The following is a 50079-nucleotide window of genomic DNA, read 5'->3' as shown; positions in this document are numbered from 1 at the left end:
ATTGACGCGATGCGCGAACGGCAAAGAGTGCTGGAAGCACAATCGTCACTAGGGGCAATCTTGGCAGAAGTACTTCATGAAGGTTCTCCGGAAGCGACGTTCGTCAAGAAGAGCGCTGATCGAATGAGTATCATGCTGAAGACTTTTCTGACTGGAGACGACAGCGGAAAGAGCAAAGCGAAAGAGTACTTTTCTGAACGAATACCACAGTTAAAAGCATCCGGAGACAAGCTTGCTGAGCTGTTTCGCATACTGCGTCCGTTGGCCGGGGGAAAACGAAAACAGCCGTCGCTGTTTTATCCCAAGACAACGATCACTGACGCATTGGCGTTATTTGAAGACCATAACGTCGTTTTCGACGTAAAGACCACCGCTCAGGGTATGGAGCTTCTTGGGCACTCAGAGGATCTCACAACTGCGATGGTCAACATTGTCGGAAATGCAACGCACTGGCTTGAGGCGACAGGCACCTCCGAGCCGCGTGTTCAAATCACGATCTCTCGCTCTGAGAATGGTGGTCACGTATTCATCGAAGATAATGGACCAGGTGTTCCCGAAGAATTCATGGAGCGCATCTTTGAAGTTGGGTTCACGCTGAAAGATGGCGGTACGGGGCTCGGTCTGAACATTGCGCGCGAGGCGTTGGCACGATCGGGCGGCAAGCTCAAGTTTCATCCAGAGCATGAGGACGGAGCAATGTTTGAAATAGAATTTCCAGCGGGGCCAGACCATTGAATACCAAAACTATTCTCGTCGTTGAAGACGAAGATCGCATGATCGCGCTCATGAAAGAGGCGCTGGAAGACTGGAACGACGCCAACATTGATAGCGGACGCTGTTTCAAGGCTGTTCCAGTCAATTCGATTGCAGGTGCGTCAGAGGTGATTTACGACTTAAAGGTCGATTGCGCGATGGTTGACTTGCGTCTCCCGACAGATCAAGTGGGCAAGCAGACTTCCCCTGAATCTGGAAATGCACTGGCTAACGACCTCATCCTAAAAAAAGGAATGCCCGTGGCGATTGTTTCGGGTTACCCGGCGGAGATGGAGGATCACCTCACTGGTCTGCCGGTAAACAGATTCGACAAAGCTGATGACGGTTACGAACAGGCACTCAACTGGCTAGGAGAGCAATGGACGCTGATGGAAGCGCTTAGAAGCGTGCGCAATGTTCTCGAACTGTCCACAGGTGAAGTCTTCGCTCGCAGAATTTGGCCAAATTGGTCGCAGATGGTAGGCGCAATAGGTATCGACGGCGAGAAGCTGGCCACGGCGATTGCTCGGCAATATGCCAGTCACACTGCTGAATTGCTCGGTCAAGAAGCAGCGGGCGACTGGCATCCATTTGAAAATTTTGTTCTACCGTCCTACATCGCAGACAGAGCCCATACGGGAGATATTTTCGTCCTTGATGATACTAAGTGGATCGTTCTGACACCGCAGTGTGATATGGCAACCGGCAAGGCGCCAAATGTGCTGCTCGCCGCATGTTCCGTAGGCGATGAAAACTGGAAGAGAAATATTGATGCGCTCAAAGCGGCAGAAAGCCAGTCGAAAATAGAAAAGGCTAATAAGTACTTTCGCAAGTTCGTGAACCAGAATCTGCCCGCATCCGATCATTTTTTACCCCCCATTCCGGGCACCGAAGATCCGATCCTTGTAAATTTTACGACGGTTAGAACTATCCCGCTGGAAGAGCTAAATCAACAACTTGCCAACAGAGTTGCGTCGGTCTCACCTCCGTTCCTGAGCAACCTTGTGCAGCGATTTGGTGCATTCATCAGCCGAACTGGCCAGCCAAACATCGACGTTGAACATTTTTGAACCGTCGACGGCTCAGGGAGGCTAGGGGAGGGGGCGCGATGAAGCGTTAACTCAACGTTAGAACAAAATGTGAACAGGTGTCGGAAATGGGGTTCCCAAACCATCTGGGACTCTTTATGACATGTTGTCAATAAATGACACATAAGAGGGCGGGCAGATGGACACACATCCAAGAACAGAATTCGCAGAGCTGATGAACCGAGCCGGTCTGGGCCTCAAGGAAGCAGCCGAAATGCTCAGCACCAACGAGCGAACCGTGCGGCGGCATATGAACGGCGAAGGCAAGCGCATCGACGCCCTCAAGATCGAAAAGCTGCGCGAGGTTGCGAACTCACGCTGCGCCCAGGGCAGGCCCGAAGGTTTTCGTTTCATAGACCTCTTCGCCGGTGTCGGCGGGATCAGGATTCCCTTCGAGGAAATCGGTGGCCGTTGCGTCTTCACCGCCGAGTGGGACCGATTCAGCCGGGAGACCTACAAGGCCAATTTCCCGGAACCGGCCGACAGTGAACACGTCTGCGCGGAAGACGTTCGGCCGTGGGCGGTTGAGCCAGAGAAAATCCCCGCCCACGACGTTCTACTTGCCGGATTTCCTTGCCAGCCCTTCTCCATTGCCGGGGTAAGCAAGAAAAATGCGCTTGGCCGCCCGCACGGATTCATGTGCGATACCCAAGGTACCCTCTTCTACGATCTGGCCAAAATTATCGACCATCACCGGCCCCCGGCATTCCTGCTGGAGAACGTGAAGAACCTTGAGCGCCATGACGGCGGCAAGACCTTTGCCACGATCATAAACGTTCTGGAAAACGAGCTGGGCTACCGTGTCTTCTACCGTGTCATCAGCTCAACGCCGTGGGTGCCGCAGAAGCGGGAACGCATCTTTATCGTCGGCTTCAAGGATCACAGCGTCGAGTTCGACTTCGACCAACTCGCGGTGCCCGAGGGCGATGGCCCGACACTCGGCTCGATTCTCGATAAGGAGGTCGATCCGAAATACACGCTGACCCAGCACATGTGGAACTATCTCCAGGGCTACAAGGAGAAGCACCGAAGCGCCGGGAACGGTTTCGGTTATTCACTCTTCGGGCCGAAGGACGTGGCCCGGACCCTCTCGGCCCGGTACTACAAGGACGGTTCCGAAATCCTGATCGAGCAGAAGGGTAACCGGCCGCGCCGTCTGACCCCGCGTGAGTGCGCCCGCCTTATGGGGTTCGAGAAGCCGGGAAAGACCGACTGGAAAATACCCGTCTCTGACACGCAGGCCTATCGCCAGTTCGGCAACGCCGTGGTCGTGCCTGTCGTACGGGCTGTCGCGCAGCTCATGCAACCTCGTATTTTTGAGGCCATGGAGCTGGACGGTCGCAAAGTCCCGGACACTGTGCAGGTGCAACTGCCGCTGCCAGAACCCGGCATAGCGGCAGAGTAGTGCCTGCCGATATCGTCTCGCCCGCTACGCGGAGACGGATGATGTCGAGCATCCGGGGCAAGAACACAAAGCCCGAGTTGGCAGTACGTTCGGCGCTCCATCGCGAAGGTTTCCGGTTCCGGTTGCATCGCAAGGAATTGCCCGGCTGCCCCGATCTGGTGTTCCCACGACATCATGCCGTCCTCTTCGTTCACGGTTGCTTCTGGCATGGGCACAACTGCCACCTGTTTAAGTGGCCTTCGACCCGGCAGATGTTCTGGCGGGACAAGATCGAGGGCAACATGGCGCGGGACGAGAAACAGCGCGCCGCTCTGCTTGATGCGGGCTGGCGAATTGCAACCCTTTGGGAATGCGCGATGAAGGGGCGGACCCGCCTGCCATTCCCTGAGGTTGTCGAATCCTGCGTCATGTGGCTGAATTCAGACAAAAGACTTTTGGAGATCAAAGGCGATGAGACGCGGGCAGCTCGCTGACTATTTCGAAGGTGTCGGGGTCAAGCGGCTTTCGGCCGTGGATGCCGAACTGAAGACATCAAACCAGCACGAGGTCGGAACGACCCGGAAAATGCGGGATGACTTCCTCGGCGAAGATCATCAGAAGAAGTTCGATGCGGTCTATGTCTGGCTGGGCGAAGACCAGGACGGTATCACTGCTGAGGGCTGGGCAACCCACTATGACGCGCGGCTAAACAAGCCCAGAGCGGCGGAATGGCGGCTCTACTACCCTTCCAATCCCGTTACCGAGGCCATGAAGGCCGGTGACACCCTCTTCCTTGCAAAGGACCGACACGGGCTTCTGTGGTTCATCGTGGCCCCCGAAGGATCGACCAGCGAGCAGCAGCTGTTCTGGCTGTTTGGCCTGCGCCCTGAAGGCCAGTCCTTCGTTTCCCGGGAGTTCACCGACGCGGAACCGGAGCTGGACTTCGCCGCCCGATACATCCTCGATGAGCTGGGGGTCGAATTCGAAGAACCCGAATCCGACAAGCTCGACAGCATCATTGAAAAGTTTGGCACCACCTTTCCAACAACGGCTGTGTTCTCGCAGCTTGCACGGCTGACCCTGCCCGAGGTCCGGGCCGAGGACGACCCTGATGCGGCACTGGTGGCATGGCTCGATCATGAAGAGGCCCTGTTTCGCCGCCTCGAACGCCGCGTTGTGGCCGAACGCCTTGAGCAGGGTTTTGTCACGGCTGAGGGAACAGACGTGGATGGGTTCATCAGTTTTTCTCTTGGTGTACAGAACCGGCGGAAGTCCCGCATGGGCCATTCACTGGAAAATCACATCGCGGCAACGCTCGATGCATTCGATATCGCCTATGTTCGGGGCGCGATTACGGAGCACAACCACAAGCCGGATTTTCTCTTCCCGAGTCTGGCGGTCTATCAGGCAGCTGCGGATGGCGATGCCGGTTTGACAATGCTGGGTGCGAAATCCACCTGCAAGGACCGATGGCGCCAAGTACTGGCTGAAGCCAGCAAGATTCCCCGAAAGCACCTCCTGACGCTGGAGCCTGGCATCACAGAGCCGCAGACGGCGCAAATGGAAGCTTCCAACCTTCAGCTCGTTGTACCGAATGCAATCCAGGCAACCTATACCACGATGCAGCAGGGTTGGCTCTGGTCAGTCTCGACGTTCATCACACATGTAAGACGAAACCAGCCGTCTTCTTAGGCAAAGTTCATTTGGGGCGAATTTACTCAACCCATTGATCGCCGTTTGCGAGTTCTGCCAAACGCCGTCCGAGCGCAGCAACGATCAAGTCCTCGATCTCAGCCACCCGCAGGCCGTGATCCAGCGCCAAACGGCTCACCAGTTGTTCGATCCGTGCGTCCCTGGGCCCATACAGAACCCAGTCATTCAGGAGGTGGCTGTCAGGATGCGTTCGGACAGGCAGTCCGTTTTCGGCTTGGGACCGAACAAATGCCTGCAAACGCTGGCGCCTCTCGGCATAGTCACACATTCTCAGACCAACCTTTCCTCGTACTCAGATGTCGACAATTCTCCTGCGACGACATTCCCGTGTTTATGCTGGCGATTTATAGGAAGAACGACAAGGCGAGCCACCCGACGACTTCGCGCGTCCTGGCATCGAGGATGCGTTTGATTGCCTTCGCTTCCAGTCTTTCTTGTCTCGACATGGTTTCCTCTCCGTTTTCATTGATCCACGGAGCGCCCCGTTCCCGCGCCTTCGTCATCATCGAAGGGAGGGTAAGCCCGCTTACCCCTGCCGAGCGGCGAGCGTGAGAGGATAGGGGTGAAGCGAAATCGACAGGGGTGGTGCGGCCCGCAGGCGAAGCCGAGGACACGGCCCTGTCTATTTCGCTTCAGGGGGAAGGAAGCCGAAACTCCTTCCCCCTTCCAAGGACGGGTGTGGCGCGGCTGGCCGCGCCCCTTCTGTCTTTCAGTGCGGATGCACGGGGTTGCTGCTTGCACGAGCGGTATCTGCTGGCCACAATGAAATAGCCCATTGAAACCATACGGACGGCAAGATGCCCGATTTGATCCTTAACCTGTCATACGACCTCTATGGGCGGCTTTGTGAACTGGCCCGGGACGATGGGGTTTCCGCTGAAACGCTGGCCCGCCAGACCATCACCTTGAAGGTCGGCTGCAACCCGTCTTCGGAGGAAAAACCGATCTCGACCGGCTTTCTTAGGCGGCATACCGATGATGTTCTGGCGATTGCAGATAGAGAGGCCGTTTATCTCAAGGATTCGGAAGAGCGGAAGTTCGTTTTGGTTTCAGCGGATTACGACCCGCGACTTCTGACGCCCGGCACATCCGGAGGTTGACGCCTATCTTGGGGGCTGTCTGCCCCCGTGCCTGGCGGCACTCCCCCGAGGATACTTGGAGGAAGATGAAATCATGACCCCGGCTGAAGCGCGTCGAGAGCACATGACGCGCCGCACCCATTCGCTGCGATAGCGTGAATCGTAAAGCTTCAAGACGAAGCTGCCCTTTCCTGAAAGCACCTTTCATCAAATAGTTCTTTATTTGTTCCCACCCAAGCCTTAGAGTTTTGGACAGGGCCAAACAGGAAAGCACGATGAAGATTAGGGTTAGCCAGTTCGTCGATTTCGCGTATGGCGACAAGCGCAAAGACAAGGCGAAAGTCAGAAGCATAATTGACGAGCTCGATTTGCCATATGATCCGGCCAAGGATCGCTACAAGCAGTTTCGGGAAGCTTTGATATCTTTCGAAGATCAAAAAATTTCGACTACTGAGTTTCTATCACTGCATTCCAACGTTTCCGCAAATAAGTCTGCCGGATACAAGGTTTTGTGCCAAAACTATCTGGATTTGAAAGAGGATCACGCGCTCATTTGGCAGGGCCGCAGCCCTATCGAAGCGGAGATTGCTGGCCTACACATCGCAACGGCCTGGTACTTACGTACAGAAGCAAACAATCAGAGACGCATCATTTTCCTACATTTTGGAAAAGAACAGCTGCCACGGAAGAAGGAGCGAGGCCTGCTAACTATACTACGGTTGGCTAAACCGGATTCGGCAGGAGTCGGCATTCTGAACATCCAGCCGGGCACACTGATAACTGCAACACGGCTGGATCAGAGCGAGGCCGACTACCTGCGTAAGCGCGCTGAAAAATTCATAGCTCTCGCTAAGGACATTAAGGCAGGCGGCTAGCGGGATTGAACGCCGCTGAAATGCTCACAGCCCTGCGGCGGCAAAGGAAACAAATCTTTGCCGCAACCCGGTTGTCAGACGTCGAACCATCATCGTTTCTTCTTCTCGTCCGCACTCAGGCGTTCCGCGCGGTCCATCATGCGTTGCATCTTGGCACCCGTGCCGGTCGAAGGGCGGGGATCTGTTGCGGATCTAGGTGAACGGGCTGCGTCCGACCCCGCATTCAACCTTCCACTCATGTCGCTGGTCGTGTTCGTGGGGGACTGGTTCCTTTGCTGTGGCCGCTGCGGCTGCGTCATCTTGCGGATGCTTGCCCCCACGGCCGAGGCCGCCCATCCCGAATTGATATCGCCTGTCAAAGTCCGCACGATCACGGGAATGGCAAGGACCATGCCAAGGGACACCAGGACGACCGCGAGGAAGGGCAAGGCAGCGCCGATACTGCCGAGGTTATCGGCGCTGCCGACCCGGCTCTGGAGCACGCTGAAAAGCCCGAAGATGACAGACATCGTTCCAGCGATCACCACGGGGTAGAACGACCAGCTGATGATTGCTGCCAGCCAACGCTGGAAATAGTCCTGTGTCGCGCGGAACATCGACATGGCGATCATCACCGGCGCAAGGCCGATGAGGAAGGCCACCATCGCCTTCGCCAACACCAGGATAACGCCCGCAGCACCGCCGACCAGCGCCAGCAAGGCAGTGAAGAAGACGCTCAGCAATGCCCCTGCCATCCATGGCAAGCTATCCCCGATGGAGTTGGCATGATCGGCCAGATCATCGAGTACTTGATCGAACCGCCCTGCGAAATAGGCCGCTCCGGCGCCAGTCTCTCCCGTGATCGAGCCGAGGATCGTGCCTGCGAGATTGTCGAGGCCATCGGTGATAAAATTGCTGACCAAGTTGAAATTCACCCAGTTGAAAGCGAAGGCATTGATCAGGCCGATCTTGAACACGAGCGGGATAAGATCGTTCATATCCATAGGCTTGAACTGATAGGCCATGTTGATGAACAGGAAGATGATGGCCAGCGTGGCGGCCAGCATCACCGCACTCCCCATTCCCGACGTGATCGCCGCGAACTGGGATTCCGCGACGGTTTCCAGGCCCTCGTCCGCTGCTTCCACGAGAAATGTCACGATACCCATTATTCCGCCTCCTCACACAGATCGCGCACGGTATTCCGAAGCCCTGAGATCACCGGGAAATAGGCCGCATCCGCCCAGTCGTCGTAGGTGGAAGACGGTCCGTCTGCGAAGCCGAGGTTCTGGTACTCGTCCTCAATGATCGACCAATCAGGCTGAAGCACCGCGCAATCGCAGCGGCCTGTGTCCAGCACCTGCTGGTAGCGGCGCAGACTGTAGAGCTTGTCGGCCGCGACGGAGCGCCAACTATCGCGGAAGGAGGAAAAGGTCAGGTGGTCCGGTCGCGGCCGGATCGCGCAGCCGTAGCGGTCCATCTCAGCGGGTTGAATGGAAGTGTTCAACTCGACCTGATCCGCCATCGCCGGAGCGGCGGTCAAGGTGAGAAACAAGATAGCTCGATAAATCATACGGTTACTCCTGTCGCTTGTTCGATGTTCAGTGTTGCTTGTTCGGTGTCGCGTGTTGCCTGTTGCTTGTCCGGTGTCGCCTGTTGCGTGTTGACTGTCCGGTGTTGAGTGGCCAGGGTCGCGTGTCGCGTGTCGCGTGTCGCGTGTCGCGTGTTCATTGTTGCGTGTCCGGCAGGGGGGCGGATGCGCCGATCAATGGCGTAGGCCATGAACGTCCTCCCCGATCTCGTCGGTCACCGCGTCCCGAGGCGCTTCTGCGCCTCCAGCGCGAGCGACAGGCTGTCCTTCAGCTTCGAAGGTGCCTGCCCGGTGTTGGGGCCACCCTGCATCCAGCCGTTCAAGAACTCGACCAACGAGAGCTGTGATTTCAGCAACGCGATCATGGAGCCGCGCAACCCATCCAGTTCCGTCCGCCTGTCCTGCCCGGAGGCGGTCAATTCCTGCGCGGATGCCTTCGAGGCTTCCGTCAACTGCTCGACGTAGCCCAGCAATTCGCGTTCGAGCGGCGTCAGACCATCCATCGTTCACTCCTTCGGGATCATCAGGCAGTCCACGGGCTCCCCCGCCAGCGAACAGCGGGCCAGCGTCGCCCGGCCGCTGCGCGGGATCAGATAGGTCGCCTCCGGTCGCTCGATCAGCCTGAGTCCCATCGTGTTCAGGTTGGGCATCAGCCAGGTCATCACCGACCAGGTCGAGACCCCGGCGCTGATCATCAGAAAGCAGGCCACCAGCATCGGCCACATCAGCGCCTTCCATTCCGGCCGCGCGGCGTTCGCGCTCTGCCGTAAGAGGTGCTTCCTCACGCGCAGCAGGTAGCCTTCCGTATCGGTCTTGATTGTAGCCAGCGCGCTTTCGGCAATGGTCTGCAAATCGCTCCTGAAGCTCTGCAACTGTGCGTCGATTGAGGCGGCGTTCTCCTCCCTGATCCGCTCCATATCCGCGTTCAGTCTCTCGCTCAGCCGTTGCTTCGGCTCTCCAGTCTTCATGGAAAATCTCTCCTTTCAGGCGAAACCGTTCTTCGGTCTCGGGGTCTTGGACGGTCAGGTAATCCTTGCCCGCACGGGGCACCTCGAAGCCCGCATCGGTGAGGGCGGCGATCATGCCGGTGCGATCCTCGATCAGCCCGACGGAAATCTGGTCGCCGATCCAGGCATGAAGGCCGTCGCGCCCGGAGGCGCGGTCCGGGGTCTCCGACACCGGCTTGACCTCGGCGGCACGCTCCACGTCCATGGGGTCGGCCCAGCTGTGGGTCTTGTTCATCAGGTCGCGCAGGCTGTCGAAGGCGCGTTCATAGCCGGGCGGGGCGATGTTGAGGCTGCGCCTGCTGTGCAGCTCCATGCGCGGCGTGCAGAAATGCAGCTCGACGCGATCCTCGTGGGTGTGGCGCACCCAGAGGCAGGCATAGCGGTCGGCATCGAGGCCAGCGAAAGCGATCTCCTCGAAACGGTCGATCAGCTCCTGCTGCTGGTCCTCGGTCGGGGCGTCCTCGCGGGCGAAGCTGACGACCCCGGCGCGGTAGGTCCACTGGTGCGGGCAGGCGTCGATCAGGTCGATCATGCCCTGGGGATCGCCGCGCACGATCTCTGGCAGAGGCGCACGCGTCACGGTCATCGGTTGGCCCGACGCATCGCGGATAAGGTCGCGGTTGTCGTCATAGGCAAGCACCGTGCGGGCGGTCAGGTAATCGACAGGCCCCGCACCGCCACCCTTGCCGTTGGGGAAGAACTTGATCAGCATCCGGGCGGCCTCCGGTGCTGCGCAAGGATTTCCACCAACCGCCGCTCGATGCCGACCAGCGCCGCCGCCACGCGCAGGGCCTCGATCTCGCTGGCCCGGCCCGCGCGGGTCGCCGTGTTGAGCCACCGCGCGATCTGGTTGAGGTTCCCACCATAGCGGGACACAGCCAGCACGAGCGCTGGATCGACACGGGGCGCGGGCTTGCGCCGCTTCGGAGCAACGCCGGTGGCGAGCTGTCGAAGCATGGCGGACATGGAAAGCCCGCGATCCGCAGCCGCCTGCCGGATCAGCGCCTTTTCCTCGGAGGAGCAGTAGAAGAACACGGCTTGCTGCTTTGCCGAGGGGACCGCGCCCGGCGCGGTCCGGTTGGGGTTCGAAGGGGAGGCTTGCCGCCCCTCGCAAGGCCCCGGTTCGACGGTCGAAGACCTAGAACCGGGTCGCCTTGCTCTTTGCTCAGACTGCATGGCGATGCTCCACGATTTCAGGCACCTTACGGATCAGATCTCGCAGCAACAGGAGCTGGTCCCGCCACTCCGCGCTACCCGCCGGAGCCGGTGTTCGGGCGGGTAGCCAGAAGCCCAGATGGTGCTCGTGTGGTGACAGGGGCAGGCTGCGCTCCAGCGTGGTCATCCCCTCTCTTGCCAGCCTCGCGTTCCAGTCCCGGACAAAGCAGATACCTCTCGGCACAAAGACCAGGTCCTGGTTCGGTCGCGGTCCGCCGGATTGCCCTTCATCGGGCAAATCCGGCGCGGACCCGCGCCCCTGTTCTTTTCTAAGTTCTTGTTCTCTGTTCGGGGGGCGATCCTGTCCCCCTTTGCCGGACAGGTCTGTCCCGCTTTGCGGACAGGATTGTCCCCCTTTGGCACGCGAAAAGGGGACAATCTTGTCCTTATCTCGGCGCCGGTTTTCTTCCTCCCGGCGGCGTTCTGTGGCCCGTTTCAGCGCGGCTTCTGTTGGCCGATAGCGCGAGGAATTGCCCTTGTTGGTGCCGCGTTCAACGGTCAGGTAGCCTGCCGATTCAACCTTGTTCAGCGCCCGCTTGACAGACTTTTCGTGTTTGCCAATGGCCGCGCCAATGGTCTTGAAGGACGGGTAGCTCTCGCCGGTCTCGTGGTCCGCATTCTTGAGCGCCAGGAAGAGCGCCACGCGCAGGGCATTGTCATCCAAGCCATGATCGGTGACCATCTCCAGCAGGTATTGCAGCTTAATCTTGCAAAAGGGCAGAAGTTCAGACATCGGCCCCTCCCGCGATTGCGATCACGCCGGTGGTCTGGTATTCATTGGAAACAGAGACTTTTCTTGAGCCGTTGAGGTGGGTGGCCGCCCCCTCAGCGGTTTTTCTTTGTCTTATTGTCGATTTTGGTTGTTTCGCAGTTTCATGATGCGTTCTCGCTATGTCCTGCGAAATTTTTCTGATAACCTCTTGATTTACTGAAATATTCGCCCAATTTAGGTTCTGGCGCCTTTGGCGTGGGGGTTCGAGTCCCTTCACCCGCACCATATCAATAAAATCAAAGACTTGCGTGTTGTGGTGCAGGTGGGAAACACCCTGCATCCGGATGAAATCTGCTGGTTTGTTGCGACGGCCCTGGCCCGGCTTTCGCCCTAGATGACAGTGCTGCTTTGCAGGCCGGGTGGCATTTCAACCCTGGCGCACCACGCAGGTTGAAAAAATCATGGCCGCCCGGCCAAACCGCAACAAGCGTTAAGGCCGGGCGCGTCGTTGTTTCAGACCCTGTGCGAGCTTTTGCAGCGGGCAAAGTAGATCACGCCGCCCAATACAGCGCCGATGATCCACGCATAGCCCGAAAGCTGACCGAGGAAGGGCACCCATACCGTCGCCACCGAGAACACCGCAGCAATTGCAAAGGCGACAAGCGCGTTGTCATTCCACCCGTTGCGGAAGTGATATGTGCCACTTTCCATGTTGTAGAGATCATCGCGCTTCAACTCCTGTTTGCGCAGGATGTAGTAGTCGACGATCATGATCCCGTAGAGCGGGGCCAGCGTTGCGCCAAGCGTATTGACGAAGCCGCTGATGCCGAACTGACTGATGAAGCTTGTCCACAAGCCGCCGATGATCAAGGCAAACCCCGAGGTGATCAGACCCGCCTTGCGGAAACTGATCGTGGAGGGGGACAGGTTGGCGATGCCATTGACGGCGGGAATGAAGTTCGCAACCAGGTTGATCCCGACCGTGGCGGCAAAGAACGTAATGGCGGCCACGATGCCCAGGATCACGCTATCGGTGCGGCCGACGATTTCGGTCGGGTTAATGATCTTTTCGCCATAGACCACCGCGGCGCCCGCCGTCGTTAGCAGGGCCAGGGCCGAGAACAGGATCATGTTGAACGGCAGCCCGGCAAGATTGCCAAGGACCATCGCGTTCTTGTCTTTTGCATATCTCGAAAAGTCACTGAAGTTGATCATCACAGCCGCAAAATAGGCCACCATGGTGCCGACGATGGCGATAAAGCCGTTGATCTCGGTGCCCCAGGTTCCCTCGGGGTTGGCAAAGATCGTTCGGGCCTGTGACAGAAGTTGGCCGTCGGACTTGCTCCAAAGGACAATCACCAGCCCGATCATCACCGCATAGACGAACGGCCCGGCGATATTCAGGAATGTTTCGACCCAGTCCATGCCGTGCCAGAAGATCCAGATATGGAACGCCCATACGATCAGGAAGGAAATCCAGTCGACCGCATCAAGGCCAAGCATCTCCGTCCCTCCGGTGATCCCGGTCACCGACCGGATCAGCAGGGCAATGGCGGTCGAGGCAAAATAGACCTGAACGCCATACCAAAAGACGGCGACCGTGGCGCGCAACACGGCGGGCAGTTTGGCACCGGACGTTCCTAGGCTGGCGCGGGCGAAAACCGGGTAGGGAATGCCGTAACGCTCGCCCGCGGCACCCGAGAGATTAACCAGAAACATCACGAGCAGCGCTGCGGCGATGAGGGCCAGAAAGGCCGTCCAGCCGCTGACACCGTATGAAATGAACAGCGAGGCCACCAGCGAATAGCCAAAAAGCGACTGAATGTCGTTGGCCCACACGTTGAATATCGCAAACCACCCCCAGGATTTTTCGTCCTTGGTCACAGGGTTCAAGGTGTCGTCACCCCCCTGTATGCTTCCGTTTTCCATGGTCATTTCCTGCATGCTTATACTCCCTGTTGATGGCCTTCGGCCTATTCGTTCAATCATCCGTGTCTGAGTTCAACGTTGACGATTCTTCTGTTATTTCATCTAATATGTTAGCAGGATGCCTCAGCTGTTATGTATGATTGATAATCAAGATGGTCTTTCTGGAAATGCAAGATAAACCCCCCTCGAAACGGCGGTATGATTAATTATGACCAGAGCTATGACGGGGCTAACCCAGGGGCCGGAGAGAGCTGCGGAGCTGCTTGCAGACCAAGCCCATCAGGCGCTTGTTGCGCGCTTGCGCGACGGGTCGCTGAGCAGTGGCATGTTTCTGTCGATTCCAATGCTGGTTCAGCGCCTTAACCGACCAATTTCCGCAGTGCGCGATGCGGTGAAGCGCGCCGAGGCCTGCGGGCTGGTCAAGGTGCTGCCAAAGCGCGGCGTCATGATCATGGAGGCCGGGGCCGAGACGACACGCGAATGTCTGGAATTGCGGGCGGTTTTCGATTGCGAAGGGGCGCGGCGCCTTATCCTGAACAGCGGTGAAATCCCGCTTGCTGCGCTGAAAGAAGAGCATGACATCCTGCTGGAGGATGCGCATACCCGGCTGAGTCCGGATTTGCCGCGCCGCGCCATCGAAACGGATCTCTCCTTGCATGATGCTTTATCGACGGGGCTTGGATCAAAGCTTGCCCTGAGGCTTTATGGTGAGAACCGTAACCGGATCGCGGTGATCCAGAACACACGGCCCTTTCTGGCCGACCGCATCGTGTCGTCGATGGAAGAGCACCTGAGAATTATTGCGGCCCTGCAAGCCCGCGATGCAGAGGCGGCTTTCGTGGCGATACGCGATCATCTTCAGCATACGCTGCGCTGGTGGGGCGTTGGCGCGTAACCGTCTGGTATTTCGGCGGGTCACTAGTGCTGTGATCATCGCATGGAGCGCGAGGCGAGAGCCATAAAGGCTCTCGCGGCCATTCGTGGTGCCGACATTAGGTCAGGCGGCGGAATAACTGGCAAAGACTTCGGTCGAACCGTCGCGACGGATCAGGAACACGTCATAGGCATCCCGTTCGCTTTCAGGCCCCATGCCCGGCGAGCCGTAGGGCATTCCGGGCACCGCGAGCCCCACCGCGTCCGGCCGTTCTTTCAGCAGGCGACGGATATCGGCAGGCGGAACATGGCCTTCGATCATATAGCCCGCGATCTTGCCGGTGTGACAGGAAATCATCTGTTGCGGGATGCCGTTGTCGCTTTTGTAGCGGGCAAGCAATGTGCCCATGCTTGCCTGGACCGTGACATCAAAGCCTTCGGATTGCAGGATTTCGATCCAGCCTTCGCAACATCCGCAATTGGGGTCCTTGAGGACGTGGATCGACGGTGCGGTTTTGGCAATAGCGGGCAGTGCGGATGCGACCGTAACTGCACAGGCACCAAGGATCAGGCTGCGGCGGGTGGGATTTGATCGCATGAGTAGACCTCTTTCATCAGGTTTTCCGGTCGGGGCGATCTATGGTCATACCGTAGATCGCCCGGATTGTAATATGCCGAGATTATCAGGTGCAGAGGGCAGATCCTACGCGGCAGAAGCGCCCAGCATGCCGGATCGCACCCTCACAGTGTTATGACCGTCGACCCTGTTGTCTGTCGGCTTTCGAGTGCGCGATGCGCATCGACGATCCGTTCAAGCGGAAACGTCTGGCCGACCTTGACCTTGATGGCGCCGCTTTCGACCTTGGAGAAAACATGCTTTGCCATGTCCTGACAGCGGGCATGATCGGCCAGAAAGGTGAAAAGTGTGGTGCGCGTCAGCTTGAGCGAGCCCTTGCTTGCCAGGGTGAGAAGACTGACCGGTTCGACCGGCCCGGATGCGTTGCCAAAAGAAATCATCATGCCAAGAGGCTGGATGCAATCGAGCGAGCCGTCGAAGGTGTCCTTGCCGACCCCGTCCATTACGACACTTACGCCCGCGCCACCCGTCAGCTTTTTCACTTCCGGCACAAAATCGTGGTCCCGATAGTTGATGCAATGTGCCGCGCCGTAGTCGAGTGCGAGCTTGCATTTTTCATCCGATCCGGCCGTGCCGATCAGCTCGATGCCCTCGGATTTTGCCCATTGGCATGCCAAAAGTCCGACGCCGCCCGCCGCGGCATGGAACAAGACCTTGTCGCCCGCTTCTAGCGGCCAGACCCTGTGAAAGAGATACTCGACCGTCATGCCCTGAAGCATGATGGCGGCGCCTTCCTCGAAAGAAATGCTGTCGGGCAGCGGACAGACCTGAGCGGCGGGCATGACGCGCGCGTCGCAATAGGCGCCCGGCGGCATGGAGGCATAGGCGGCCCGATCCCCGGGCTTGAGGTGGGTCACCCCTTCACCGACGGCCTCGACGATCCCCGCCGCTTCCATCCCGAGCGCATGCGGCAGCTCAAGCGGGTAAAGACCGGTGCGCTGATAGACGTCAATGAAGTTCAGTCCACAGGCCTTGTGCCGAATCCTGATTTCGCCGGCCCCCGGTTCACCGACCTCGCGATCGACGATCTTCATGTTTTCCGGACCGCCGAATTCTTCGATTATCACGCTGCGTGCCATCTGCTCTTGCTCCCTGTTCAAGAAGAGGTGTTCAAACGGAACTGAACACCCCCGGCCGACTTTGTCCAGATACCAACGATTGGGATATAACCGAACGCCCTGACGCGATCCGGATTGTGACCGTCGGGGCGCCGGTTGCACGAACCTTCATTTGTCTTTCGGGCCGAGTTTAGTCGAGCACCCTGGAAACGGCCTCGATCAGTTCGAGAACTTCACGTGTTTCATTGTCGACGCGGATCAGGCTGTCGCCGACGCGGTAGTAACTTTGTCCATAAGGAAGACGCGGCAAGCCGTGACGCCGCCGGTCATGGTCGCTCAAATAGTCGTCCAGGTAGTATCTGTCGCCGACCCGATAGTTATTCTTGGCCAGGCCAGGAGGAACGCAAGGCGGGTTCTTCTTGGCGAGTCCGGGCGGGCAATGACCGATCTTTGGCTTCTGATCAGCCGAAGCTTGTCCGGCGGGGGACAGGGCCATCAATGCCACCACCATAACGTAAAGATATTTCATCCTGTTCTCCGGTTAGCCTGTTTGACGTGAGTGGACCATGAGCGGCATGCAATTGTTATTCAATATCAATCGGCGAAAACCGCGGGCGAACCCCTTTCAGCAAGCCACCAATCAAGCGGGATCGTTTTCGTGTCGTGCTAAGGCGGGTTTGATTTTGGAGGGGTCGTGGAGATGCCAATCCGCAATACATTTTGGGATGTAAGTTTAAGGACAGTAATGGGTGGCACCTCCGATCTCGACGGTAGCAAACGCCAGTTATCCGATCTACGGACATTTGAGAAAAAGTCTGTCGCAAAACGCGCAACACTTCGACCAGAGCGGGCTGTGAAGGCGACATCGTCTGACAAGGCGGTGCTATTCCGGTTCGTGTGGGGGGCGAGGTCCGCGATAGGCGGCCGAGTGGCTTGAACGCGGCACGAAACTGCGACATCATGGTGGTGCAGTCATTTTACTTGGGGAATGTCGGCTATTTTCACGGCGAACCAAGGCAGAGAATTCAATGAGCGGATTACTGGCCCTTTTTGACGACGTTGCAGCAATTGCCAAGCTGGCGGCGGCGCAACTTGATGATGTCTCGGCGCAGGCCAGCAAGGCCGGGGCGAAAGCCGCAGGCGTGGTCATAGATGATGCGGCGGTGACGCCCAAATATGTGACAGGGCTACCGGCGGCGCGCGAATTGCCGATCGTGTGGAAAATCGCGCGCGCCTCGTTCTTCAACAAACTGGTGATCCTCTTGCCGGTGGCGCTGTTGCTTGATGCCTTTCTGCCGTGGCTATTGACGCCGCTGTTGATGATCGGCGGCGCGTATCTCTGTTTTGAGGGGGCTGAAAAGGTCTGGCACCTGATCATCCCGCATAAGGATCACGGCCCGCAGCAGGCCGAGACGCTTGAGGCGGCGCACCTTGAAACGCAGCGGGTGAAAGGCGCCATCAAGACCGATTTCATCCTGTCGGCAGAGATCATGACAATCTCTCTTGCGCAGATAGATATTGATGCCTTGTGGATACAGGCGACGGCGTTGGCGGCGGTGGCCATCGGGATTACCGCGCTGGTCTATGGGGCTGTGGCCATGCTGGTGAAAGCCGATGATCTGGGTGTTTTTCTTAGCGCGAAGGGACGCTTTTCCGCGACACGGGCGGTGGGGCGCAGAATAGTCAGATCAATGCCTTCCGTGATGGTCGTGATCGCGACGGTGGGCACGGTGGCCATGCTCTGGGTCGGTGGCAGCATCCTCGTGCACGGGCTGCATGATCTGGGGTGGCATCTGCCTTATGAGCAGGTCAAGCAGGCCGCGAAAGTGACATCAGAGGCTGTCGGCTCGGGGCAAGGCTTTGTGACCTGGCTGGTGACCGCCGGGCTGGACGGGATTATCGGGCTGGCCGCCGGGTTCGTGCTGATCCCGATCGTCACCCATGCGGTGGTGCCGGTCACGGGGTGGCTCTTTCCCGAAAAAGCCTGACGCGGCTTTGCGCGAACAGACAGGCTTTGTGTTTCCCTGGCTGGACAGGCCATCAGCGGAAGTTTTCTGCTGGCAAAAACCTGCTATGATAATGCGGATTGCTCACCTGCTGCCCCCTGCTTCAGTCAGACTTCCCTTATCTGTCACCTGCTTTGCGGGGCTCGGGCGGGGCAGGGCAAAGACTCTGCTTGCAAGCCGCGCGCCGCGCACCTAGAACGACCCGTGATTTTGACCGCTGCGGACGCCTCCGCGGCCCGATTGCAATGGATGAGGACGAACAATGCAGGTCACTGAGACCCTGAACGAAGGCCTAAAGCGCAGCTACAAGATGATCCTGTCAGCCCAGGACCTCGACGCCAAGGTGATGGAGAAGCTGAAAGAAGCCCAGCCCGATATCGAGCTGAAAGGCTTTCGCAAAGGCAAGGTGCCGCTGGCCCTGCTGAAAAAGCAATACGGGCAGCGTGTCCTTGGGGAGGCCATGCAAGAGGCCGTCGATGGCGCCATGTCCAAGCATTTTGAGGAAAAAGGCGAACGCCCGGCTTTTGAACCTGATGTCAAGATGACCAATCAGGACTGGAAAGAAGGCGACGACGTCGAAGTCGAGATGAGCTATGAAGCTCTGCCGCCGATCCCGGAAGTTGACCTCAAGGCAATCGAGCTTGAGCGCCTGACCGTCAAACCCAACGACGCGGACGTGGACGAAGCGCTGGCAAACCTGGCCGAAAGCGCGCAGGATTTCAAAGACCGCAAGGCCGGCGTCAAAGCGAAAGACGGCGACCAGGTCGTGATCGACTTTGTTGGCAAGGTCGACGGCGAAGCGTTCGAAGGCGGCAGCGCCGAAGATTACCCGCTGGTTCTTGGTTCCAACAGCTTTATCCCCGGTTTCGAAGACCAGCTGGTCGGCGTGAAGAAGGATGAAGAAAAGGCCGTGACGGTCACCTTCCCCGAGGAATATCAGGCCGAGCATCTGGCCGGTAAAGAGGCGGTGTTCGACTGCACCATCAAAGCCGTGCGCATGCCGGTTGCCGCCGAGGTGAATGACGAGCTGGCCCAGAAATACGGGGCAGAGGATCTTGCCGGTCTCAAGGGCCAGATCAGCGAGCGCCTCGAAGCCGAATACGCCGGCGCCTCGCGCGCTATTCTCAAGCGCAACCTGCTGGATGCGCTGGACGAAAAGTTCAGCTTTGAGCTTCCGCCGACCATGGTCGAATCCGAGGCCAAGCAGATCGCGCATCAGCTCTGGCACGAGGAAAACCCTGACGTTCAGGGCCATGATCATCCCGAAATCGAGGTGAGCGACGAGCACAGCAAACTGGCTGAGCGTCGCGTGCGCCTCGGGCTGGTTCTGGCCGAGCTGGGCCAGAAGGCGAATATCGAAGTGACCGACGCCGAGATGACACAGGCCGTGATGAACCAGGCCCGTCAATATCCGGGCCACGAGCGGGAATTCTTTGAATACGTTCAGAAAAATCCGCAGATGCGTCAGCAGATGCGCGCGCCGATCTTCGAAGACAAGGTCGTCGATTTCGTGATTGAACTGGCTCAGGTGTCCGACAAGGAAATCTCGAAAGAGGACCTGGAAAAAGCCATCGAGGCGATGAACGACGAGTAATCGCTCGGCAGTCGCGATGCTAAAACAAACAAGGGCCGCCCCAGGGAGAAATCGGGGCGGCCCTTTTCGTTCTGTCGCTTCAGGGTGGCATCCGGCCTGTGCCGTCTGACCGGGGCGGCGCTTTTCTGGGGGTTAAGCGCGCATATCCGAGCGGGAACGAACCTTTTCCACGAGCGCCGCCTTGAGGCGCAGTGCGGCATCCTTTTCATGGAGCGTTGACGCGGCCGCGATCTGTTCATTGCAGTAGTCGAGAAGATACGGCGGAAGCATGTCGTCCGTGACCTGCGCAGCAAGCGCTTCGGCAACCTCGTCTTCGTCCGCGAAGATATTGCCGGTGATTTCGCCGAATGCGCGAATGCGCGCAATCCGCTCTTCGGTGATATCGCTGAGCGCGGCAAGAGCCTTGGTCTTGCCCATCTGAACCGTTTTCCCGAGATATCCGTAGGGCGCGTTGTCACAGCGTTTGAGAATGCGATCCATGGCAGGGTCAACGACGCTGATCACGTCCGTCAAGCCGGACTCATAGGCGTATTCCGCAATTCCGGCCATAAGCTCGCAGGCAGTGGAGGACACGCTTCGTGTGCTATCCGGGCGTTTAAGGCGTTCGGTGTCGATGCAAAACCGGGTGTTTTCCCAGACCGTGGCGCTGCGCAACGGCGGTTCACCGCACAGGATGTCCTGAAACACATCGGTCAGCATGTGCGGTCCGGTGGTTTGCAGCATCCGGTTGCACCCGATTACGTTATAAGCGTCGTCAAGGGCGACAAGGTACACGGGGTCAAGGTTGTCAAAGAGATCGAATTCGCGACCGTCGTGGACGGCGACTTCCCACCCCATGCGGTCTCGAAAGACACGGGCGCGCAGTCGGAACATATCGTCGATGACAGATTGGAACCGGTCTCGGTTCAGTGCGTCAATTACAAGTATCATGTTGGGCTTCCCATATGTGAGTGGTGTGGGAAGACGATAACGGTAAGTGATTTTTGGAAATATTAGGGGAATCCCGTAGTACGAGCGTGATCACGAAAACGTAATCAAGTGCTCTATTATACCCTGAGGATCCTTAAGGAGACACAATCCCAGGCATGAATCAACCGGGATGGATCAATCCAAGGCTTACCCCGCGCCCGACGGCCTGTGCGGTACTGATCGTGCAGAGCTTTTCGCGGGTCGATCGCAGGTGAACCTCTACCGTGCGCGAGGATATAGCCAGGATATCGCCTATGTCCTGCTGTGATTTGCCTGCTGCAACCCATTGAAGAATTTCGATTTCCCGGTTCGAAAGCTTTGGGTGGCTGAGAGTTTTCAGGAGGGGGTCCGAGTTCATCACAGTGTCGTGCAGGTGGACCGCGTTATTAAGCAGGCTGCCTATGATATTGCGCCTGAGCTTGGTCCATTCCTCGTCCGTGGCCGAACTACAGGCGCAGAGCAGACCCACTTCACCGAACATCCCGCGGATTGGCACGGTGACGCCCTGAAATGGCAGTTTGAAGTCATTCGCGTCTTTGAACACCCGATCGTAATTCGGATCGCGTTTCAGACGTTTCCAATCAACGGGCGCCACAGAGCGTGAGGCCGAATTCAACGTGGGGTCGACTTCCTGAAGGCGATGCGCGACGTAATGAGACTTCCATTCTTCGGGGTAGGTGGTGAACCCGTGCATTTTTCCGGAGATCGGGTTTGCCGCGAAATAGCTTGCATGCTCAACGCCAAGCGTGTCGCACAGCCTGCTAAGATGTCCGACATAGTCGCGTTGTGGTTCTGGCGTAGTTGCCAGATCTATGAGGTCTATGCGCCTATTCATTTCATCCCGGAATCACGAGGTGATCCATAATCCTCCATTTATTGGCCATGACGCAAGCTGATCCAGCAATGTCTGAACACAGACGCCATCCAAATACAATCATCTTAGGATAGTGACCTGCTATCTTAAGATTAAAAAGGGGGTATTAAGGATTACACATCAAACTTACGGCAAATCCATTCAACGTCTGGTCGGCGGGCGGTGAAATATGGGCAAATTTTTGCGCAAAGCGCGATTCCCAGAGTATTTGATCACAGGGAAAATCCATATTCACATTCTGTTCAGCCTGATTTCGGGCGGCGTTTCTTCAGAGACAAAAAAACCGCGCACCGATGAGGGTGCGCGGTTCAAAGAGCCAACAGGCTCTATGGCTTAGTTTTCGTCGTCGTCCGATGCGGCGCCATGGGCAACATCGGCCAGATCGTCGTCATCCGATGCGGCAGCGCCGATATCCTCAAACAGTTCCGCGATTTCGAAATCAGCGGCTTGCTCGGCTTCTGCGGCGGCATCCTGAATGGATTTGCCCGATGCCTGAAGTTCGGCTTCCTCGGTGGAGCGTGCAACGTTCAACTGGATCGTCGCTTCGACTTCGGGGTGCAGGGTGATGATCACCGCGTGCAGGCCCAGTTCCTTGATCGGGTTGGCCAGGGCGACCTGCTTGCGCTCAACGGTAAAGCCGTTCTCGGTTGCGGCGTCGGCGGCGTCACGGGTGCTGACCGAGCCATAAAGCGCACCGCTGTCAGAGGCCTGGCGAATCACGATGAACTGCTGACCGTTCAGCTTGTCCGCCATGGCTTCGGCTTCTTTGCGGGTCTCGAGGTTTTGCGCCTCAAGCTGCGATTTGCGGTTCTCGAAATCTTCGATGTTCTTGGCCGAAGCCGAGAGCGCCTTGCGCTGCGGAAGAAGATAGTTGCGTGCAAAGCCGGGCTTTACATCGACGACTTCGCCCATCTGACCAAGCTTGGCCACGCGTTCAAGAAGGATCACTTGCATATCAATGTCTCCTTATTTCACGGCATAGGGCAGCAGGGCGAGAAAGCGGGCGCGCTTGATGGCACGGGCCAGTTCACGCTGCTTTTTGGCCGAGACTGCGGTGATGCGGGACGGCACGATCTTGCCACGCTCAGAGATGTAGCGTTGCAGAAGGCGCGTGTCTTTATAGTCAATTTTCGGCGCATCATCACCCGAGAAGGGGCAGACCTTGCGGCGACGGAAAAACGGTTTGGTAGCCATTGGTTATAGTCCTTTCTTCAAGTGATGGGTTAACGGCGCTCGCGGCGTTCGCCACGTTCCTCGCGCTTCTGCATCTGGACCGAGGGGCCCTCGGCGTGCTCGTCGACCTTGATGGTCAGGACGCGCATCACGTCGTCATGCAGGCGCATCAGGCGCTCCATCTCCTGAATGGCTGACGACGGTGCGTCGGTCTTCAGAAAGGCATAGTGGCCCTTGCGGTTCTTGTTGATCTTGTAGGCCATCGTCTTGACGCCCCAATACTCGCTTTCCACGAGTGTGCCGCCATTGTCGGTCAGCACGGTGCCAAAATGTTCGACGAGGCTCTCGGCTTGCGCGTTGGACAGGTCCTGGCGCGCGATCATTACATGCTCATACAGCGGCATGTGTTCTCCATTTCTATCAAGGCGCATTTCATAGGAGGGGCAAGACCCTTTCGCGGCCCATCCACGAGAGACTGCGCGGTGCATAACGATTGCGAAAGGTTGGGCGCGTATACGATGGATGCGGGCTGCGCGCAAGCCGGTTTGACCAGGACGAAGGATTGCCTCGGGGCTGCCCCATTTAAGGCGCTTTTTGTGTCCAGTTTACGGATGTTCGAGTGGAAAGGAAAAGACAATGGTTGCCTTGCCGGATTTGCCGCGTGACTTTGACCAAGCGCCGCACAGCTTTCACGATGTCTCTGAGGTTCCAGAGAAGGAGACCAGGAAAAGCGACCTGCGCCGGGCCCTGAAGGGGTTTTTCGGGAGTGTGCTCATCCTGTCGTCGGCTGGTGTCTGGCTTGTCACGAGTGGCGGCACCGACGGGGCCATGATGCTTATCAAGCTGGTTTTTTCGCTGTCCCTGTTCTGTGCCGGAGCGATGTGCTTTTCGACGCTGGAGGGCGAAGACACGGGCCCCGAGGTGCAGGTCGACGCAAAATACCGTCAATTGCGCGTGGTTGAGACCGGCGCGGACGGGCAGACGACGCGGGTTCAGGTGTATGATCTTGATGATCTATCCGAACTGTCGCTGCGAGACCGGGTGCTGACGGCACGTGACAAGGTGGGCCGTCAGGTCGTCGCTTTGCCGGTGAGCGACCGCGTTACAGAACGTAAGCTGCGCCGTGCGCTGAGTTTTGTCTCCTGAATTTCCGAAGTTGGCCAATGTTCGCCAATCCACAGCCTCTGTTTGAAACTACGCAGTTGTGATTTGGGGTGCCCCGGGCGAGATGTGTAAGCATGACTTGTACAACTGTTCGCCTGGAGGCCTTAAATATGAAAAAGACTTTGATCGCTGCGGCCCTTGCCGTGACCGCAACAGGCGCCCTTGCCGCGCCGCAGGAATATTCGCTCGACCCGGGCCACAGCCAGGTGGTGTTTTCCTATAATCACCTCGGATTTTCCACCACCCACGGCATGTTTTCCGGCTTTGAAGGCGAGATCGTGTTCGACGCCGAAGACCCGGCATCCTCTTCGGTCACAGTCTCGATGCCCTTGATGAGCATGATGACCGGCTGGGAAAAGCGGTTTGAGCATTTCATGTCCGAAGATTTCTTCGGTGCGGCAGAGGGGGATATGATCACCTTTACCTCGACCGGAATCGAGGTGACGGGCGACAATACTGCGAAAATCACCGGTGATCTGTCGATGAACGGGGTTACGAAATCGGTCACCCTTGATACCAGCTTGAACCAAGCCCTTGAGGCACACCCTATGAGCGGGACACCCTGGATTGGGCTTGACGCCACCACGACCCTGCTGCGCTCGGATTTCGGCGTTGATAAATTCGCGCCCTATGTCAGCGACGAAATCGACGTCAAGATTTCGATCGAGGCCGGCCAGGACGAATAAGCCGACCCGTTTCAGGGGAACCTATGTAAAAGGCCGCCTGCGGGGATGCAGGCGGCCTTTTTGATTGGGCGGGATTGTCCCGCTCAGGTGCCATAGGCGCGGGCAGTGCCCATCACATCCTCAGCGGCACCGACAAGGGCATCGGCGATGATATCAAGCTCGGCGCGGCCAAGACGCGCGGGCAGGCGGGTATCGCAAGCTCGCATGAGCATGCTGCGGGTTTTCGGAAGATCCGGCGTAGCACCGGGAAGGAACTGCCAGTTCCAGAAGGCGCGGGCGTTGTCGACGTTTTGCCCAAAGACCTGCACCTTGACACCGCGTGCGGCGGCGGCGGCGGCATAGGCGCGGGTGTCGTCGTCGCTTAGTCCGACCAGATTGAACTGGATCGAATCCGGCGCGCGCTGTTCGGGGGAAAGCTTTTCGGGAACGTTCAGCCATGGCGACAGGTTCAGCCGTGCGGCGACATAATCGTGATTGCTGCGCCCCTGGCTTACCCGGCGCGCCAACTCTGGAAGCTGGGGGCGAATGATTGCCGCGGAGAGATTGTTAAGTCGCAGATTATAAAGCGGAAACTTGTTTTGTGCGCGGGCAAATGCCGCCTCAAGCGCAGGGTCGGGCGCGCCGATATGCTTGGCCCAGTTATGTTCGTAGGCGCCCGACATGATAACCGCCCGTGCGATCAGGTCGGCGTCATCGGTGATCATGATGCCGCCTTCACCGGCGTTGACCATCTTGTAGGATTGAAAGCTGAAACAGCCCACGCGCCCAAGCGTTCCGATATTGCGCCCATTCCATGTGGTGCCAAGCGAGTGCGCCGCATCCTCAACGACCGGAATGTTGCGCGCCGCGCAGAGCGCCAGGATCGCATCCATATCCGATGTATGGCCGCGCATGTGGCTGATGATCACGGCCTTGATGTCACCGGTGAGGCGCGCCTCGAAGTCTTTGATATCAATGCGGTAATTTTCACCCACTTCGCAAAGCACCGGGACGCAATCGGCATGCACGACCGACGAGGGCACGGCGGCAAAGGTAAAGGCGGGGATCAGGACCCGCGCATCGCGCGGCAGACCGAGCGCCTTGAGCGACAGGAACAGCGCCGCGGAACATGAAGACACAGCCAAAGCATATTTCGATCCGAGCAGGGTGGCAAACTCGCGCTCAAGCAGGGTCACGGGCGCGTTTTCCGGTGCCGTATAGCGAAACAGATCGCCCGATTGCAGCATGCGGTCCACCTCGGCGCGGGCGGCCTCGGGGATTGGTTCGGCGTCATAGACATTCGGGGCAAGGGTCATATCTTCGGCTTTCCTGAAGTTAGGCTTCGGCTTTTATGAATGTATAGCGCAAGACGGTAACAAAAACCTAAAGAAAACCCCGCCGCAACGGGGGCTGCGCGGCAGGTGTTGCTTTTTCGCAAATGGTCAGGGGTTAAACGCCCAGACGATCCCGCAAGGAATACCATGTCATCGCCAACGCCAGGAGCGGCGAGCGCAGGGCGGTGCCGCCGGGAAAGCTCGGGGTCGGGATGCGGGCCATGGTGTCAAACCCCGCCGCCTGACCGAGGATTGCATCCGCCATAAGCTTGCCGGCATGGGTTGCGCTCCCCACCCCATGCCCGGAATAGCCCGAAGCCGAGAGCATGTTGGGCGCCAGCCGCGCAAGATAGGGCATCCGCTTCATGGTAATTGCCAGCGTTCCGCCCCAGGCGTAATCGATCTCGACATCGCGCAGATGTGGAAAGATTTCCAGCATCGGCTTGCGCACGGTCGCGGCAATATCACGCGGAAACTTGTAGCCATAGCTTTCACCGCCACCAAACAGCAGGCGCTTGTCATGGCTCAGGCGGAAATAATTCACGACGAACTTGGTGTCGGCCACGGCGATATCGCGGGCCAGAACGCGCGCGGCATCGTCGCCAAGCGGTCGGGTGGCGGCGATGAAATTGTTGATCGGCATGACCCGCGCCGCCACCTTGCGATCCAGGCCGCCAAGATAGCCATTACAGGCGAGGACCACGTGATCGGCCTCTATATGGCCCGCGTCCGTGGCAACCTTGGCGCGCGCGCCCCGCGTAATGTGATGTACCGCCGATCCCTCGTGAATGCGCACGCCCGCCGTCGCTGCCGCACGGGCAAGGCCAATCGCATAAGATAAGGGGTGCAGGTGCGCCGCGCCCATGTCCAGAACACCGCCCTTGTAGGCGGGCGAGGGACAGATTGCCTGCATCGCCTCATGATCGAGCGCCTCGATCTGATCATAGCCGTATCTTTCGGCAAGATGCGCCGCATAGGCCTGTTCATGCGCCACCTCTCGGGGTGAAAAGCAGGCATGCGCCACGCCGGGCTTGAGATGACAGTCGATCTTGTGCTTCGCCACCAGCGATTTGACCAGATCCTTGGCCTCTTCGGCCAGGGTCCATAGTTTTGCGGCGTCCTCGTGCCCGACCAGCCGCTCAAGCCCGGTCTGCTCCATTCGCTGACCGCTGCCCAACTGTCCGCCATTGCGCCCCGAGGCGCCAAAGCCGACGCGCTGCGCTTCCAAAAGGACCACATCCATCCGCGCCTCGGCCAGATGGAGAGCGGCCGAAAGCCCGGTATACCCGCCGCCGATCACACAGACATCGGCGCGCCCACGGCCCTTCAGCGGGGCAAACGCAGGCAGGGGCGTCGCCGTCGCCGCGTACCAGCTTTGCGGATAGGCACCGCGGCGGTCGTTGGCATAAAGCAGGTTCATGGGCTTCTTCTTGGCTCAAATACTCTCGCGAGTGGCGTCAGACGTTCAGCAACAGATGCTCCCGTTCCCAAGGGCTGATGACCTGAAGGAATTCTTCGTATTCGGTGCGCTTCACGATGCCATAGACCCGTGCAAATTCCGGCCCGAGGATGGCGTGCAGGTCCTTTGCCTCTTCGAACATGTCAAGCGCCGTCCCCATGACGTTGGGAATATCGGATTCGCCGGCATAGGCATCGCCCCTGAACTGCTTGTCGGGGCGTTCTTCGTTGATGATGCCCAAAAGGCCGCAGGCCAGGCTTGCCGCGATACCGAGGTAGGGATTGCAATCCATGCCCGCCATGCGGTTTTCGACCCGTCGGGCCTCGGGGCCGGAAAGCGGCACGCGAATGCCGGTGGTGCGGTTGTCGCGCCCCCAGGCAAGGTTGATCGGCGCGGCGTGATCCTTGACGTAGCGGCGATAGGAATTGACATAGGGCGCCATCACCGCGATGGCCGAGGGCAGGTGGCGCTGCAACCCGCCGATAAAGTGAAAAAACGCATCCGTTTCACCGCCCTGCGGCCCGGCAAAGATGTTGCGCCCGGTCTCGATGTCGAGGATCGAATGGTGGATATGCATGGCGCTGCCGGGTTCGTCCTCGATCGGTTTGGCCATGAAGGTGGCAAAACAATCGTGGCGTAGCGCGGCCTCGCGGATCAGGCGTTTGAAATAGAACACCTCATCGGCAAGCTTGATCGGGTCGCCATGCCGCAGGTTGATTTCAAGCTGTCCGGCGCCGCCTTCCTGGGTGATGCCGTCGATTTCAAAGCCCTGCGCCTCGGCGAAATCATAGATGTCGTCGATCACCGGGCCGAACTCGTCGACGGCGGTCATCGAATAGGCCTGGCGCGCGGCGGCGGGGCGGCCAGAGCGGCCCATCATCGGCTTGATTTCCTGCGCCGGGTCGATGTTGCGCGCCACGAGAAAGAATTCCATCTCGGGGGCGACGACGGGTTTCATGCCACGATCCTTGTACATCTGCACAACCCGGCGCAGCACGTTGCGCGGGGAAAACGGGATCGGGGTGTTGTCGCGGTTATAGGCGTCATGAATCACCTGAAGCGTCCAGTCGGCGGTCCATGGGGCGGCGGTCGCGGTGCTCATGTCCGGCCTGAGGATCATGTCGCGCTCGATAAAGCCGTCGTCGCCCGCTGCCTCGCCCCAGTCGCCGGTGATGGTCTGGAAAAAGATCGAGTCGGGCAGGTGAAAGTAATCCTGCCGTGCGAATTTCGAGGCCGGCACCGCCTTGCCGCGTGCAATCCCCGGCAGGTCGGAAATGATGCACTCGACCTCGTCAAGTCGGCGGCCTTCCAGATAGGCCTGCGCGGCGGCGGGCAGGGAATTGGTCAGTTCGGAGAGATCGGCCATTTCAGGCTCCTCGTTTTAAAAATTTCGCCATGCGCTTGGCAATTTCAGCATTTGCCGTCGGCTGATCCAGCCGCTTGGCCGCGTCTTGCAACAGGGCCTCGGGCACAACGCCGGGGCCGCGGTGGTGGATTAGGCGATCCACCATGGTGGTGGTGAATTCGGGGTGGGGCTGGATCGTATAGATCCGGTCACCATAGACCAGCGCGGCGTTTTCGCAAAACGCGCTTGATCCGACCACGCTTGCGCCCTCGGGCAGGGCGGTCACCTGATCCTGATGCCAGGCATTCAGCGGCAGGCGCATGCCTTCGATCTCGTACTCGGTGACACCGACCGACCAGCCGCCGTCGAACTTCTCAACCGTGCCACCAAGCGCCTGCGCAATGACCTGATGACCAAAACAGACCCCCACAAGCGGGCGGCCATCGGCATATATATCGCGGATCAGCTGTTCCAGCGGCGCGATCCAGGGCAGGTTCTCATAGGCGCCATGTTTCGAGCCGGTGATCAGCCAGCCGTCGGCGGCTTCGGGGCCGGTGGGAAAATCGCCATCGACCACATCATAGGCATCAAACTCAAAGCCATGCCCGGCCAGAAGATCGGCAAACATCACCTCGTAATCCCCCAGCTCGTCGAGCACGATGTCAGGGGCGTGGCCAGTTTTCAGAATTCCGATCTTCATGGGGTCTCTCGTGATTTGATCAAATTTAAACATAGCCGTCGGGGCCGTCCGGGAGGTCCGAACAAAGCCTGGCACGAGGTCAGCCTATACCGTTTCGAGATAGGTCTTCCAGTGGTGTTGCGACGGAATTTCGGCCATGCGCGCAAGCTCCTGCCGCTTGGTCATTACGAGGTTGCGAATAAGTTCGGGCTCGAAGATTTTGGCGATCATCGGGTCGGTCTCGAAAATGTCAATCGCGCTGTCCCAGTCGGGGGCAAGTTGCGGCAGGTCGACCTCATAGGCATTGCCCGTGATCGGCGCGGGCGGTGTCATGCCCTCTTCGATGCCGGTGATCGCGGCGCCAAGGATGGCGGCAAAGCTCAGGTAGGGGTTGATGTCGCCGCCCGCCACGCGGTGCTCGATACGCCGCGCGCTTGGCGGGCCGCCGGGAATGCGGACCGCGACGGTGCGGTTCTCATAGCCCCAGCCGGCCCCGGTGGGCGCATGGGCGCCGGGCACAAGGCGAGTATAGCTATTGGCATTGGGCGCGAAGATCAGGCTTGAGGGCGGCATCGCCGCAAGACAGCCCGCCACCGCCGCCCGCATGATATCGGTGCCTGCCTCGGTGCCATCGTTGAAGACATTGCGCCCTTCACCGTCGAGAACCGAAAAATGCATGTGCATGCCGTTGCCGGTATCATCCTCGAAGGGCTTGGCCATGAAGGTGGCAACAAAGCCATGTTTGCGCGCCAGACCCTTGATCATGGTCTTGAAAAGCCATGTATCATCAGCGGCGCGCAGCGCTGTCTGGTGATGCAGCGTCAATTCGAACTGGCCTATCCCGGCTTCGCTGACGGCGGTTTCGACGGGGATTTCCATCTCGGCGCCGGCGGAATAAAGCGCACTCAGGAATTCGTCAAAGGCGTCCATCTGGCCAAGCGACAGGATGCCGGGGGCCGACATCCGCCGCCCGCTGCGCGGATCGCGCACGGTCTTGAGACCGCGCCCGCTATCGTCGACAAGGGTGAATTCAAGTTCGGTTGCGGCATCGACCGTCCAGCCGCGCGCCGCGAAGCGGGCAAGCACCCGTTCAAGCGCATGACGCGGATCGCCCGCAAAGGGGGTGCCGTCGTCATTGTGCAGCACCATCGGCACAAGTCCCTGGGGCACGTCGAGCCAGGGCAGGGGCACGGCGCCGCGATTGGTGGGCATCAGGCGGCCGTCGATATCGCCCGATTCAAACACCAGCGGCGAATTCTCGATATCGGCGCCGAAGATGTCGACGTTGAGCGACGACAGCGGCATGCGCACGCTGCCGTCCTTTAGTTTGCTGGCATGGCTGGCGGGCAGGCGCTTGCCGCGCATCCGGCCGTTGAGATCACAAGCGGCCACGCGGAAGGTCTGGAACTGTGAGAGGTCCATTTGGGAAACATCCTGAACATGATTTCTCATAACCTAGCCGCTCGGCCCGGATTTTGCCAAGATAATTTGATCAAAAAATTTCGAATGGGTCAAAACCGCCGGGATGCGCCCTATTTAGCGGCATTCTGCCAGCGGGTTTCCAGCTTTTCGATCGCCGCTATCCGCTCGCTTGTCTTGGGATGGCTCAAAAGCCAGGCCGGCATCACGCCACCTGCCCCCTGGGTCAGGGCGTCAAGCTTGGTGAACAGCGACTTTTGCGGCGCCGTTCCGATCCCGGCCTTGGTCAAAAGGGCGGCGGCATAGGCGTCGGCCTCGTATTCATCGCCGCGTGACAGGCGCGCCGCCAAAAGCCGGGTCAGCCCGCTGGCGATCCAGGCGCCGATGCCCGGCAAGACGCGCGACAGAACCATGGCAAGAGCGGTGCGCAGGGCGTTTTGGCCGGAAAAGTCGATCATCCGGCGCCGTGAATGACCAAGCGCCACATGGCCCAGCTCGTGAGCGATCACGCTGGCCATTTCATCGGCAGTGACCTCGCCGGTCTGAAACTTGCGATAAAACCCACGGGTGATGAAGATGCGCCCATCGGGGGCGGCAAGACCGTTGACCGGGTCAATCTCATAGATATGAACCCTCACCCGCGGAATATCGAGCGCGCGCGCCATCCGGTCGGTCATGTTTTTCAACAAGGGATCGGCAAGTTCGGTCGATTGCGCATCCAGCTCTCGCGTGGTGCGCCAGACCGAAAAGCGATACATGATAAAGGCGTAAAGCACCGCCAGCAGGATGGGTGTGAAACGGATCATACCGGATATATGGGGCAGGGTGTGCGCGCTGACAAGCGCGACCAAGCGGCGGCGGCGCGGATCACCCCGAACAGCTTGCCCCGCCCAGAACGCAGAATTTGGCGCAATGGGGATGGTTGAGCGCGACGTCGCGCTCGGCCTCGGCCAATGTCTCGCCCAGCTCGAACTCGGGCGCATAGGGAAGCAGGGTACAGGCCAGAACCGCCGGTTTCTCGGCGCCCTTGCGTTTCACCACCATGCGCGACGAGGCGCACATCGTATCCCTGGGATCCTTGTCGAGGATGCCCCAACAGGCGGTGGTGATCTCGGGCACTTCGGCGGTTTCATCCATTTCCGGGAAAAGCACCGTGGCGGCAGGGTTGTCGGCGTCGATGTCAAAGCCATGTTCGGCGTAAAGGCGGCGATAGCCCTCGCGCGATTGGGCCTCGCTCTCGCCCCAGAGGGTGCGCCCGGCAACGGTCATGCGCAGGCCATTGTCACGCAGCCATTGCATGCCCTCGATGCTGTGCCTGAAGGCGTTCTTGCCACGCTCTTCATCGTGCAGTTCCTGTGACCAGTGATCGAGCGAAATCCGCAGGGTGAGTTTGTCGCGCCAGTTTTGGGCCAGATCAAGCAGGCCCGCGCGCATGCTCTTGCGCATCATCGGGCGCATGGCGTTGGTCAGGATCAGCACCTCGTGACCGGCCTCAAGCGCAGCACGCGCCATGGCGATCATCTCGGGGTTCATGAAGGGCTCGCCGCCGGTAAAGCCGATTTCGGTGATCGGCCAGCCGCGTTCGGAAATCTGTTTCAGGTAATCACGGACTTCCGATTCGGTGATATAGACCAGCGCATCATTGGTGGGAGAACTGAGGATATAGCAGTTGGAGCATTCGATATTGCACAGCGTTCCGGTGTTGAACCACAATGTTTCCGGATGGCTGAGCGCCACGCTGGCACGGGTCTGGCCATCGGCAGTGACATCGGGGTCCTGAAACTTGCCCAGATTGGCCGGGCCCGCAACAACATCTTTCATTCTGCAATCCGCTTTCTGTTTTCTTTTTGTCGCCTATCTTCTGCTAACAGGCAAGTGAAGGCGTCTGACGTCGCTTGACGCCATTGTGAAGACCTCACGACGTGTTACAGTTGCCAAGGAAGGTGCGTCATCCGAACCTATCGGAGGCGGCAAAGCAGGAGTGGTCGTCATGGCGTCGCGGGTGATCCCGGTAGAACCCTTTGATCTGGTGATTTTCGGCGGCACGGGCGACCTTGCCCGCCGCAAGATCTGGCCCGCACTGTTCCGCCGCTTTGTCGCCGGTCAGATCGAGGGCGATGTGCGGCTGATCGGGGCGGCACGTGGCGATATGGACAGCACCGCGTTCAAGGGGTTCGTCAAGACGGCCATTTTGAAACATGGCGGCGAAGAAACCGGGCTTGAAGAGGACTTATCGGCATTTCTCGGTATGGTGCACTATGTCACGCTGGACGCGCGCGGCGATGGGGGCTGGGGCGAACTGGCGGGGCTGATGCGTTCGGATCGGATCCGGGCGTTCTATTTCTCGGTGGCGCCCTCGCTGTTTGGCGATCTGGCGATGCGGTTGCACCTGCATGGCATGGCGGATGAGACAAGCCGCATCGTGGTGGAAAAGCCGTTCGGCCGCGATCTGGAAACCGCGCGCGATCTGAACCGGGTGCTGGCGCTGCATTTCGACGAAAGCCAGATTTACCGGATCGACCATTATCTGGGCAAGGAAACCGTTCAGAACCTGATGGCAATCCGGTTTGGCAATGTCCTGTTCGAGCCCCTCTGGAACAGCCAATATGTCGATCACATCCAGATCACTGTGGCGGAATCCGTCGGCGTCGGCGGGCGCGGCGATTATTATGACAAATCCGGCGCCATGCGCGACATGGTGCAAAACCACATGATGCAGCTGTTGTGCCTGATCGCGATGGAACCCCCGGCAAAGTTCGATCCCGATGCGGTGCGTGACGAAAAGCTCAAGGTCATTCGCGCGCTTGATCCGGTCAGGGGCGCCGATGTGGTGCGCGGCCAATACGAGGCGCAGGGCGACAGGCCCGATTACCGAACCCAGGTCGAGGACCCCGAAAGCACGACCGAAAGCTTTGTCGCCCTCAAGGCGCTGATCAGCAATTGGCGGTGGGCCGGTACGCCGTTTTACCTGCGCACCGGCAAACGCCTGCGTGACCGTGCCAGCGAAATTGCGGTGGTGTTCAAGGACGCGCCGCATTCGATCTTTGGCGCAGATGCGGGACGGCACCGCAATATCCTGACGATCCGCCTGCAACCCAATGAGGGGATCGAGCTTGGGGTGACCATCAAAGAGCCGGGGCCGGGGGGCATGCGCCTTATAGATGTGCCGCTCGACATGACCTTTGCCGAGGCTTTGGGACCGGAAGATTCGGATTTTCCAGACGCTTACGAGCGCCTTATCATGGATGTGATCCGTGGCAACCAAACCCTGTTCATGCGCGGTGACGAAGTCGAGGCGGCCTGGGCCTGGACCGATCCGATCATCGCCGACTGGGCCGAAAGCGCAGCGGCGCCGATGCCCTATGTGTCGGGAAGTTCCGGCCCCGACGAGGCGCTTATGCTGATGCATCGCGACGGACGTCGCTGGAGGGAGATCAAGCCATGAGTTTTGTTGAATATGCGGATTCGGAAATGCTGGCGATTGCTCTGGCCAATGTGCTGGCCGGGGAATTGACGGCGGCACTTGACCATCAGGACCGTGTGCTTTTCGTGGTGCCGGGCGGGACGACTCCGGGACCGGTGTTTGATGATCTGTGCGATGCCGATCTTGATTGGGACAGGGTCGATGTGCTTCTCAGTGACGAACGCTGGCTGCCCGAGGCACATATCCGATCGAATACCCGGCTGATCCGCGAGCGCCTCTTGACGGGGCGCGCCGCGAGGGCGCGTTACCTGCCGCTTTATGCCAAGGCCGAAACGCCCGAGACTGTCTTGCCCGAGCTTGAGGCGAATATCGTTCCGCACCTGCCGATTGCAGTCTGCCTTTTGGGAATGGGGGCGGATATGCACACGGCCTCGCTTTTCCCCGGCGCCGACAGGTTCGAGGACGCACTGGCACCGCGCGCGCCGATCCTCGTGCCGATGCGCGCACCGAACGTGCCCGAGGTGCGGGTGACACTCTCGGCGCGCGTGCTAGACGAGGCGCTGTGCAAACATATCGTCATCACTGGCGAACAAAAGCGCGCCGCCATTGAGCGCGCCCGTTACATGCGACCTGTCGAGGCACCGATTGCGGCGGTTCTGTCAGGCGCAACAGTGCATTGGGCCCCGTAAGAGGGCCGGGTAAGAGGTATTTTGATGTGGCAGGACTTTAAGACTTTGGCCGACAGGGCCGAGCAGCCGGATATTGTCGACCTGTTTGAAGACACCGATCGCGCCGCGCGGTTCTCGCTGCGCTTTGACGGGATGTTGTTTGACTATTCCAAGACCCGCCTGACCGAAGAGACGCGCGCGGCGCTGGTTGACCTGATCGAGGCGCGCGATGTGCCCGGGCGGCGGGCAATGATGTTTCGCGGCGATCCAATCAATGAAACCGAAGACCGGCCCGTGCTGCACACCGCCCTGCGCAACCTGAGCGGCGGGCCGGTTCTGGTCGCGGGCGAGGATGTGATGCCCGGGATCAACACGACACGAGCCCGGATGCAGGCGTTTGCCGAAGACATCCGAGCCGGGCGGTTCAGGGGCGAAGGCGGCACGATCACCGATATCGTCAATATCGGCATCGGCGGATCGCATCTTGGCCCGGAAATGGCGGTCATGGCGCTGCGGCCCTATCATGACGGGCCGCGCTGCCATTTTGTAGCGAATGTGGACGGGGCCGATATTTCCGATTGCCTGCAAGGGCTTGATCCACAGCGGACGCTTGTGATCGTGGCCTCGAAAACCTTTACCACGATTGAAACCATGACCAATGCCGCAACCGCGCGGGCCTGGATGGGGCGGGCAGTCACGGATCCGGCCAGGCAGTTCGTCGCGGTGTCCTCGGCGCTGGATAAAACGGCCGAATTCGGGATAGCCCCCGAACGTGTCTTTGGCTTTGGCGATTATGTCGGTGGGCGCTATTCGGTCTGGGGACCGATCGGCCTTGCGCTGATGATCGCCATCGGGGCAGAGCGGTTCACCGAGTTTCTTGCTGGCGCCGAGGCGATGGACCGGCATTTTCAATCTGCCGCGCCGCTTGACAACATGCCGGTGATGCTGGCGCTTGTCGGCGTCTGGCATCATCAGGTGCGCGGCCACGGCACCCGCGCGGTCCTGCCTTATGATCAGCGTCTGGCGCGGCTTCCGGCCTATCTGCAACAGCTTGAAATGGAGAGCAACGGCAAGGGCGTCACCATGCAGGGCGCGGCACTTGACGGGCCCTCGGGGCCGGTGGTCTGGGGCGAACCCGGCACCAATGGCCAGCACGCCTTTTATCAGCTGATCCATCAGGGCACCGCCGTCATCCCCTGCGAATTCATGGTCGCGGCCAAGGGCCACGAACCGGACCTTGCGCATCATCACCGGCTTTTGCTGGCCAATTGCCTGGCGCAGTCGGTGGCGCTCATGCGCGGGCGAAGCCTGGAACAGGCGCGCGCGCTTCTGGCCGACACGGGCCTGAGCGCGGCCGAACTCGAACGCCAGGCCGCGCACCGGGTTTTTCCAGGCAACCGCCCGTCAACAACGCTTATCTATGATCAGCTCACCCCGCGTCGCTTGGGGCAGATCATTGCGCTTTACGAGCACCGGGTGTTTGTCGAAGGGGTGATCCTTGGCATAAATTCCTTCGATCAGTGGGGGGTCGAGCTTGGCAAGGTGCTGGCTGCAAGGATTGAACCGATACTGACCGGCGAACGCGACGGTGCCGACAAGGACGCTTCGACGCGCCAGTTGGTCGATTATATACGCAACCTGACCTAGCGCGCTTTCGGCCCTAGACGCCCGGCACGCAATCGGCCGCTACGGGCTCCAGATCCTGAACCGGGTCACCGGGGGCGCATTCCTCGCCAGAGAGAGGATAGTGTTTGTCATCGGCACAGGCCGAGAGAAACCCCGTTGTCATGAGCGCAAGCAACAGCATGGCCAGTCTGTTCATTGTGGATCTCCTGTTTTCCGGCAGGGCAAAAAGGCGGCCTGCAAGGCTTGAGCCTAGGGGCACGGCGCATGCCGGCATTGATCGGTGTCAAACTGACCGAAGATTTCGGGCCCGGTGACGCCGGGTAATTTCCTGCGGCGCATGATCTTTCGCAAAAGGCCGCCGGATCAGGGCGATATACTCTGGAAAGGTCAGCGATTGGCTGGATGGCGCGCGCCATGCGCCCGCCGTCGGAATGGAAAGGAGAGATGCATGAAGATTTGGATGATATTGGCCGCGAGTGCGTCGGTTTTGACCCTTGGCGCCTGCGAGGGGATGTCGCCGGAGTCGAGAACTGTCGCCGGGGTGGCAGGGGGCGCCGCGGCGGGGCTTATCACCGCCGAGGCATTTGGCGCCGACGACGACTGGCGCTTGATAGCCGCATTGGCCGGTGCCGCCGCCGGCACCCTGGTGGCGCAGAACACCGCGACCGGCAATTGCGCCTATGCGCGTGGCGATGGCACCTATTATCGCGCGCCTTGCCCGTAAATGAGAAAAGGGCGCCCCGATTGCGGGGGCGCCCTTTCAGGTCTGCTCCGTCACAGGGCCTTAGCCGCGCAGGATGGAGCGACCGGCATATTGTGCGGTTTCGGCCAGCATTTCCTCGATGCGGATCAGCTGGTTGTATTTCGCCAACCGGTCCGAGCGCGCAAGGCTGCCGGTTTTGATCTGGCCGCAATTGGTTGCCACGGCGAGATCGGCGATGGTGGCATCCTCGGTTTCGCCCGAGCGGTGCGACATCACGTTGGTCATGCGCGCGCGATGCGCCATGTCGACCGCTTGCAGCGTTTCGGTGAGGCTGCCGATTTGGTTGACCTTGACCAGCATTGAGTTGGCACAGCCCCGGTCGATCCCCATTGCAAGACGCTCCGGGTTGGTGACGAAAAGATCGTCGCCCACAAGCTGAACCTTGTCGCCGATGGCGTCGGTCAGGGATTTCCAGCCGTCCCAGTCATCCTCGGCCATGCCGTCCTCGATCGAGATGATCGGATAGTCGGCCACGAGAGCCGAGAGGTAGGCCACGTTTTCATCCGAGCTCAGCGATTTACCCTCGCCGGAGAGTTCGTATTTGCCGCCTTTGTAATATTCGGTGGCCGCGCAATCGAGGGCAAGATAGATGTCCTCGCCCGGTTTGTAGCCCGCTTTTTCGATGGACTTCAGAATGAAATCAAGCGCGTCGCGGCTGGAGCTAAGGTTGGGGGCAAAGCCGCCCTCATCGCCGATACCGGTCGAAAGGCCCGCCGCCGACAGCTCTTTCTTGAGGGTATGGAACACTTCTGCACCCATGCGCACGGCGTCGCGGATGTTGTCCGCGGCGACCGGCATGATCATGAATTCCTGAATATCAATCGGGTTGTCGGCATGCTCGCCGCCATTGATGATGTTCATCATCGGCACTGGCAAAATCCGCGCCGAGGTGCCGCCGACGTAGCGATAAAGCGGCTGGCCCGAGAAATCCGCCGCGGCCTTGGCGCAGGCAAGGCTGACGCCGAGAATGGCATTGGCGCCGAGGCGGCCCTTGTTGGGGGTGCCGTCAAGTTCGATCATCGCCATGTCCAGTGCGACCTGCTCGGTGGCGTCAAAGCCGGCCAGCTCTTCGGCGATCTCACCATTGACGGCGGCGCAGGCCTCGAGCACGCCCTTGCCCATGTAGCGGCCCTTGTCGCCATCGCGCCGCTCGACGGCCTCATGGGCACCGGTCGAGGCACCTGACGGCACCGCGGCACGCCCCATTGTGCCGTCTTCCAGCGTTACATCCACTTCGACCGTGGGGTTGCCCCGGCTATCAAGAATTTCGCGGGCGTGAATGTCGATGATGCTGCTCATTGGGGATTCCTTGCATGCATTAAAGTTGGCTGTGCCTTAGCAAGTTTCGCGACCAATGGAAACTGCGACAGGTAGTGCTAACATGGGCCCCGGCGCGGCCCCGGTGATCACGCGCGCGGCAGGGTGACGGCGCTTGGCGCGACAGAACGGCGGGCCTGACGGCGTTCGCGCAGAAAGGTGTAGAGACCAGAGGCGATGATGATCGCCGCACCGGTCAGGGTCCAGACATCGGGGCGCTCGCCAAACAATGTGGTGCCGATGATCAGCGCAAAGACGAGGCGTGAGTAGCGAAACGGCGTGATCACCGCCACATCGCCAAGCCGCATTGCCGCGACAATTGCGTAATAGGCGGCCACTCCGGTGATCATCGCAAAGCCGAAATCGCGCCAATCCATCGCCGTTGGCACGGCGGGGGTGCCCGAGATCGCCAAGAGGATAAATCCCGCAGGGACCAGTGTGGCAAAGGCATAGGTCGACAGTTGCATCGACGAAATGCTGCGCGGTACGGCGCGGGTGGCGAGGTCACGGATGGCAAGGCCAATCACCCCCTGCACCGCGAAAAGCGATGCCGGTTCAAAGCCTTGCAGGCCGGGGCGGATCACCATCAGAACCCCGCAGAAACCGACGAGAATCGCGCTCCAACGGCGCCAGCCGACGCTTTCGCCAAGGAAAAGCGCTGCGCCAAGGGTGACGGCCAGCGGCGTCGCCTGAAGGATTGCCGAGGCCGAGGACAGCGGCGTAAGCGCAATCGCGGTGACAAAGCCGATGGTGCCGATCAGCTCGCCGAAATTGCGCAGCAGGACAGGGCGAGAGACAAGATCGCGTGAAAAAAGCCGACTGCCCCGAGACCGGGCAATCAGGGCAAAGATGACCGCCCCGCCGATGCCGAGGAAAATCAGAATCTGCCCCACCGGAAGGTTCACCGCCAAGCGCTTGATGAACATGTCCTCAAGCGCGAAACCGGCCATCGCCAGAACCATCAGAATGCTGCCGCGCAGGTTTTCCATGCAAAGGTGTCTTTCGTTTCAGGAAAAGCCCCTGTTAGCCCGGCTTGGTTGTCGAAGGGAAGGGGCAAAACCCACGCTATGACAGAACGACAATGCCGTTATGCTTGGCCTTGTGCTCGGGTTCGACATGGATGGTGACGCGCGCATCGGGCAGGGCCTCCATCAGGGCGGCCTCGATCCGGTCGCAAAGCTTGTGCGCATCGTCCACGGTGGTGGCGCCGGGCATGACAAGGTGAAAGTCGATGAAGGTGACCTGACCGGCGTGGCGGGTGCGCAGGTCATGCGCTTCTACGGCGTCGCCGGTGCTGGCGGCGAGGGCGATGATCTCGCGAATCCTGCTCAGTTCCTCGTCCGAGACCGCCTCATCCATCAAGCCGCTCAGCGATTGCCTGATGACGCCCCAGCCCGACCACAGGATATTGAGTGCGACCAGTGCGGCCATCACCGGGTCAAGCACCCACCAACCGGTGGCAAACGCAAGCCCGACCCCGATCAGCACGCCGACCGAGGATACCACATCGGTGACGAGGTGCTTGCCATCGGCCACAAGTGCTGGTGAGCGATGCGCGCGTCCCGCGCGGATCAGCACGAAGGCCCAGGCCCCGTTGATCAGGCTGGCGCCCGCGTTTATCAGCATCCCGGCCAGCGGCGCATCGGGCACAGAAGGCGCTAGAAAGCCGCCGTAGGCCTCGCGCAGGATGAACAGCGCGGCGATCACGATCAGCACGCCCTCAAGCACGGCGGAAAAGAATTCGGCCTTGTGGTGACCATAGGGGTGATTGCTGTCGGCGGGGCGCTCGGCGACGCGCAGGGCGACGATCACGGCCACGGCCGCCGCGACGTTGACAAGGCTCTCAAGGGCATCCGACATTAGTGCCAGCGATCCGGTCAGCCACCAGGCAATTACCTTGAGGCCCATGACCAGCAGGCCGATGATCACGCTGCCAAAGGCCAGCTTCATCACTCGTGTCATCGCGGCAAATCCCCGCCTTGTTGGTTGCAGCTTGTGACGTCCCCTTGCACGCAGGGCGCCTTGAGGTCGCGGGCTGGATAGCGGCAAGCGGTGCGGTTTTCCACCTTTTTTGCCGGGTTTTCCGGTTTAATGCGCCCCGGCGCGGGAAAACAGCTGGATCACGACGATACCGGCAAGAATCATCGCTGTGCCAAGGATCGCGGGCAGGTCGAGCTTCTGGCCGAACACCAGATAGCCGATGGCGGCGATGAATACGATGCCAAGCCCGGACCAGATCGCATAGACCACGCCGACCGGCATCACCCTGAGTGCCTGTGCCAGAAAGTAAAAGCTGACGCCATAGGCCAGCAGGGCAAGCACCGAGGGCCAGAGGCGCGTGAACTGTTGGCTGGCCTGAAGCGCCGTGGTGCCGGCGGTCTCGGCCAGGATGGCGAAGGCGAGAACGAGATAGACATGGGGGATCATTATGCGCGACCTTTCGTCTTGAACCGGTCCAGCCCTAGCCAATTTTACGCGGCGGCGCAATTTGGCAAACGTCTAGGCGCGGGTGAGGGGGAGTTCGGTCGTATGCTTGATCTCTTCCATCACAAAACTGGCCGAAACATCGCCCATCGGCACCCGCGCGATCAGGGTCTGATAGAGGCGGTCGTAATCTGCCATGTCGGCGACCTGCGCGCGGATCAGGTAATCAAGATCGCCGGACATGCGGTAAACCCCCTGAACCTCGGGCAGGGCGCGGGTGGCGCGCGCGAATTGTGCCAGCCACCCGGCGTCATGGCGCGCAGCACGAATTTGCAGGAACACGGTCAGGCCAAGCCCAAGCTTTGCCGGATCAAGCAGGGCCACGCGCTTGGCGATCACGCCCGAGGCCTCAAGGGCCTTGACCCGGCGCCAGCAGGCATTGCGCGACAGGCCGACCCGCTCACCCAATGCGTCAAGCGCCAGGGCGGCGTCCCGCTGTAATTCCGTGAGGATGCGGCGGTCAATATCGTCAAGAGTGCTCATGATTTCTCTATAAGTTGGGATAATTTCCCAAGTATACCTCAGATCGCTGCATCTTTGGGAAAAATTTGCCATGCGCCGGGGCTAATTTCGGTTCAAGCAATCAACCAAGGGGCCAGCGCCATGATTTCCAAAGTCTTTCTCGACCATCCCGGCAGTGTGGATGAAACCTATCTTGAACACGCCCGCTTTGCCGGCGGATTCAGCCTGAAACTCTTTGCCGCCGGTTTCGCGGCGCTGATCCATGCGGTGATCCCGATCCTGTTCGAAAAGACCGCCAGCCGGATGATCGCCGATATGTACGCAAGGACCCACAATCGCGGTCAATGAAAAACGGGGGCCGAAACGGCCCCCGCTGTTTGCGAATTAGGGGGTGGGTGACCCCCACGCTTCTGTCGGCCTAGCCGATGATTCCGTTCAGGGTCGCACTCGGGCGCATGACGGCGACAAGCTTGGCCGGATCGGCATGGTAATAGCCGCCGATATCCGCCGCTTTGCCCTGGGCCTCGGCAAGCTCACTGGTGATCTTGGCTTCGTTCTCGGCCAGGGCCTTGGCGACGGGGGCGAATTCGTCGGCAAGGGCCGCGTCCTCGGATTGCGCGGCGAGCGCTTCGGCCCAGTAGCGCGCGAACCAGTAGTGGCTGTCGCGGTTGTCCGGCTCGCCGACCTTGCGGCTTGGCGAGCGGTCATTGTCAAGAATGCCCTGTGTGGCGGTCTCGACGGTCTCACCCAAAAGCCGCGCGCGCGCGTTGTCCTTGGTCTCGGCCAGGAACTTGAAGCTTTCGCCAAGCGCGCAGAATTCGCCCAGTGAATCCCACCGCAGGTGGTTTTCGCCCAGAAGCTGTTGCACGTGCTTGGGGGCCGATCCGCCGGCGCCGGTTTCAAACAGGCCGCCGCCGTTCATCAGCTTGACGATCGAGAGCATCTTGGCCGAGGTCGCCAGTTCCAGGATCGGGAACAGGTCGGTCAGGTAGTCGCGCAGCACGTTACCGGTGATGGCAATCGTGTTTTCGCCCTTGGTGATGGTCTCAAGGCTGGCACGGGTGGCGTCGCGCGGCGTCATGATCTCGAACTTGTCGGACACGCCTTTGGCTTCGAGGATCGGCTTGATCATGGCAATCAGCTCGGCATCGTGGGCGCGGGCCGCGTCAAGCCAGAAGATCGAGCGATAGCCGGTCGCTTTTTGACGGGCAATCGCAAGGTTCACCCAATCCTCGATCGGGGCCTTGCGGGCCGAGGCAGAGCGCCAGATATCGCCCGCTTCGACGCTGTGCTGATGCAACACGGTACCGTCAGCCAGCACCATTTTCACGGTGCCCGTCGCCGGGATTTCAAAAGTGGTCGGGTGGCTGCCGTATTCCTCGGCCTTTTGCGCCATCAGGCCGATGTTCTGAACCGTGCCGGCGGTTGCCGGGTTCAGCTTGCCATTGGCCTTGAAGAACTTGATAGCCTCGTCGTAGACCGGCGCATAGCTGTTGTCGGGGATGACGCAGACCGCATCATGTTCCTTGTTGTCCGGGCCCCAGCCCTTGCCGCCGGCACGGATAAGCGCGGGCATCGAGGCATCGACAATCACGTCCGAGGGGACATGCAGGTTGGTGATGCCACGGTCGCTGTCGACCATATACATCGGCGGGCGTGCGGCCATGGTCGCGTCGATGGCCGCCATGATGTCAGCGTTGCCCTTGACCCGCTCAAGCAGGTCGCCAAGCCCCGAATTCGGCGAGACGCCAAGCGCGTCCATCTCGTCGCCGTATTTTTCAAAGACCGGAGCAAGGAACTGTTTGACCGCATGGCCAAAGATGATCGGGTCCGAGACCTTCATCATCGTGGCCTTGAGGTGCATCGAAAACAGCACGCCCTCGGCCTTGGTTTTTTCGATCTCGTCGGCAAGGAAGGCGTCAAGCGCGGCCGCGCTCATAAAGGTGGCATCGACCACGGTGCCGGCGGGATAGCTCAGCCCGTCCTTGAGAGTGGTCTCGCCATCGGCGGTTTCCAGAACGATCTTGGCCTTGGCTTCCTTGCCAAGCGTTGCGGATTTCTCGTTCGCAAAAAAGTCGCCGCCATCCATCGCGGCCACGCGGGTCTTGCTGTTGGCTGTCCATTCGCCCATGCGGTGCGGGTTTTTCTGGGCAAAGCTTTTCACGGCGGCGGCGGCGCGGCGGTCGGAGTTGCCCTCGCGCAGCACCGGGTTCACGGCCGAGCCCTTGATCGCGTCATAGCGCGCGCGCACCTCTTTTTCTGCGTCGGTCGCGGGCTCTGCGGGATAGTCGGGGATGGCATAGCCCTGATCCTGAAGTTCCTTGACGGCAGCGAGAAGCTGGGGAACCGAGGCCGAAATGTTCGGCAGCTTGATCACGTTCGCCTCGGGCGTCTTGACCAGGTCGCCCAACTCGGCAAGGTCGTCCGAAACGCGCTGATCGGCGCTCAGCTTGTCGGGGAAGGTCGCCAGGATACGGCCGGCAAGCGAGATGTCCTTGGTCCCGACAGTGATGTCGGCGGCGGCGGCAAACCGCTGGATGATGGGCAGAAGCGAGGCGCTTGCAAGCTCGGGGGCTTCATCAACCTTGGTGTAAATGATGTCGGGAATAGTTTTATTGACCATCGGGCATACCTCTCGATCAGGTTTAAGAACTGTGCCGTGGCTCTGGCGCAAAGGTCAGACCAGGAACACGCGGCACGGAATCGTTTGCTTGGGCGGGTCTTAGCGCAAATCCGTGGCGCAGGAAAGACGGTATGCGACAGTATACAAAAATAAATTACGTCAAACGGCCAAAGCTGCGTGCTGTTTGAGCCGGAACATGAGGCCATAGCCCGCAAGTACGGCGATCAGAACGCCAATATGCGAGGGCAGGGGCGTGCCGTGAAACATCTGTCCGATGGGAATGGCGAGGCTGACGCTGCCGATGGTGGCCACGGCGCCAATCACACTTGCGGCGGTTCCCGCAATCGCGCCCATCGGCGCCATTGCCAGCGCATTGAGATTGCCAAGGGTAAGACCGGCCTGAAAGAAAACACTGGTCTGCCAGATCACGAAGACGGCGAATTGGGCCTGTGGCGGCAAGCCGATCATCCAACAGATGATCGCGAAGGCCGACAGGACGATCTGTGCGCCAAGGGCAAATCCGACCATCCGTTCCATCCCAAGCCGCATGATCAGCCGCGCATTCAACAGGCTTCCGCTGCCCGCGATCAGGGCCATCAGGAAGAACCAGCGCGGAAAGCTTTCGGCGCGCTCAAAGGTCTGCTCAAAGATCGGCTGGACCATGGTGAGCGAGGTGAACAGGGTGGTCATGCAAAGGGTCTGGACCAGAATGGCAAAGCGGGTCACCGGGTTGGCTACCACGTCTTTCATCGCCAGCCAGAGCAGGCGGGCGCGAAACGGGCGCCGCCGCTCTGGCGGCAGGGGCTCGCTCAGGCGCAGCGCCATCCACAGGGTCAGGATGCCGGCAAAGACAACAAAGGCCCCAAACACCCCGCGCCAGCCCGCAAGGTTGATGATGCCAGCGCCAAGCAGCGGCGCCATCGCCGGGGTCATGGCAAAGATCGTCATCACGAAGGACATCAGCCGCGCCATTTCCCGTCCCGAGAACAGGTCGCGGATGATCGCCAGCGAGACGATGCGAAAGGCCGCGGCGCCGATGCCCTGAAGCACCCGCGCGGCCAAAAGCGCGGACAGGCTTGGCGCGACCATTCCCAATAGCGCGCCCGCAACATAGATCACTGCGCCAATTATGATGATGCGCTTGCGACCAAAGGAATCCGACAGCGGCCCGGCAATCAGGGTGCCCGCGCCAAGCCCCAACAGAAAGCTGGTGATGATCAGCTGCGCGCGATTGGGGGCATCCGGTGTAAGCGCCCCGGCGATATGGGGCAGGCCGGGCAGCATGGCGTCGATGGAAAACGCCACCGTCGCCACCATCATCGCCATCATGGCAATGAATTCCAGCCCTGCGAGTGGCTTTTTCCTGGCGGGTGGAATGGGCATGAGCTGTCCTTTTGCGGCGCTTTGCATCGGCCTTAGCATGGTCATGCGAGAGGAGCCAGATCAGGCTTTACAAATAGTTGATAAAAATAGTACGAAAATAAAATAATACCTGACAGAAGGAATCGGATAATGAAACTCGCCCATTTCCACACCTTCAGCCTTGCCGGGCTGATCGTGGTGGCGGCCGTTGCCACACGGGCCGATCCGGCCCATGGCGATGGCGCACGCATGACCTATGAGCTGTTCGAGCACAGCATCGACCACGTCGATCTTGCGGGGTGTCCCGAAGAGTTTGACCCCGACACCAGCTTCTGTCGCCTGACACTGGCGGATGGCAACGCGCATGTCTTTGTTTTCGACAATGGCGCTGATCAGCCGATGCTGGCGGTCAGATCCTATGACCTCAGCAAAGGCCTGCCCGCGTTCTAGGTTAGGTCGGGGGCGTGTCGCGATTGGCCGAGGGGGGCTCTGCCTCGGGCGGGGCGCCATCGCCCCGCGCCTTGGGTTGGTGCCCCAGACGCGCAATAAGCCATTCGGTGTGCTCTTCGCGTTTTTTCACCGCGTAAGAGCCGAATTGCTGAATGATCACGGCAAAGATGCCGAGGCCGATCATGATGAAGATGGTCGTGCCGATCTTGCCGGTGGCGGTGACCGGCACAAGGTTGCCATAGCCAACCGTCGAGAGCGTCACCACGGTAAAGAAATAGCTGTCAAGCCAGCTCCAGCCTTCGACCGCGTGGAAAAACGCCGTGCCGCCCGCGATAATGAGCGTAAGCATCGCCAGAAGTGTGAGTGCTTTGGCACGCTGCATCGCAGGTCAGGCCCCGGCCTGGGCGCCAAGTTCGTCGATCACCTTAACCCAGAGATCGGCGGGCTGACAGCCGGGTACGGCGTGTTGGCCGGCGACGATAAAGGTTGGCACGCCGGTGATGCCCATTTCGCGGAACTGCTTGTCGCGGTTGGCGATATCCTCGCGGTCCGCGTCCGAACGTAACAGCCGCAGGATCATCGCGCCATCCATCGACAGGCTATCGGCAAGATCGGCCAGAACCTCGTGATCGCCGATATCGCGGCCCTCTTCGAAATAGGCCCGAAACAGCGCCATCGCCATGTCGTTCTGCATGTCCTCGACCCCGGCCCAATGAATGAGACGATGTGCGTCAAGCGTGTTGGGGGTGCGTTTGATTGCACTGAAATCGATCGAAAGGCCGGCCGCTTCGGCGCGCTCGACAATCGGGGCATAGGCGCGCAGCGCGCCAGCCTGACCACCGAATTTGTGTTCCAGGTATTCGCGCCGGTCCATGCCCCCGGCGGGCATCTCGGGGTTTAACTGAAAGGGATGCCAGGCGATCTCGAATCCATGGTCAGGGCGCTCTTCAAGAGCCTGATCAAGAAGGGTTTTCCCGATATAGCACCAGGGGCAGATCGGATCGGAAACGATATCAAGCTTGACCATTCAGAGCCTCGTAGATGGGCCGCAATGCGCGACGCAGGATTTTGCCGTTGGCCCCGGTCGGCAGGGCGGGCACGTGGAAGTAGCCACGCGGGCGCTTATAGGCGGCCAGCTGCGCGGCGGCAAACTGATCCAGCACGTCGGACGGCAGCGGTTCGGGGCCAGTATAGAAGGCCATGATCAGGCGTGCATCCTGTTTTACCTCGATATCGGTGACGGCGCATTGGGTGATGCCGGGATGCTGGTTCAGCGCCGCCTCGACCTCAAGCGGTGAGACGCGAAAGCCGCCAGCATTCATCATGTCATCGCAGCGCCCAAGATAGGTGATCTGGGCATCGGCGTCCATTGCCCCCTGATCGCCGGTGACAAACCAGTCGCCGCGGAATTTTTCCGCAGTCGCCTCGGGGGCATTGAGATAGCCAAGCATCAGGCCGGGGTCGTCGCGGTGAATGGCAATCGTGCCCTCATCGCCCAGGGGCACCGGCCCGTCCGGCCCAAGGATCGCCACGCGACGGCCCTGTTGCGGGCGCCCGAGGCTGTGGTCGGTGGCCGGATGCGCGGGGCTTCCCGAGATGAATGTCGAGCATTCCGACATGCCATAGGCCTCGTAGATCGCGGTGCCTGTGGCCTCGCGCCAATGCTGGCGGATCGTCTCGGAAAGTTTTTCCCCGGCTGATAATCCGTGCCGCAGATCGGGCAGGTCAAATACCTGGCCGGGCTTTAGCATCTTGCGGTAAACGCCCGGTGCGGCTGCAAAAATCGTCGCCTTGTGACGGGCAAGCAAAAGCGGGAGCTGATCCGGCGTGATCTCTGGCGCGGGGATAAGGGCGGTGGCGCCGATGGTCCAGGGATCCATCAGCCCGGTGCCAAGTGTATAGGTCCAGTTGAACGCGCCCGCATGGCAGAGCCGGTCGCTGTCGCGCAGTCCGTACCAGCCCTCGAACATCATCTGGCGCGCCCAGATCGCGCGATGCGCGTGGCAGACCGCGCGCGGCACACCGGAGGTGCCCGAGGTATATATGATATAGGCAAGGCGATCCGGATCGCCCATGTCATAGCGGGCGGCGGGCAAATCGCGCATCGCTTCTAGCGCGGGTTGTTCGATGATCGCGACGTCGGTTTCGGGGCAGGCCACGCCCGGCGCGCGCAGAATCGCGGCGGGGGTGATGGTCCTGATCATCGAGGCAACCTCGGGCGCTGTAAGCTGTGTCGAGGTTGGCACCGGCACAAGCCCGACAGCAATCGCGCCGAGATAGGCAATCGGAAATTCCACCGTATTGCCAAGCCGCATCAATACCCGGTCTCCGGGGCGCAATCCGGCCTGCAAAAGTCCTGTGCCGGTACCCAGCACGGCGGATTTCAGGCGCGCATAGCTCCACGTTTCCGCGCTGTGCAGGCCCAGAACCGCCAGCGCGGTCTTGTCTGCATTCGCCTCGGCCCGACCCAGAACATGGGCGGCAAGGTTGAACGGATCGGGGCGGGGGGCGCAGAGGCCCTGGTCAAAAAGCGATATCATGTGTTCGCCTTAGGACGGGGGCGGCTTAGTTGCAAGTGTATGGCGGGCTGCGTATAGGAAGGCGTTATGACCGATAAAGCATCTCATTCACTGATCAGCATCAGCCGCGAAGACGGCCAGAGCCCGGTGGCCGAGCCACTGGACCTTGGCGGACGTGTGCGCGAGTTGCGCAAGGCCCGCGGCTGGACGCTTGAACAGGCGGCGAAACAGGCCGGGCTGGCGCGCTCGACTCTCTCGAAGATCGAGAACGGGCAGATGTCGCCGACTTATGAGGCGCTCAAAAAGCTGGCCCTGGGGCTGGAAATTTCGGTGCCGCAGTTGTTCACCCAACCGCAGCGCGATCAGATCAACGGCCGCATGGCGGTGACGCGTTCCGGTGAAGGCGCGGCCAAGGCCACCGTGACCTATGAGCATGAATTGCTTGCCGAGGTTCTCAGCCACAAGCGCATGCTGCCCTATCGCGCCCAGATCCGGGCGCGCAGCATTGATGAATTTGATGGGTGGGTGCGCCATGACGGCGAGGAATTTCTCTATGTGTTGACCGGGGTGATCCGGCTTTACACGGAATTCTACGAACCGATAGAAATGCGCCGCGGCGACAGCGCCTATTATGACGCGACCATGGGTCATAACGTGATATCCATCAGTGCAGAGGACGCCACGATTCTCTGGGTGACATCGCTGAACTAGAGCGCATGTTCTTCAGCTTGGGCTTCTCTGATTACATTATTGAAGACGGAACTCAGCTCGCAGCGCACTTTCGCGCGTGAACCGCACCCAAACGCTGTTCAGTGATCGCCTGGGTCCGCGCTCAAATTCATCATGACACCTAGGCTGGGTCTGTTTCAAGCTCCGCATGTAGGCTTTCGGTAAAGAGAAAATCCTCAACCTCCTCATGGGCTTCTTGCAGGGTAAGTTGGTGACTGGTTGCAAGGTATCTCACAAAGGCTTCCCAGTCCTGCTCTAGACTGAGGACTGTTTCACGCTGTAAATGTGGAAACCGCTGCTTAGCCCGAGGGTACATGGCCTTCCAGCACAGCGGGGAAGGACGAACTGTCATCATTGATGCCCCTTTTGAAACAAATACCACTTTACTCTGGGCACTATAGCAAAAATGGCAAAAAAAGAAACGCGGGAGTTCTGTCGTCCTGATACAGGCGTTAAGAGGCCAACTCCGGTGGAGTTAGACCTGCCATTAGCCAATTCTATTCCTGCACAAGGGGGCGGCGGTTTAATCTTCCTGATACCACCAAACATCCGGCATAAACCCGGTGCGATCACCATAAATGGGTAGAGTATCGGGGAATTGCAATTCGCGGGCGTGAGCAATGCGTCCTTTGTCAAAGGACCAGATCGGGATGACATAACGTCCCGCAGTTAAGACACGATCCAGCGCGCGGGTTGCGGCGACGAAATCCTCTGAAGCTTCGACACTAAGCATCTTGTCAATCATTGCATCAACTGCAGGCTCGGTGACGCCCATCAGATTTCGGCTACCGGGTTGCTGGGCCCCTGCTGAGCCCCAATACAGCCTTTGCTCGTTGCCGGGGCTAAGAGAAAGCTCGCGACGCACCTTTGTGAGATCAAAGTCAAAACTGCTTTGTCGGCCCACGTATTGCGCATTATCGACAGGTTCCGGTGTGAGCGTGATCCCAAGCCGCTCCAGCGCACGGGCATAGATTTCAACCACGGTTTTCATTTCGGTATCGCCCTGACGCAACAATACGTTGAAGGCGATCTGTCTTCCTGTCGCATCGCGCAGGCTGCCATCTTCCACCGTGAGACC

Annotated in this window: 53 protein-coding genes and 1 pseudogene; 19 read left to right on the top strand and 35 right to left on the bottom strand. The window is 59.7% G+C overall.

The annotated features are described in order from the left end of the window. From QZ522_RS02700 to QZ522_RS02680, 5 genes are all read left to right on the top strand, one after another. Window positions 1-735, top strand: a 735-nt coding sequence (locus tag QZ522_RS02700) for a HAMP domain-containing sensor histidine kinase (protein ID WP_294607172.1), incomplete at its 5' end; no start/stop codon positions are given. Further along, window positions 732-1823, top strand: coding sequence for a response regulator (locus QZ522_RS02695; RefSeq protein WP_294607170.1), 1092 nt, complete (start codon window positions 732-734; stop codon window positions 1821-1823). The genes QZ522_RS02700 and QZ522_RS02695, both read left to right, overlap by 4 nt. A gap of 157 nt (window positions 1824-1980) precedes the next feature. Then, complete coding sequence (dcm, locus tag QZ522_RS02690) at window positions 1981-3246, top strand: DNA (cytosine-5-)-methyltransferase (protein ID WP_294607167.1); 1266 nt, start codon at window positions 1981-1983, stop codon at window positions 3244-3246. Then, window positions 3246-3719, top strand: coding sequence for a very short patch repair endonuclease (locus tag QZ522_RS02685; RefSeq protein ID WP_294607165.1), 474 nt, complete (start codon window positions 3246-3248; stop codon window positions 3717-3719). Before dcm ends, QZ522_RS02685 begins: the two co-directional genes overlap by 1 nt. Continuing rightward, the gene (locus tag QZ522_RS02680; RefSeq protein WP_294607162.1) at window positions 3697-4917 is read left to right on the top strand and encodes a type II restriction endonuclease; all 1221 of its coding nucleotides are present in this window, start codon (window positions 3697-3699) and stop codon (window positions 4915-4917) included. Before QZ522_RS02685 ends, QZ522_RS02680 begins: the two co-directional genes overlap by 23 nt. 22 nt (window positions 4918-4939) lie before the next feature. Here the strand turns inward: QZ522_RS02680 and QZ522_RS02675 are convergent, their stop codons facing one another. Beyond that, on the bottom strand, window positions 4940-5206 hold the full coding sequence (locus QZ522_RS02675; protein WP_294607160.1) for a hypothetical protein: 267 nt from the start codon (window positions 5204-5206) through the stop codon (window positions 4940-4942). 529 nt (window positions 5207-5735) lie between these two features. Here QZ522_RS02675 and QZ522_RS02670 point away from each other — a divergent pair. Both QZ522_RS02670 and QZ522_RS02665 read left to right on the top strand, forming a co-directional pair. Further along, window positions 5736-6038 (top strand): hypothetical protein, encoded by a 303-nt coding sequence (locus QZ522_RS02670; protein ID WP_294607158.1) that lies wholly within the window; start codon window positions 5736-5738, stop codon window positions 6036-6038. Window positions 6039-6292: 254 nt separating this feature from the next. After that, a complete protein-coding gene (locus QZ522_RS02665) occupies window positions 6293-6892 on the top strand; it encodes a hypothetical protein (protein ID WP_294607156.1) in 600 nt (199 codons plus the stop codon). An 89-nt stretch (window positions 6893-6981) separates the two neighbouring features. Here QZ522_RS02665 and QZ522_RS02660 read toward each other — a convergent pair whose 3' ends face one another. The 7 genes from QZ522_RS02660 to QZ522_RS02630 all read right to left on the bottom strand — a co-directional run bounded on the left by QZ522_RS02660 (window position 6982) and on the right by QZ522_RS02630 (window position 13340). Continuing rightward, a complete protein-coding gene (locus QZ522_RS02660) occupies window positions 6982-8040 on the bottom strand; it encodes a type IV secretion system protein (RefSeq protein ID WP_294607154.1) in 1059 nt (352 codons plus the stop codon). Beyond that, entirely contained in the window at window positions 8040-8444 is a 405-nt protein-coding gene (locus QZ522_RS02655) for a hypothetical protein (RefSeq protein ID WP_294607152.1), read from the bottom strand. The genes QZ522_RS02660 and QZ522_RS02655 overlap by 1 nt, the downstream gene beginning before the upstream one ends. Before the next feature lie 192 nt (window positions 8445-8636). After that, entirely contained in the window at window positions 8637-10181 is a 1545-nt protein-coding gene (locus QZ522_RS02650) for a relaxase/mobilization nuclease domain-containing protein (protein WP_294607150.1), read from the bottom strand. Further along, the gene (gene mobC, locus QZ522_RS02645) at window positions 10175-10504 is read right to left on the bottom strand and encodes a plasmid mobilization relaxosome protein MobC (protein WP_294607148.1); all 330 of its coding nucleotides are present in this window, start codon (window positions 10502-10504) and stop codon (window positions 10175-10177) included. Before mobC ends, QZ522_RS02650 begins: the two co-directional genes overlap by 7 nt. 130 nt (window positions 10505-10634) lie before the next feature. Then, entirely contained in the window at window positions 10635-11417 is a 783-nt protein-coding gene (locus QZ522_RS02640) for a helix-turn-helix domain-containing protein (protein WP_294607146.1), read from the bottom strand. After that, window positions 11410-11736, bottom strand: a complete 327-nt coding sequence (locus QZ522_RS02635) for a hypothetical protein (RefSeq protein ID WP_294607144.1) — start codon at window positions 11734-11736, stop codon at window positions 11410-11412. The genes QZ522_RS02640 and QZ522_RS02635 overlap by 8 nt, the downstream gene beginning before the upstream one ends. A gap of 173 nt (window positions 11737-11909) precedes the next feature. Next, a complete protein-coding gene (locus QZ522_RS02630; protein WP_294607141.1) occupies window positions 11910-13340 on the bottom strand; it encodes an NCS1 family nucleobase:cation symporter-1 in 1431 nt (476 codons plus the stop codon). Window positions 13341-13545: 205 nt separating this feature from the next. Here QZ522_RS02630 and QZ522_RS02625 point away from each other — a divergent pair, with 205 nt between their 5' ends. Further along, complete coding sequence (locus tag QZ522_RS02625; protein ID WP_294607139.1) at window positions 13546-14220, top strand: GntR family transcriptional regulator; 675 nt, start codon at window positions 13546-13548, stop codon at window positions 14218-14220. A gap of 102 nt (window positions 14221-14322) precedes the next feature. Here QZ522_RS02625 and QZ522_RS02620 read toward each other — a convergent pair whose 3' ends face one another. From QZ522_RS02620 to QZ522_RS02610, 3 genes are all read right to left on the bottom strand, one after another. Further along, window positions 14323-14796 carry a DUF411 domain-containing protein gene (locus QZ522_RS02620; protein ID WP_294607137.1) on the bottom strand — a complete coding sequence of 158 codons (474 nt, stop codon included), beginning with the start codon at window positions 14794-14796 and terminating at the stop codon, window positions 14323-14325. Window positions 14797-14939: 143 nt separating this feature from the next. Next, window positions 14940-15914, bottom strand: coding sequence for a quinone oxidoreductase (locus QZ522_RS02615; protein WP_294607135.1), 975 nt, complete (start codon window positions 15912-15914; stop codon window positions 14940-14942). Window positions 15915-16083: 169 nt separating this feature from the next. After that, window positions 16084-16422 carry an excinuclease ABC subunit A gene (locus QZ522_RS02610; RefSeq protein ID WP_294607133.1) on the bottom strand — a complete coding sequence of 113 codons (339 nt, stop codon included), beginning with the start codon at window positions 16420-16422 and terminating at the stop codon, window positions 16084-16086. Between the two features lie 499 nt (window positions 16423-16921). On the opposite strand from QZ522_RS02610, the gene QZ522_RS02605 reads away from it, so the two are divergent. Further along, on the top strand, window positions 16922-17881 hold the full coding sequence (locus QZ522_RS02605) for a DUF808 domain-containing protein (protein ID WP_294607131.1): 960 nt from the start codon (window positions 16922-16924) through the stop codon (window positions 17879-17881). A gap of 280 nt (window positions 17882-18161) precedes the next feature. After that, entirely contained in the window at window positions 18162-19493 is a 1332-nt protein-coding gene (tig, locus tag QZ522_RS02600; protein WP_294607129.1) for a trigger factor, read from the top strand. A 132-nt stretch (window positions 19494-19625) separates the two neighbouring features. Here the strand turns inward: tig and QZ522_RS02595 are convergent, their stop codons facing one another. The 5 genes from QZ522_RS02595 to rpsF form a co-directional block, all read right to left on the bottom strand. Continuing rightward, the gene (locus tag QZ522_RS02595) at window positions 19626-20423 is read right to left on the bottom strand and encodes an acyl-homoserine-lactone synthase (protein ID WP_294607127.1); all 798 of its coding nucleotides are present in this window, start codon (window positions 20421-20423) and stop codon (window positions 19626-19628) included. Between the two features lie 160 nt (window positions 20424-20583). After that, window positions 20584-21297, bottom strand: a complete 714-nt coding sequence (locus QZ522_RS02590; RefSeq protein ID WP_363319817.1) for a LuxR family transcriptional regulator — start codon at window positions 21295-21297, stop codon at window positions 20584-20586. A gap of 372 nt (window positions 21298-21669) precedes the next feature. After that, on the bottom strand, window positions 21670-22290 hold the full coding sequence (gene rplI / locus QZ522_RS02585) for a 50S ribosomal protein L9 (protein ID WP_294607124.1): 621 nt from the start codon (window positions 22288-22290) through the stop codon (window positions 21670-21672). 12 nt (window positions 22291-22302) lie between these two features. Further along, on the bottom strand, window positions 22303-22530 hold the full coding sequence (gene rpsR / locus QZ522_RS02580) for a 30S ribosomal protein S18 (RefSeq protein ID WP_039002053.1): 228 nt from the start codon (window positions 22528-22530) through the stop codon (window positions 22303-22305). Between the two features lie 29 nt (window positions 22531-22559). Beyond that, a complete protein-coding gene (gene rpsF, locus QZ522_RS02575; protein ID WP_294607119.1) occupies window positions 22560-22913 on the bottom strand; it encodes a 30S ribosomal protein S6 in 354 nt (117 codons plus the stop codon). 232 nt (window positions 22914-23145) lie between these two features. Between rpsF and QZ522_RS02570 the strand changes: the two genes are divergently transcribed. Together QZ522_RS02570 and QZ522_RS02565 are read left to right on the top strand one after the other, a co-directional pair. Then, window positions 23146-23655: a hypothetical protein gene (locus QZ522_RS02570; RefSeq protein WP_294607117.1), complete on the top strand. Its 510-nt coding sequence runs from the start codon at window positions 23146-23148 to the stop codon at window positions 23653-23655. 128 nt (window positions 23656-23783) lie between these two features. Then, window positions 23784-24359: a YceI family protein gene (locus QZ522_RS02565; protein ID WP_294607115.1), complete on the top strand. Its 576-nt coding sequence runs from the start codon at window positions 23784-23786 to the stop codon at window positions 24357-24359. Between the two features lie 83 nt (window positions 24360-24442). Here QZ522_RS02565 and QZ522_RS02560 read toward each other — a convergent pair whose 3' ends face one another. From QZ522_RS02560 to QZ522_RS02530, 7 genes are all read right to left on the bottom strand, one after another. Continuing rightward, the gene (locus QZ522_RS02560; protein WP_294607114.1) at window positions 24443-25654 is read right to left on the bottom strand and encodes an aminotransferase class I/II-fold pyridoxal phosphate-dependent enzyme; all 1212 of its coding nucleotides are present in this window, start codon (window positions 25652-25654) and stop codon (window positions 24443-24445) included. A 133-nt stretch (window positions 25655-25787) separates the two neighbouring features. Continuing rightward, complete coding sequence (locus QZ522_RS02555) at window positions 25788-27092, bottom strand: FAD-binding oxidoreductase (protein WP_294607113.1); 1305 nt, start codon at window positions 27090-27092, stop codon at window positions 25788-25790. A 37-nt stretch (window positions 27093-27129) separates the two neighbouring features. Next, window positions 27130-28497 carry a glutamine synthetase family protein gene (locus tag QZ522_RS02550; protein ID WP_294607111.1) on the bottom strand — a complete coding sequence of 456 codons (1368 nt, stop codon included), beginning with the start codon at window positions 28495-28497 and terminating at the stop codon, window positions 27130-27132. A 1-nt stretch (window position 28498) separates the two neighbouring features. After that, a complete protein-coding gene (locus QZ522_RS02545; RefSeq protein WP_294607109.1) occupies window positions 28499-29176 on the bottom strand; it encodes a type 1 glutamine amidotransferase in 678 nt (225 codons plus the stop codon). An 84-nt stretch (window positions 29177-29260) separates the two neighbouring features. Next, window positions 29261-30577 (bottom strand): glutamine synthetase family protein, encoded by a 1317-nt coding sequence (locus QZ522_RS02540; protein ID WP_294607107.1) that lies wholly within the window; start codon window positions 30575-30577, stop codon window positions 29261-29263. A gap of 110 nt (window positions 30578-30687) precedes the next feature. Then, window positions 30688-31380, bottom strand: coding sequence for a M48 family metalloprotease (locus QZ522_RS02535; protein WP_294607105.1), 693 nt, complete (start codon window positions 31378-31380; stop codon window positions 30688-30690). A 61-nt stretch (window positions 31381-31441) separates the two neighbouring features. Then, window positions 31442-32395, bottom strand: a complete 954-nt coding sequence (locus tag QZ522_RS02530) for a radical SAM protein (RefSeq protein ID WP_294607103.1) — start codon at window positions 32393-32395, stop codon at window positions 31442-31444. Between the two features lie 169 nt (window positions 32396-32564). Between QZ522_RS02530 and zwf the strand changes: the two genes are divergently transcribed. From zwf to pgi, 3 genes are read left to right on the top strand one after another with little or no spacing between them, the layout of a single operon-like run. After that, complete coding sequence (zwf, locus tag QZ522_RS02525) at window positions 32565-34019, top strand: glucose-6-phosphate dehydrogenase (protein ID WP_294607101.1); 1455 nt, start codon at window positions 32565-32567, stop codon at window positions 34017-34019. Continuing rightward, window positions 34016-34687, top strand: coding sequence for a 6-phosphogluconolactonase (pgl, locus tag QZ522_RS02520; RefSeq protein ID WP_294607099.1), 672 nt, complete (start codon window positions 34016-34018; stop codon window positions 34685-34687). The genes zwf and pgl overlap by 4 nt, the downstream gene beginning before the upstream one ends. 24 nt (window positions 34688-34711) lie before the next feature. Beyond that, window positions 34712-36313, top strand: coding sequence for a glucose-6-phosphate isomerase (pgi, locus tag QZ522_RS02515; RefSeq protein ID WP_294607097.1), 1602 nt, complete (start codon window positions 34712-34714; stop codon window positions 36311-36313). 13 nt (window positions 36314-36326) lie between these two features. Here the strand turns inward: pgi and QZ522_RS02510 are convergent, their stop codons facing one another. Further along, on the bottom strand, window positions 36327-36488 hold the full coding sequence (locus tag QZ522_RS02510; RefSeq protein WP_294607095.1) for a hypothetical protein: 162 nt from the start codon (window positions 36486-36488) through the stop codon (window positions 36327-36329). A 252-nt stretch (window positions 36489-36740) separates the two neighbouring features. Between QZ522_RS02510 and QZ522_RS02505 the strand changes: the two genes are divergently transcribed. Beyond that, window positions 36741-37016: a glycine zipper 2TM domain-containing protein gene (locus QZ522_RS02505; protein WP_294607093.1), complete on the top strand. Its 276-nt coding sequence runs from the start codon at window positions 36741-36743 to the stop codon at window positions 37014-37016. Between the two features lie 60 nt (window positions 37017-37076). On the opposite strand, the gene eno is transcribed toward QZ522_RS02505, so the two are convergent. From eno to QZ522_RS02480, 5 genes are all read right to left on the bottom strand, one after another. Next, window positions 37077-38354 (bottom strand): phosphopyruvate hydratase, encoded by a 1278-nt coding sequence (gene eno, locus QZ522_RS02500; RefSeq protein ID WP_294607091.1) that lies wholly within the window; start codon window positions 38352-38354, stop codon window positions 37077-37079. Window positions 38355-38461: 107 nt separating this feature from the next. After that, a complete protein-coding gene (locus QZ522_RS02495) occupies window positions 38462-39361 on the bottom strand; it encodes a DMT family transporter (protein WP_294607090.1) in 900 nt (299 codons plus the stop codon). Window positions 39362-39437: 76 nt separating this feature from the next. Then, window positions 39438-40334, bottom strand: a complete 897-nt coding sequence (locus QZ522_RS02490; protein WP_294607088.1) for a cation diffusion facilitator family transporter — start codon at window positions 40332-40334, stop codon at window positions 39438-39440. A 126-nt stretch (window positions 40335-40460) separates the two neighbouring features. Next, complete coding sequence (locus QZ522_RS02485) at window positions 40461-40799, bottom strand: SMR family transporter (protein WP_294607086.1); 339 nt, start codon at window positions 40797-40799, stop codon at window positions 40461-40463. Between the two features lie 72 nt (window positions 40800-40871). Continuing rightward, window positions 40872-41339, bottom strand: coding sequence for an Lrp/AsnC family transcriptional regulator (locus QZ522_RS02480; protein ID WP_294607084.1), 468 nt, complete (start codon window positions 41337-41339; stop codon window positions 40872-40874). A 120-nt stretch (window positions 41340-41459) separates the two neighbouring features. On the opposite strand from QZ522_RS02480, the gene QZ522_RS02475 reads away from it, so the two are divergent. Next, window positions 41460-41666, top strand: a complete 207-nt coding sequence (locus QZ522_RS02475) for a DUF6356 family protein (protein ID WP_294607082.1) — start codon at window positions 41460-41462, stop codon at window positions 41664-41666. A 70-nt stretch (window positions 41667-41736) separates the two neighbouring features. Here the strand turns inward: QZ522_RS02475 and QZ522_RS02470 are convergent, their stop codons facing one another. Further along, complete coding sequence (locus QZ522_RS02470; RefSeq protein ID WP_294607080.1) at window positions 41737-43941, bottom strand: NADP-dependent isocitrate dehydrogenase; 2205 nt, start codon at window positions 43939-43941, stop codon at window positions 41737-41739. 159 nt (window positions 43942-44100) lie between these two features. Next, on the bottom strand, window positions 44101-45324 hold the full coding sequence (locus QZ522_RS02465; RefSeq protein WP_294607078.1) for a multidrug effflux MFS transporter: 1224 nt from the start codon (window positions 45322-45324) through the stop codon (window positions 44101-44103). A 129-nt stretch (window positions 45325-45453) separates the two neighbouring features. Between QZ522_RS02465 and QZ522_RS02460 the strand changes: the two genes are divergently transcribed. After that, the gene (locus QZ522_RS02460) at window positions 45454-45753 is read left to right on the top strand and encodes a hypothetical protein (RefSeq protein WP_294607076.1); all 300 of its coding nucleotides are present in this window, start codon (window positions 45454-45456) and stop codon (window positions 45751-45753) included. 1 nt (window position 45754) lies between these two features. On the opposite strand, the gene QZ522_RS02455 is transcribed toward QZ522_RS02460, so the two are convergent. The 3 genes from QZ522_RS02455 to QZ522_RS02445 are packed head-to-tail and all read right to left on the bottom strand — an operon-like array spanning window position 45755 to window position 48293. After that, window positions 45755-46135 (bottom strand): potassium channel family protein, encoded by a 381-nt coding sequence (locus QZ522_RS02455; RefSeq protein WP_294607074.1) that lies wholly within the window; start codon window positions 46133-46135, stop codon window positions 45755-45757. Between the two features lie 6 nt (window positions 46136-46141). Beyond that, window positions 46142-46780, bottom strand: a complete 639-nt coding sequence (locus tag QZ522_RS02450; protein ID WP_294607072.1) for a DsbA family oxidoreductase — start codon at window positions 46778-46780, stop codon at window positions 46142-46144. Next, window positions 46767-48293: a class I adenylate-forming enzyme family protein gene (locus QZ522_RS02445; RefSeq protein WP_294607069.1), complete on the bottom strand. Its 1527-nt coding sequence runs from the start codon at window positions 48291-48293 to the stop codon at window positions 46767-46769. The genes QZ522_RS02450 and QZ522_RS02445 overlap by 14 nt, the downstream gene beginning before the upstream one ends. Before the next feature lie 66 nt (window positions 48294-48359). Between QZ522_RS02445 and QZ522_RS02440 the strand changes: the two genes are divergently transcribed. Then, window positions 48360-48983 (top strand): XRE family transcriptional regulator, encoded by a 624-nt coding sequence (locus QZ522_RS02440; protein WP_294607066.1) that lies wholly within the window; start codon window positions 48360-48362, stop codon window positions 48981-48983. A 541-nt stretch (window positions 48984-49524) separates the two neighbouring features. Here the strand turns inward: QZ522_RS02440 and QZ522_RS02435 are convergent. Next, window positions 49525-50079 (bottom strand): annotated as a pseudogene (locus QZ522_RS02435) (ABC transporter substrate-binding protein); the annotation flags it as partial.

This window comes from uncultured Roseovarius sp. (genome assembly GCF_913054395.1).
GTDB lineage: Bacteria > Pseudomonadota > Alphaproteobacteria > Rhodobacterales > Rhodobacteraceae > Roseovarius.
Note: the sequence above shows the minus strand (reverse complement) of the source record. Positions and strands in the feature narration are given on the sequence as shown.

Excerpts from the sequence above, each read along its gene's own strand:
- dcm (WP_294607167.1), top strand. The coding sequence starts at position 1,981 with ATGGACACACATCCAAGAACAGAATTCGCAGAGCTGATGAACCGAGCC.
- QZ522_RS02680 (WP_294607162.1), top strand. The coding sequence starts at position 3,697 with ATGAGACGCGGGCAGCTCGCTGACTATTTCGAAGGTGTCGGGGTCAAG.
- QZ522_RS02675 (WP_294607160.1), bottom strand. The coding sequence starts at position 5,206 with ATGTGTGACTATGCCGAGAGGCGCCAGCGTTTGCAGGCATTTGTTCGG.
- QZ522_RS02670 (WP_294607158.1), top strand. The coding sequence starts at position 5,736 with ATGCCCGATTTGATCCTTAACCTGTCATACGACCTCTATGGGCGGCTT.
- QZ522_RS02665 (WP_294607156.1), top strand. The coding sequence starts at position 6,293 with ATGAAGATTAGGGTTAGCCAGTTCGTCGATTTCGCGTATGGCGACAAG.
- QZ522_RS02660 (WP_294607154.1), bottom strand. The coding sequence starts at position 8,040 with ATGGGTATCGTGACATTTCTCGTGGAAGCAGCGGACGAGGGCCTGGAA.
- QZ522_RS02655 (WP_294607152.1), bottom strand. The coding sequence starts at position 8,444 with ATGATTTATCGAGCTATCTTGTTTCTCACCTTGACCGCCGCTCCGGCG.
- QZ522_RS02650 (WP_294607150.1), bottom strand. The coding sequence starts at position 10,181 with ATGCTGATCAAGTTCTTCCCCAACGGCAAGGGTGGCGGTGCGGGGCCT.
- QZ522_RS02640 (WP_294607146.1), bottom strand. The coding sequence starts at position 11,417 with ATGTCTGAACTTCTGCCCTTTTGCAAGATTAAGCTGCAATACCTGCTG.
- QZ522_RS02635 (WP_294607144.1), bottom strand. The coding sequence starts at position 11,736 with ATGCAGGGTGTTTCCCACCTGCACCACAACACGCAAGTCTTTGATTTT.
- QZ522_RS02630 (WP_294607141.1), bottom strand. The coding sequence starts at position 13,340 with ATGCAGGAAATGACCATGGAAAACGGAAGCATACAGGGGGGTGACGAC.
- QZ522_RS02625 (WP_294607139.1), top strand. The coding sequence starts at position 13,546 with ATGACGGGGCTAACCCAGGGGCCGGAGAGAGCTGCGGAGCTGCTTGCA.
- QZ522_RS02620 (WP_294607137.1), bottom strand. The coding sequence starts at position 14,796 with ATGCGATCAAATCCCACCCGCCGCAGCCTGATCCTTGGTGCCTGTGCA.
- QZ522_RS02615 (WP_294607135.1), bottom strand. The coding sequence starts at position 15,914 with ATGGCACGCAGCGTGATAATCGAAGAATTCGGCGGTCCGGAAAACATG.
- QZ522_RS02610 (WP_294607133.1), bottom strand. The coding sequence starts at position 16,422 with ATGAAATATCTTTACGTTATGGTGGTGGCATTGATGGCCCTGTCCCCC.
- QZ522_RS02605 (WP_294607131.1), top strand. The coding sequence starts at position 16,922 with ATGAGCGGATTACTGGCCCTTTTTGACGACGTTGCAGCAATTGCCAAG.
- tig (WP_294607129.1), top strand. The coding sequence starts at position 18,162 with ATGCAGGTCACTGAGACCCTGAACGAAGGCCTAAAGCGCAGCTACAAG.
- QZ522_RS02595 (WP_294607127.1), bottom strand. The coding sequence starts at position 20,423 with ATGATACTTGTAATTGACGCACTGAACCGAGACCGGTTCCAATCTGTC.
- QZ522_RS02590 (WP_363319817.1), bottom strand. The coding sequence starts at position 21,297 with ATGAATAGGCGCATAGACCTCATAGATCTGGCAACTACGCCAGAACCA.
- rplI (WP_294607124.1), bottom strand. The coding sequence starts at position 22,290 with ATGCAAGTGATCCTTCTTGAACGCGTGGCCAAGCTTGGTCAGATGGGC.
- rpsR (WP_039002053.1), bottom strand. The coding sequence starts at position 22,530 with ATGGCTACCAAACCGTTTTTCCGTCGCCGCAAGGTCTGCCCCTTCTCG.
- rpsF (WP_294607119.1), bottom strand. The coding sequence starts at position 22,913 with ATGCCGCTGTATGAGCATGTAATGATCGCGCGCCAGGACCTGTCCAAC.
- QZ522_RS02570 (WP_294607117.1), top strand. The coding sequence starts at position 23,146 with ATGGTTGCCTTGCCGGATTTGCCGCGTGACTTTGACCAAGCGCCGCAC.
- QZ522_RS02565 (WP_294607115.1), top strand. The coding sequence starts at position 23,784 with ATGAAAAAGACTTTGATCGCTGCGGCCCTTGCCGTGACCGCAACAGGC.
- QZ522_RS02560 (WP_294607114.1), bottom strand. The coding sequence starts at position 25,654 with ATGACCCTTGCCCCGAATGTCTATGACGCCGAACCAATCCCCGAGGCC.
- QZ522_RS02555 (WP_294607113.1), bottom strand. The coding sequence starts at position 27,092 with ATGAACCTGCTTTATGCCAACGACCGCCGCGGTGCCTATCCGCAAAGC.
- QZ522_RS02550 (WP_294607111.1), bottom strand. The coding sequence starts at position 28,497 with ATGGCCGATCTCTCCGAACTGACCAATTCCCTGCCCGCCGCCGCGCAG.
- QZ522_RS02545 (WP_294607109.1), bottom strand. The coding sequence starts at position 29,176 with ATGAAGATCGGAATTCTGAAAACTGGCCACGCCCCTGACATCGTGCTC.
- QZ522_RS02540 (WP_294607107.1), bottom strand. The coding sequence starts at position 30,577 with ATGGACCTCTCACAGTTCCAGACCTTCCGCGTGGCCGCTTGTGATCTC.
- QZ522_RS02535 (WP_294607105.1), bottom strand. The coding sequence starts at position 31,380 with ATGATCCGTTTCACACCCATCCTGCTGGCGGTGCTTTACGCCTTTATC.
- QZ522_RS02530 (WP_294607103.1), bottom strand. The coding sequence starts at position 32,395 with ATGAAAGATGTTGTTGCGGGCCCGGCCAATCTGGGCAAGTTTCAGGAC.
- zwf (WP_294607101.1), top strand. The coding sequence starts at position 32,565 with ATGGCGTCGCGGGTGATCCCGGTAGAACCCTTTGATCTGGTGATTTTC.
- pgl (WP_294607099.1), top strand. The coding sequence starts at position 34,016 with ATGAGTTTTGTTGAATATGCGGATTCGGAAATGCTGGCGATTGCTCTG.
- pgi (WP_294607097.1), top strand. The coding sequence starts at position 34,712 with ATGTGGCAGGACTTTAAGACTTTGGCCGACAGGGCCGAGCAGCCGGAT.
- QZ522_RS02510 (WP_294607095.1), bottom strand. The coding sequence starts at position 36,488 with ATGAACAGACTGGCCATGCTGTTGCTTGCGCTCATGACAACGGGGTTT.
- QZ522_RS02505 (WP_294607093.1), top strand. The coding sequence starts at position 36,741 with ATGAAGATTTGGATGATATTGGCCGCGAGTGCGTCGGTTTTGACCCTT.
- eno (WP_294607091.1), bottom strand. The coding sequence starts at position 38,354 with ATGAGCAGCATCATCGACATTCACGCCCGCGAAATTCTTGATAGCCGG.
- QZ522_RS02495 (WP_294607090.1), bottom strand. The coding sequence starts at position 39,361 with ATGGAAAACCTGCGCGGCAGCATTCTGATGGTTCTGGCGATGGCCGGT.
- QZ522_RS02490 (WP_294607088.1), bottom strand. The coding sequence starts at position 40,334 with ATGACACGAGTGATGAAGCTGGCCTTTGGCAGCGTGATCATCGGCCTG.
- QZ522_RS02485 (WP_294607086.1), bottom strand. The coding sequence starts at position 40,799 with ATGATCCCCCATGTCTATCTCGTTCTCGCCTTCGCCATCCTGGCCGAG.
- QZ522_RS02480 (WP_294607084.1), bottom strand. The coding sequence starts at position 41,339 with ATGAGCACTCTTGACGATATTGACCGCCGCATCCTCACGGAATTACAG.
- QZ522_RS02475 (WP_294607082.1), top strand. The coding sequence starts at position 41,460 with ATGATTTCCAAAGTCTTTCTCGACCATCCCGGCAGTGTGGATGAAACC.
- QZ522_RS02470 (WP_294607080.1), bottom strand. The coding sequence starts at position 43,941 with ATGGTCAATAAAACTATTCCCGACATCATTTACACCAAGGTTGATGAA.
- QZ522_RS02465 (WP_294607078.1), bottom strand. The coding sequence starts at position 45,324 with ATGCCCATTCCACCCGCCAGGAAAAAGCCACTCGCAGGGCTGGAATTC.
- QZ522_RS02460 (WP_294607076.1), top strand. The coding sequence starts at position 45,454 with ATGAAACTCGCCCATTTCCACACCTTCAGCCTTGCCGGGCTGATCGTG.
- QZ522_RS02455 (WP_294607074.1), bottom strand. The coding sequence starts at position 46,135 with ATGCAGCGTGCCAAAGCACTCACACTTCTGGCGATGCTTACGCTCATT.
- QZ522_RS02450 (WP_294607072.1), bottom strand. The coding sequence starts at position 46,780 with ATGGTCAAGCTTGATATCGTTTCCGATCCGATCTGCCCCTGGTGCTAT.
- QZ522_RS02445 (WP_294607069.1), bottom strand. The coding sequence starts at position 48,293 with ATGATATCGCTTTTTGACCAGGGCCTCTGCGCCCCCCGCCCCGATCCG.
- QZ522_RS02440 (WP_294607066.1), top strand. The coding sequence starts at position 48,360 with ATGACCGATAAAGCATCTCATTCACTGATCAGCATCAGCCGCGAAGAC.